The sequence below is a fragment of the Sphingobacterium sp. MYb388 genome (assembly GCF_037479535.1).
In the GTDB taxonomy this organism is placed as follows: Bacteria; Bacteroidota; Bacteroidia; order Sphingobacteriales; family Sphingobacteriaceae; genus Sphingobacterium; species Sphingobacterium anhuiense.
Genome location: NZ_JBBGYV010000002.1, coordinates 1,038,085 through 1,095,755, shown reverse-complemented (window position 1 = coordinate 1,095,755; position 57,671 = coordinate 1,038,085). Strand labels below are relative to the sequence as shown.

47 protein-coding genes (2 of these 47 only partly in view) are annotated in these 57,671 nt (G+C 35.7%); 37 read left to right on the top strand and 10 right to left on the bottom strand.

Features of this window, described 5'->3' with window-relative positions; genetic code table 11:
* Positions 1 to 146, top strand: the final stretch of a protein-coding gene (locus tag WH188_RS10345; protein ID WP_237682807.1) for an RluA family pseudouridine synthase. The gene continues 1,549 nt to the left of window position 1, outside the view; the window shows 146 of its 1,695 coding nt (coding positions 1,550-1,695); its start codon lies beyond the left edge, outside the window; the stop codon is at positions 144 to 146.
* Between the two features lie 313 nt (positions 147 to 459).
* On the top strand, positions 460 to 3,051 hold the full coding sequence (locus tag WH188_RS10340) for a DUF5686 and carboxypeptidase-like regulatory domain-containing protein (RefSeq protein WP_168127466.1): 2,592 nt from the start codon (positions 460 to 462) through the stop codon (positions 3,049 to 3,051).
* A gap of 57 nt (positions 3,052 to 3,108) precedes the next feature.
* On the opposite strand, the gene WH188_RS10335 is transcribed toward WH188_RS10340, so the two are convergent.
* Both WH188_RS10335 and WH188_RS10330 read right to left on the bottom strand, forming a co-directional pair.
* Complete coding sequence (locus WH188_RS10335; RefSeq protein ID WP_132844744.1) at positions 3,109 to 3,744, bottom strand: hypothetical protein; 636 nt, start codon at positions 3,742 to 3,744, stop codon at positions 3,109 to 3,111.
* 86 nt (positions 3,745 to 3,830) lie between these two features.
* Entirely contained in the window at positions 3,831 to 6,749 is a 2,919-nt protein-coding gene (locus tag WH188_RS10330; RefSeq protein ID WP_168127465.1) for an FAD-binding and (Fe-S)-binding domain-containing protein, read from the bottom strand.
* 162 nt (positions 6,750 to 6,911) lie between these two features.
* Between WH188_RS10330 and WH188_RS10325 the strand changes: the two genes are divergently transcribed.
* The 6 genes from WH188_RS10325 (at position 6,912) to WH188_RS10300 (ending at position 12,265) form a co-directional block, all read left to right on the top strand.
* Complete coding sequence (locus WH188_RS10325; protein ID WP_132772694.1) at positions 6,912 to 7,430, top strand: FUSC family protein; 519 nt, start codon at positions 6,912 to 6,914, stop codon at positions 7,428 to 7,430.
* A gap of 207 nt (positions 7,431 to 7,637) precedes the next feature.
* The gene (locus WH188_RS10320; RefSeq protein ID WP_021189230.1) at positions 7,638 to 8,111 is read left to right on the top strand and encodes an Lrp/AsnC family transcriptional regulator; all 474 of its coding nucleotides are present in this window, start codon (positions 7,638 to 7,640) and stop codon (positions 8,109 to 8,111) included.
* A 20-nt stretch (positions 8,112 to 8,131) separates the two neighbouring features.
* Entirely contained in the window at positions 8,132 to 9,199 is a 1,068-nt protein-coding gene (locus WH188_RS10315; protein ID WP_168127464.1) for an EamA family transporter, read from the top strand.
* A gap of 91 nt (positions 9,200 to 9,290) precedes the next feature.
* Positions 9,291 to 10,055 (top strand): 5'-nucleotidase C-terminal domain-containing protein, encoded by a 765-nt coding sequence (locus WH188_RS10310; RefSeq protein WP_232789236.1) that lies wholly within the window; start codon positions 9,291 to 9,293, stop codon positions 10,053 to 10,055.
* Positions 10,030 to 10,989 (top strand): metallophosphoesterase, encoded by a 960-nt coding sequence (locus WH188_RS10305; RefSeq protein ID WP_168127463.1) that lies wholly within the window; start codon positions 10,030 to 10,032, stop codon positions 10,987 to 10,989. The genes WH188_RS10310 and WH188_RS10305 overlap by 26 nt, the downstream gene beginning before the upstream one ends.
* Before the next feature lie 64 nt (positions 10,990 to 11,053).
* Positions 11,054 to 12,265, top strand: coding sequence for an MFS transporter (locus WH188_RS10300; protein WP_132844751.1), 1,212 nt, complete (start codon positions 11,054 to 11,056; stop codon positions 12,263 to 12,265).
* Between the two features lie 122 nt (positions 12,266 to 12,387).
* Here the strand turns inward: WH188_RS10300 and WH188_RS10295 are convergent, their stop codons facing one another.
* Positions 12,388 to 14,298 carry a class II glutamine amidotransferase gene (locus WH188_RS10295; RefSeq protein WP_168127462.1) on the bottom strand — a complete coding sequence of 637 codons (1,911 nt, stop codon included), beginning with the start codon at positions 14,296 to 14,298 and terminating at the stop codon, positions 12,388 to 12,390.
* Between the two features lie 98 nt (positions 14,299 to 14,396).
* Positions 14,397 to 14,894, bottom strand: coding sequence for a peroxiredoxin family protein (locus WH188_RS10290; RefSeq protein WP_168127461.1), 498 nt, complete (start codon positions 14,892 to 14,894; stop codon positions 14,397 to 14,399).
* Between the two features lie 146 nt (positions 14,895 to 15,040).
* Between WH188_RS10290 and purN the strand changes: the two genes are divergently transcribed.
* Complete coding sequence (purN, locus tag WH188_RS10285) at positions 15,041 to 15,613, top strand: phosphoribosylglycinamide formyltransferase (RefSeq protein WP_132772684.1); 573 nt, start codon at positions 15,041 to 15,043, stop codon at positions 15,611 to 15,613.
* A 50-nt stretch (positions 15,614 to 15,663) separates the two neighbouring features.
* The gene (locus tag WH188_RS10280) at positions 15,664 to 15,843 is read left to right on the top strand and encodes a hypothetical protein (protein ID WP_132772682.1); all 180 of its coding nucleotides are present in this window, start codon (positions 15,664 to 15,666) and stop codon (positions 15,841 to 15,843) included.
* Positions 15,844 to 15,850: 7 nt separating this feature from the next.
* Here WH188_RS10280 and WH188_RS10275 read toward each other — a convergent pair whose 3' ends face one another.
* Positions 15,851 to 17,086 carry an MFS transporter gene (locus tag WH188_RS10275; RefSeq protein WP_237682806.1) on the bottom strand — a complete coding sequence of 412 codons (1,236 nt, stop codon included), beginning with the start codon at positions 17,084 to 17,086 and terminating at the stop codon, positions 15,851 to 15,853.
* Positions 17,087 to 17,176: 90 nt separating this feature from the next.
* On the opposite strand from WH188_RS10275, the gene WH188_RS10270 reads away from it, so the two are divergent.
* From WH188_RS10270 to WH188_RS10230, 9 genes are all read left to right on the top strand, one after another.
* The gene (locus WH188_RS10270) at positions 17,177 to 17,656 is read left to right on the top strand and encodes a DUF4442 domain-containing protein (protein ID WP_021189716.1); all 480 of its coding nucleotides are present in this window, start codon (positions 17,177 to 17,179) and stop codon (positions 17,654 to 17,656) included.
* 61 nt (positions 17,657 to 17,717) lie between these two features.
* The gene (locus WH188_RS10265) at positions 17,718 to 18,146 is read left to right on the top strand and encodes a hypothetical protein (RefSeq protein WP_021189715.1); all 429 of its coding nucleotides are present in this window, start codon (positions 17,718 to 17,720) and stop codon (positions 18,144 to 18,146) included.
* 1 nt (position 18,147) lies between these two features.
* The gene (locus WH188_RS10260; protein WP_021189714.1) at positions 18,148 to 18,795 is read left to right on the top strand and encodes an SCO family protein; all 648 of its coding nucleotides are present in this window, start codon (positions 18,148 to 18,150) and stop codon (positions 18,793 to 18,795) included.
* 1 nt (position 18,796) lies between these two features.
* A complete protein-coding gene (locus WH188_RS10255) occupies positions 18,797 to 19,222 on the top strand; it encodes a c-type cytochrome (protein WP_168127460.1) in 426 nt (141 codons plus the stop codon).
* Between the two features lie 304 nt (positions 19,223 to 19,526).
* Positions 19,527 to 20,114, top strand: coding sequence for a TetR/AcrR family transcriptional regulator (locus WH188_RS10250; protein ID WP_132772678.1), 588 nt, complete (start codon positions 19,527 to 19,529; stop codon positions 20,112 to 20,114).
* A 4-nt stretch (positions 20,115 to 20,118) separates the two neighbouring features.
* Entirely contained in the window at positions 20,119 to 21,447 is a 1,329-nt protein-coding gene (locus tag WH188_RS10245) for a TolC family protein (protein ID WP_031288119.1), read from the top strand.
* 25 nt (positions 21,448 to 21,472) lie between these two features.
* Entirely contained in the window at positions 21,473 to 22,618 is a 1,146-nt protein-coding gene (locus tag WH188_RS10240) for an efflux RND transporter periplasmic adaptor subunit (RefSeq protein WP_168127459.1), read from the top strand.
* Positions 22,619 to 22,651: 33 nt separating this feature from the next.
* Positions 22,652 to 25,822, top strand: a complete 3,171-nt coding sequence (locus WH188_RS10235) for an efflux RND transporter permease subunit (RefSeq protein ID WP_168127458.1) — start codon at positions 22,652 to 22,654, stop codon at positions 25,820 to 25,822.
* Positions 25,823 to 26,016: 194 nt separating this feature from the next.
* Positions 26,017 to 27,600, top strand: a complete 1,584-nt coding sequence (locus WH188_RS10230; protein WP_132772673.1) for a M60 family metallopeptidase — start codon at positions 26,017 to 26,019, stop codon at positions 27,598 to 27,600.
* Between the two features lie 368 nt (positions 27,601 to 27,968).
* On the opposite strand, the gene glmM is transcribed toward WH188_RS10230, so the two are convergent.
* On the bottom strand, positions 27,969 to 29,351 hold the full coding sequence (glmM, locus tag WH188_RS10225; protein WP_021191171.1) for a phosphoglucosamine mutase: 1,383 nt from the start codon (positions 29,349 to 29,351) through the stop codon (positions 27,969 to 27,971).
* 203 nt (positions 29,352 to 29,554) lie between these two features.
* Between glmM and WH188_RS10220 the strand changes: the two genes are divergently transcribed.
* Positions 29,555 to 30,139, top strand: coding sequence for a phosphatase PAP2 family protein (locus tag WH188_RS10220; protein ID WP_021191172.1), 585 nt, complete (start codon positions 29,555 to 29,557; stop codon positions 30,137 to 30,139).
* The gene (locus WH188_RS10215; protein WP_132772670.1) at positions 30,136 to 30,954 is read left to right on the top strand and encodes a ZIP family metal transporter; all 819 of its coding nucleotides are present in this window, start codon (positions 30,136 to 30,138) and stop codon (positions 30,952 to 30,954) included. The genes WH188_RS10220 and WH188_RS10215 overlap by 4 nt, the downstream gene beginning before the upstream one ends.
* Here WH188_RS10215 and WH188_RS10210 read toward each other — a convergent pair.
* Positions 30,951 to 31,427 (bottom strand): MarR family winged helix-turn-helix transcriptional regulator, encoded by a 477-nt coding sequence (locus WH188_RS10210; protein WP_021191174.1) that lies wholly within the window; start codon positions 31,425 to 31,427, stop codon positions 30,951 to 30,953. The two genes, WH188_RS10215 and WH188_RS10210, sit on opposite strands and share 4 nt — an antisense overlap.
* A 106-nt stretch (positions 31,428 to 31,533) precedes the next feature.
* Here WH188_RS10210 and WH188_RS10205 point away from each other — a divergent pair, with 106 nt between their 5' ends.
* The 4 genes from WH188_RS10205 (at position 31,534) to WH188_RS10190 (ending at position 35,756) form a co-directional block, all read left to right on the top strand.
* Complete coding sequence (locus WH188_RS10205) at positions 31,534 to 31,773, top strand: FeoA family protein (protein WP_021191175.1); 240 nt, start codon at positions 31,534 to 31,536, stop codon at positions 31,771 to 31,773.
* Entirely contained in the window at positions 31,774 to 33,873 is a 2,100-nt protein-coding gene (feoB, locus tag WH188_RS10200; protein WP_208699794.1) for a ferrous iron transport protein B, read from the top strand.
* A gap of 6 nt (positions 33,874 to 33,879) precedes the next feature.
* Positions 33,880 to 34,047 (top strand): FeoB-associated Cys-rich membrane protein, encoded by a 168-nt coding sequence (locus WH188_RS10195; RefSeq protein WP_021191178.1) that lies wholly within the window; start codon positions 33,880 to 33,882, stop codon positions 34,045 to 34,047.
* A 281-nt stretch (positions 34,048 to 34,328) separates the two neighbouring features.
* Complete coding sequence (locus WH188_RS10190) at positions 34,329 to 35,756, top strand: amino acid permease (protein ID WP_132772666.1); 1,428 nt, start codon at positions 34,329 to 34,331, stop codon at positions 35,754 to 35,756.
* Positions 35,757 to 35,917: 161 nt separating this feature from the next.
* On the opposite strand, the gene WH188_RS10185 is transcribed toward WH188_RS10190, so the two are convergent.
* Both WH188_RS10185 and WH188_RS10180 read right to left on the bottom strand, forming a co-directional pair.
* Positions 35,918 to 36,775 (bottom strand): aminotransferase class IV, encoded by an 858-nt coding sequence (locus WH188_RS10185; RefSeq protein ID WP_208699796.1) that lies wholly within the window; start codon positions 36,773 to 36,775, stop codon positions 35,918 to 35,920.
* A 13-nt stretch (positions 36,776 to 36,788) separates the two neighbouring features.
* On the bottom strand, positions 36,789 to 37,832 hold the full coding sequence (locus WH188_RS10180) for an RluA family pseudouridine synthase (RefSeq protein ID WP_021191179.1): 1,044 nt from the start codon (positions 37,830 to 37,832) through the stop codon (positions 36,789 to 36,791).
* A 55-nt stretch (positions 37,833 to 37,887) separates the two neighbouring features.
* On the opposite strand from WH188_RS10180, the gene WH188_RS10175 reads away from it, so the two are divergent.
* The 6 genes from WH188_RS10175 (at position 37,888) to ppk1 (ending at position 48,807) form a co-directional block, all read left to right on the top strand.
* Positions 37,888 to 38,793 (top strand): 1-aminocyclopropane-1-carboxylate deaminase/D-cysteine desulfhydrase, encoded by a 906-nt coding sequence (locus tag WH188_RS10175; protein ID WP_021191180.1) that lies wholly within the window; start codon positions 37,888 to 37,890, stop codon positions 38,791 to 38,793.
* 89 nt (positions 38,794 to 38,882) lie between these two features.
* The gene (locus WH188_RS10170) at positions 38,883 to 39,446 is read left to right on the top strand and encodes an NADPH-dependent FMN reductase (RefSeq protein WP_132772660.1); all 564 of its coding nucleotides are present in this window, start codon (positions 38,883 to 38,885) and stop codon (positions 39,444 to 39,446) included.
* A 72-nt stretch (positions 39,447 to 39,518) separates the two neighbouring features.
* The gene (locus tag WH188_RS10165; RefSeq protein ID WP_021191181.1) at positions 39,519 to 40,097 is read left to right on the top strand and encodes a DJ-1/PfpI family protein; all 579 of its coding nucleotides are present in this window, start codon (positions 39,519 to 39,521) and stop codon (positions 40,095 to 40,097) included.
* Between the two features lie 153 nt (positions 40,098 to 40,250).
* Positions 40,251 to 40,631 (top strand): hypothetical protein, encoded by a 381-nt coding sequence (locus WH188_RS10160; protein ID WP_132772658.1) that lies wholly within the window; start codon positions 40,251 to 40,253, stop codon positions 40,629 to 40,631.
* 76 nt (positions 40,632 to 40,707) lie between these two features.
* Positions 40,708 to 46,605 (top strand): alpha-2-macroglobulin family protein, encoded by a 5,898-nt coding sequence (locus WH188_RS10155; RefSeq protein ID WP_339423896.1) that lies wholly within the window; start codon positions 40,708 to 40,710, stop codon positions 46,603 to 46,605.
* 132 nt (positions 46,606 to 46,737) lie between these two features.
* Positions 46,738 to 48,807 carry a polyphosphate kinase 1 gene (ppk1, locus tag WH188_RS10150; RefSeq protein WP_132772652.1) on the top strand — a complete coding sequence of 690 codons (2,070 nt, stop codon included), beginning with the start codon at positions 46,738 to 46,740 and terminating at the stop codon, positions 48,805 to 48,807.
* 37 nt (positions 48,808 to 48,844) lie between these two features.
* On the opposite strand, the gene guaB is transcribed toward ppk1, so the two are convergent.
* Complete coding sequence (gene guaB / locus WH188_RS10145; protein WP_021191186.1) at positions 48,845 to 50,320, bottom strand: IMP dehydrogenase; 1,476 nt, start codon at positions 50,318 to 50,320, stop codon at positions 48,845 to 48,847.
* 239 nt (positions 50,321 to 50,559) lie between these two features.
* Between guaB and WH188_RS10140 the strand changes: the two genes are divergently transcribed.
* From WH188_RS10140 to WH188_RS10115, 6 genes are all read left to right on the top strand, one after another.
* Entirely contained in the window at positions 50,560 to 51,033 is a 474-nt protein-coding gene (locus WH188_RS10140; protein ID WP_031289033.1) for a hypothetical protein, read from the top strand.
* Between the two features lie 240 nt (positions 51,034 to 51,273).
* Positions 51,274 to 54,240 carry a protein translocase subunit SecDF gene (gene secDF / locus WH188_RS10135; RefSeq protein WP_132772651.1) on the top strand — a complete coding sequence of 989 codons (2,967 nt, stop codon included), beginning with the start codon at positions 51,274 to 51,276 and terminating at the stop codon, positions 54,238 to 54,240.
* A 144-nt stretch (positions 54,241 to 54,384) separates the two neighbouring features.
* Complete coding sequence (locus WH188_RS10130) at positions 54,385 to 54,819, top strand: MarR family winged helix-turn-helix transcriptional regulator (protein ID WP_132772649.1); 435 nt, start codon at positions 54,385 to 54,387, stop codon at positions 54,817 to 54,819.
* Positions 54,820 to 54,827: 8 nt separating this feature from the next.
* A complete protein-coding gene (locus WH188_RS10125; RefSeq protein ID WP_021191189.1) occupies positions 54,828 to 55,832 on the top strand; it encodes an NAD(P)/FAD-dependent oxidoreductase in 1,005 nt (334 codons plus the stop codon).
* A gap of 3 nt (positions 55,833 to 55,835) precedes the next feature.
* The gene (locus WH188_RS10120) at positions 55,836 to 56,165 is read left to right on the top strand and encodes a 2Fe-2S iron-sulfur cluster-binding protein (RefSeq protein ID WP_132772645.1); all 330 of its coding nucleotides are present in this window, start codon (positions 55,836 to 55,838) and stop codon (positions 56,163 to 56,165) included.
* A gap of 265 nt (positions 56,166 to 56,430) precedes the next feature.
* Positions 56,431 to 57,671: the 5' portion of an NAD(P)/FAD-dependent oxidoreductase gene (locus WH188_RS10115; RefSeq protein WP_132772643.1), read on the top strand. It continues 79 nt past the right edge of the window; the window shows 1,241 of its 1,320 coding nt (coding positions 1-1,241); the start codon lies at positions 56,431 to 56,433; the stop codon falls past the right edge of the window.

Below are 57,671 nucleotides of genomic sequence, written 5' to 3'. Positions count from 1 at the left end.
ATCCTAAAGGAATGAACTGTCCTATTGTTGGAGACGATCTTTATGGTCAAAAATCCGATCGATTACACTTGCATGCTGCTTATATTGAGTTTAACCACCCTACTACAAAAGAGCGCATTCATTTTGCGTCGGAACCAAATTTTTAAAAAATCAAAACAACTTCGCTGACCTTTTTGTTACAATAGTCAACGAGATTGGTTGTATTTAGGTCGAATTTCATCATAAAGAAGTAAAATTATAGTCAGTTTATTCTGACATTAAAACAAATGTACTGCTATTCAACAAGTTAATAGTCGATTAATAAAAATAGTGAAGTTAAAAAATTGTAAATGTTTTATTAATTCTTAATTTTTTATTTCTTTTGCATACAACTTATTAGAACTTTTAAGTTAAAAAGTCAGAAATTAAGATGGTGTTATAACACGTATCGGTAATTTGTGATATAATTAATGTAAAATTATGGAATACCAACGTAGTAGCAGTACAATTGCAAAAACACTATTTTTACTGGCATCAGTCATGTTAGTAAGTATTACTGCAGCATTAGGCCAATTAAAAACAGTACAGGGTATCGTTAAGGACAGCAAGACGAAACAACCGATTGGCTACGCGACAGTTGCTGTTGTTGGAGCACCTGCAGCCCCCGGCAATGCTACTTCGACTGAAGAGTCTGGACGGTTCACCTTAAAATTTCCAAAGAATTATGTGAAAATCCGTGTATCAAGTGTTGGGTATGATTATAAAGATGTATTTGTTACGAATGACGAGACGCAACAGATCGAGGTATTGATGGAATCTCAGGACAATACCCTTGACGAGGTTGTAGTCAGAGCAAAAAAGAGAAAGTATACAAACAAAGATAATCCTGCTGTCGCATTGATCCGTAAAGTAATCGAAAATAAAAGTAAAAATAGATTAACAGGGCAACAATTCGCGCAGTATGACCAATATGAAAAGATCTCTTTAGGACTGAGTAATTTGTCAGAGAAATTTGTAAACAAGAAAATATTCAAAAATTACCAATTTCTTTTTGAAGTAGATGATTCGGCTAAAACTGCAAATAAATATCTATTGCCTGCTTTTATGGAAGAGAAACTTTCAAAAGTATATTTTCGTAAGGACCCTAAAAAAACAAAACAATATATCATAGGAGAGCAACGTGCGCAATTTGATCCCAAATTTATTGATAATGATGGTTTAAGTGCATATTTCAATAAACTTTATGAGACAGTAGATATTTACGATAACAATATCACGCTGGTAACGAATCAATTTTTAAGTCCAATCGCCAACTCGGCTCCCACATTTTACAAGTTTTTTATCACAGATACGATAAAAACACAGCAACCGTGGTTAGTTGAACTTAGTTTTTTTCCACGCAATAAAGCGGACATGCTTTTCAAAGGCCAGTTATATATTACACTGGATGGTAACTATGCTGTACAAGGTGCTAATATGACTGTCGCTGATGATATCAATTTGAACTTTGTAAGGGACATGAATATTGAACTAAAATTTGATCAGGATGAGAGTAAAAGATTCTATTTAAGTCAAAGTACACTTGGTATTGATTTTTCTTTAACAGATAAAGGAACAGGTATTCGTGGTAATAGAACTGTCAACTATAAAAATTATAAAACTGGCGTTGTTCAACCGGATAGTATTTATAGTGGTCCTGAAACGGTAATTGCTTACAATATAGCAGATGGAAAGGGTACTCGAAAACTTTTTGATACGCAACGTCAAATTCCTTTAACGAAAAATGAGCTGAATATTTATCATAATATCGACACCCTGCAACAGATTCCTTCTTTTAAAACCTTTATGGATATTGCAGCTTTGGTATTATCGGGATATAAACAGGCTGGTCCTGTTGAAATTGGTCCGGTAAATACTTTTTATAGCTTTAACCCTGTCGAAGGATTTAGACTACGTGTTGGTGGTAGAACTACAGAATCATTCAGTAAAAGGTTTTATGCTGAATCGTATGCAGCATATGGATTTAAAGATGAAAAATGGAAATACTTTTTAAGCGGAACTTATGCTTTCAACAATAAGTCTGTTTATTCATTTCCACAACACTACATCCGGGCATCGTTCCAACGTGACACCAAGATTCCTGGTCAAGCTTTAGAATTTATACAAGAAGATAACTTTTTGCTATCCTTCAAAAGAGGTGATAATGAAAATTACATCTATAATGATGTTTATCGCGTTGATTATAGAAAAGAATTTGAAAATCGCTTAAGTATTGGATTGGGATTTAATGCAACAAAACAATCGCCAGCAGGATCTTTAAGGTATCAGATCATAGATGATAATGGTCAAACTAAAGTGTTCAACGAAATCAATTCAACGGAGTTATCAGTAAATATTCGCTACGCTCCGAATGAACAGTTTTATCAAGGAAAGCTTTATCGTACTCCTATATTTAATGAATACCCTATTTTTAACTTTAACTACACGGCTGGACTTAAAGATGTATTCAAAGGCGAATATAGTTATCACAACTTTAACGTAGGAGCATTCAAAAGATTTTACCTGAGCCAGTTCGGCTATGCAGATATTGATGTCGCAGGTACTTATATTGCTGGTAAAGGAATTCCATTTCCTTTCTTAACGATACACCGTGCGAATCAGACTTATGCATATCAGCTTAATTCTTACAATTTGATGAACTTCTTGGAATTTGTCAGTGACCACCATGCATCCGCTAACATCCAATACTACATGAATGGTTTCTTGTTAAACAAAATTCCTGGTATTAAAAAGCTAAAACTTCGTGAAGTATTTAGTTTTAAAGCTGTATACGGTGGGCTTCGAGATGAGAACAACCCAGATCATTCTGACAAAGTATTTGACTTTCAGAAAAATGCTGACAATATACAATCTTCGTACACCTTTGGATCGGATCCATACATGGAGGCTAGTGTTGGATTGTCCAATATTTTCAAAATACTTCGCGTAGATTATGTCCGGAGATTAAATTATCTTGATCACCCAGGTGCTCCTAAATCGGGCATAAGGGCTAGAATAAAATTTGATTTCTAACATAAAAAAGGCTTTCTAATAATAGAAAGCCTTTTTTTTATAATATGATTTTAAAGCTTATTTACCTTCCAGTGCGGAAATAAACGGAGCGCGGAATTTAGGATCTTTCTCTTTAAATTCTAAAGATTTTTTATACGTATCAATGTTGAAAAACATTTCAGCCGGTTCCCCTGACTTTTGCTCTAAAAATAATTTAAAGCTATAAGTTGCTGTTTTATCAAGATCAGCATTTACTTTATTTGAAGAGAAAACTGTCGGTATCAATGTTGCACTTGCGAAAGGGCCAGAAGCTGGTACTTCATATATTTTACCCAATGCTTTTATAAAAGCATCACTCTCTGCACCTAAAGAAGAAATTTTAATTTTACCTTTTGTAAAACCAACATCTTCATTAGCGACATCATCAATAATTCCGGCAGGGATAAGATTTACGACTTCTACTTTCAATCCAACAGTATCTCCTTTGAAGGTACTTTTAGCCGTATAGATGTAACTAGAATCCGTTTTTACATCATCAACAATACGTAAGAAAAGATGTTTATTATTAGTGACAGGTCCATCAATGGTCAATTCCTCAATAGGAATGTTACTTTTTTTTGATTTATCGCCACCTTGTTGGTTTTGGGTAGTGTTGCCACATGCTGTCGCAAAAGCTAACGCAGATAGAACAGCAATTTGATTTATTTTTCTCATCTTTTTCAGTAATTATGTTTATCAGTAAAATCGTTTACTAAAACTAACGATTTTTACTGATAAACAAATAAAATAGATTGATTGTTTTACTTAATTAAAGCATCATATAAGATTTCTACAGGGTGGTAAGAATGTCTTGCCGCTCCATCTTTAATCTGGTGCCGGCAAGATGTACCTGCCGCAGCAATCCATGTAGAAGAATCCGTATTTCGGACAGTAGGCAACAAAACCAATTCTGCTACTTTCATCGAGATGTCGTAGTGTTCTTTTTCATAACCAAATGATCCCGCCATACCACAACAGCCTGATGGAATCACCTCTACTTGGTAGTTTTGAGGAAATGACAAGACTTTCTCTGTTGTTTCTACTAAATGAAATGCTTTTTGATAGCAATGTCCATGCAACTTAATTGTTTTCTCACGCGTACTGAACTGCTCTTTTTGAATACGGCCAGCTTCAATCTCTTTCAGTAAAAACTCATCAAACATCAATGCATTTTTAGCTACTCTACTTGCATCTTCATAGAGATCCGAATCTACCAAAGAAAGATATTCATCTCTAAAGGTAATGATACCCGATGGTTCTATTCCTAATAAGGGGGTCTCCTCTGTTATTAGATCTTTCAAAAAAGTAATATTTTTATTAGCGATCTTCTTCGCTTCTTTAACCAGACCTTTTGAAAGATAAGTTCGGCCACTCTCAATATGTTTTGGAATAATCACTTCATAGCCTAAAGCAGTTAGTAATTTATATGCTGTAATACCTATTTCGGCATCGTTATATTCTGTAAATTCATCTGCGAATAAGTATACACGCCGCTTTGCATCTGTCTTGTATTTCTGCTTTCTCACCCATTGTGACAATGTAGTACCAGCTACCAACGGCAGTGATCTCTTAGGGGCAAAACCAATGGTTCTTTTTACAAGGCCCGCTAAAAAGTCATTTTTGACAACAAAGTTGTATAAGGGCGCTACCAGTGATCCTAATTTTTGAGATTCTGTGAAATTTGCAATCACTCGCGACCGGAAGGGCACACCATGCTCATCGTAATAATGTTGTAAAAACTCGGCTTTCATCTTAGCTACATCAACACTAGAAGGGCATTCAGTTTTGCAACCTTTACATGATAAACATAAGTCCATCACTTCTTTTAATTCTTCATGGTCAAACCGGTTCTCTTTTGTTGAATTTGTCAAAAATTGACGCAACATATTGGCACGAGCGCGTGTCGTATCCTTTTCATCGCGTGTAGCCATAAAAGAGGGGCACATCGTTCCACCGGTAATTTCTGTTTTTCGGCAGTCACCTGATCCGGAACACTTCTCGGCCAGACGTAGGATACTTTCCTCTTTCGAAAAATCGAAATAGGTCTTTATCTGTGTTGTATTTTTATTATTATCATAACGGAGATGGGTGTCCATTGGTGGTGTATTTACAATCTTATTGGCATTAAATACGCCTTTAGGATCAAATATTTCTTTAACCTGCTCAATGAGTTTAAAGACTTTTCCTCCTAAAACTTTCTCAATAAACTCACCTCTCAGACGACCATCACCATGCTCACCACTTAAAGATCCATTGTATTTTAAAACTAAATCTGTTGTCTTTTCTAAGATCGAGCGAAAAGTTTTTACCCCCGATTCTGTTTTTAAATTAACAAAAGGCTCAATATGGAGTTCTCCTGCTCCAGCATGCGCGTAATAAGATGCGTGAACTCCCTCTGCAATCAATAAATTTTGAATATCTGCTACATATGCAGGTAAATCTTCCGGAGAAACCGCACAATCCTCAATCAAATTAACCGGCTGACTATCTCCGGGTAAATTACGGATTAACCCTAAACCCGCCTTCCGTACATCCCAAACCAAATTGGTCTGCTCACCTGTTATATATGGATAAGCATAACCCAAATGCTTTTGAATCAACGCGGCCTTCAATGCCATCGCCTTTGCTTCCACTTCATCTGGCGTATTTCCTCTGAACTCCACTATAAGCAAAGCTTTGGGATCACCTTCTATAAAAAAACGATTATATTGATAAGTGGGGTGCCCGACAGTAAAATCCATGATATACTTATCGACAAGTTCCGAGGCTTCGGGATTATGTGACAAAGCAATCACATTACCTTCCATACACGCAATCATATCGTCAAAGTGGATACATAGGAGACCTAATTCTTTAGGCGGTAATGGTAATAATTGCAACTTGGCCTCTGTAACGATCGCTAGGGTTCCTTCAGAACCAGCTAATAGACGGCACATATTGAAAGGAGCAGTTTTATCTGATACCATATCCAGTGCATATCCTGTATTTCGTCTTGTTATCGACCGTTTGGGATATCCCGATGCTATTGCCTGCATATTTTCTTCCACTGTCAACATCGCATTCAATTCGCGGTAAATTGCACCTTCCCTATCTTTTTGTATTAATTTCTTGAAATAAGATGCTTCGTCCAACGCTTCAAATACGACCTCAGACTGATCATCTAATATGACATTCGCTGTTAATAAATTTTGACGGGTATCGCCCCATACAATGGAATGTAATCCGGAGGAATTATTACCGATCATTCCACCAATCATCGCACGACTTGCTGTTGAGGTTTCTGGACCAAACATGAAGCCAAATGGTTTGAGGTAATGATTGAGATCATCACGAATAACACCAGGTTGCACACGCACCCATTGTTCTTCGACATTTAATTCAAGTATCTTATTAAAATACTTCGAGATATCCATAACGATACCATTTCCAACAACCTGACCAGCTAAGGATGTACCTGCTGTCCTCGGAATAATCGTAATGCCGTTTGCAGATGCAAACTGTATTAAAATTTTGATATCTCCACTATTTCTGGGAATCGCTACAGCTAAAGGTAGTTCTTGGTACACGGATGCATCAGTGGAATAGGCAAGACGGATGGTATGGTGATAAGCAGAATCATCATAATACAAGTCCCCCGTTAAAGATTGCGATAATTGATCTAAAGAAATATTTTCCTTCACAGTATGGTATAATTTGTATCAACAAATCTAACTATTTTAAATAATGAAAAGAATTGATAATGCAAGAAAATGAAAAAACAATATTAAACATGCATAAAAACGCATGTATATGATTTTTTGATGCTGCAAATAAGATGTACTTTTGCAGTAAAATATTTTAAGATGCGTAAAACCCTCATGCGATATAGCCTTCACTCCGACTTCATCATCTATCTGATTCGTATTTTGATCGGTTTTTCTATTGGTTACTTTTTATATATCAGCTTTCCTGAATATTCAGCAATATGGGCTTTAATTTCTATTGTTTTAGTGATTTCTCCGGATGATAATGAAGCAACAAAAATTGCTTTTGATAGAACTAAGTCTAATTTTATTGGTTCGGCGACGGGTATACTGTTTTATTTTACCAATCTTCCTCAGATGTGGTCTATGCTTTTGGGTGTCATCACATCCGTCGCTATATGCAGGTTATTCAATATCCTAAGTGTGGCCCGTACAGCAATGGTAGCCATGATCATTGTCGTGGTTCATGAACATCAATTAAAGTCATATGTTGCCGCACTCGATCGTTTTGCCTGTGTCACTATTGGTTGTCTCATAGGATTGATTGTCACTCTTAGCACCAGTTATATCATTAAAATATTACGTGAAAAATACTCGATGGAAACCTTTAGCGAATAATATTCGATGAGACACCTAAAATACCAAAGATAATTCAAAAGAACACAAATGCCCTAATAATCAGATTATTAAATAAAAAAAACTAGTACTCAGGCTAGTGAAAAGACTATTTTTTCTAAAAAAAATAACCTCGCAAATAGAATTATATTCTGAATTTAACTAAATAATTTGAATATTATTCGAAATATCACTACCTTTGCATTCGATATGACAAAAGTAGAATATAATTTAGATCATGTAGATTTCAAAATCTTGCGTTTAATGCAGGATAATGCTCGAATCAATAATGCTGATATAGCAAGAGAGCTTAGTATGGCTCCTTCTGCGATTTTAGAACGTGTTAAAAAATTAGAGCAAAAAAATGTAATCCTACAATACAACGCCAAGATAAATCCAGCGGCAATTGATCAGAAATTACTATCGTTTATATTTATCAAAGCGAACGATATAATTGGAGAACAGAAAGTCGGTATTCTTCTAGCAGAGATACCCGAAGTGCAGGAAGTGCATGATATTGCTGGAGATGATGGTTACCTAATCAAAGTTCGGACGGCTGATTCTACTGCGTTAGTCGATTTGATGCGTAACACTTTGGGGAAAATTGAAGGAATAATTTCAACAAGAACCACAATTGTTTTGCAAACAGTGAAAGAAGAACAACAATTAGTTATACCGGAATAATTTAGGAAAGGAATAGAGAGATGTTAAATAATAAAGTACAACAAGCAAGCCCTTTAATGATCGTACTCGCGTATGCTGTCGTATACATTGTATGGGGGTCGACTTTTTTCTTTATTGAAAAAGCGCTTCACAGTTTCCCGCCATTCATTTTAGGATCTTTTAGGTTTATTACTGCAAGTATTTTGCTGATGGGGTACTGTGTATTGAAGGGTTATAAAATATTCAACAAGAGAGCAATCCGCGATTCTATTGTTGTCGGATTTTTACTCTTATTTATTGATATGGGTGGTCTTATCTGGGCAGAGCAATATGTTTCAGGTGGTGTTGCAGCGATTATTGCGGCAGCAGCGGCGATTTGGTTTGTTATTCTTGATAAACCAAAATGGAAAGAAAATTTCAGCAGCAAATCTACCATCGCTGGTTTGATTTTAGGCTTTGCTGGTGTTGTTTTACTCTTTGTAGAGCAAATCATCGCAAGCAAATCTTCTGCAAATAAAGAAATAACCGTTATTGCTTTAGTGATTATGGTGCTTGGATCTATCGCCTGGACTGCAGGTTCATTATATTCCAAATACCAGAAGAAAAGCCAGCAAGAAGAGACGGAAGATTTACATGTCTCCGTAAAGACTGCATGGCAGATGATTACAGCAGGTGTATTATTTACAATTGTTGCCAGCTTAAATGGTGAATTTGCTCATTTTAGTTTTCAACAGGTAACGCCTATCGACTGGTTTAATATATCGTACTTAATTGTTTTTGGATCTATTTTAGCATTCAGTTCTTACATCTGGTTGCTATCAGTAAGACCTGCTACGGAAGTAAGTACATATGCCTATGTTAATCCTATTGTAGCATTGGTATTAAGTTACTTTTTCAGTAGCCATGCCGTGACATACATACAAGTAATAGGCCTAGTTATTATATTGGTTTCCGTATTGCTGATGAACTGGAAATTATATAAGAATAATAAAATGGTTGCAAAAATCACAAAAACTACCATTGCAGATCGTCGGAAATCAATACGATTGAGAAATCAAAGAGATGCAGTGGTCAGAAAAGACATTAAAAAACCAGAGATTGCCAATTAGAAAAAGCGCCTTCTTTTGCATATTGATAATAAAAGCTTAACAAAAATGTTAGGCTTTTATTATCTACATTTGTACCGAAAACACTTATTACATGATGAAACTTACTATACATCAACTTCAATATGTAACCTTCGGGTTTTTAGCTATTTTACTTAGCACATCTTGCAGCAAAAAATTAAGTCCTGTCCAAAAGGACTTTAAGCAATACGAGATCAATAAAAGCACCGTTGAGGATACCGCGATCGTAGCTATTTATAGTCCCTATAAAAAGCAAATGCAGGCAGAGATGAACCGGGTAATCGGCTTCTCGGAAGTTGCATTGACTAAAGAAAAGACTCCTGAAACTTTAATGGGAAATTTCTTTACACAAGCGCTATTGGTTGCCAGTGAAAAAATCAACAACAAGGCTGATATCGCTTTTGCAACAAAGGGCGGTATTCGCAATGAAATAAAAGCGGGAGATATTACTGTAGAGAGTGTTTTTGAGGTTATGCCATTTGAAAATCAGCTTACAGTGATGGAGCTGAGCGGTGAACAAATTGAACAACTCGCCAACTTTATAGCGGCAACAGGGGGGCAACCTGTTTCAGGAATTACCTTATCTATCCAAGACAAAAAGCCAATAAATATTCAGGTACAGGGAAAAGATATAGACAAAAATAAAACCTATAAAGTAGTCACCTATGATTACCTAGCGAATGGAGGAGATAATTTAGATTTATTTACACATGCGCTTAAAAGAACTGATTATCCTCAAAAAGTAAGGGAAAGCTTGATGGACTATATTTCCAGCTTTACAAAAAATGGTCAAAAAATTAATATGCAATTAGATGGAAGAGTTAAAATCATTAAATAGAAGAGGCTTTATAAAGACTGCCGCAGGCCTTTCTGCAGCAGTAACCTTTGGTACGTTACCATTCTCATCATTTGCAGGTTCAAAAAAAATAAAATTAACCATTCTACATACCAATGATGTTCACAGCAGAATTGAACCCTTTCCTATGGATGGCGGTAGATATCAAGGATTGGCAGGAGTTGCGCGCAGAAGTACACTTATCAAAAAAGTAAGGGCTGAGGAAGATCATGTTCTTTTGTTGGACGCAGGCGATATGTTCCAAGGTACTCCCTATTTTAATCTGTTTGGAGGGAAATTAGAGCTTGACTTAATGACCAAATTGGGATATGATGCGGGTACATTTGGTAATCACGAATTTGACAATGGGTTAAATGGGCTTATCAAATATCTGGATCACGCCAAATTTCCTTTTTTAACGGCAAACTATGACTTCACAGGAACAGTGCTGGAAGGAAAAACACAAGATTATACCATCTTCAAAAAAGGTGGAGTGAAGATTGGTGTTTTTGGTTTAGGGGTAGATATTGAAGGGCTGGTTGATCCGAATAATTTCAAAGGCATGAAATACCTGGATCCAATTCTTGTTGCGAACCGTGTGGTCAAAGAATTAAAGGAAAAGCATAAATGTGACCTTGTCATTTGTCTATCTCATTTAGGGTATCAATACGAAAGTGAGAAGGTATCCGACCTCGTATTAGCTTCCAAGACTAGTGATATCGATTTAATCATTGGTGGACATACGCATACCTTTTTGAAAGAACCTACTTTTGTAACGAACTTAAAGGGAACAAAGACAGCCGTTAACCAAGTGGGTTTTGCAGGAATAAACTTAGGAAGAGTTGATATTATTTTTGAACCTTCGACAGGTAAAAAGAATATGTTAGCCTCAACTTATGAAATTAACAATTCTATCGAAGCATCCCAATTAGTTTAAAAATAACATTTTTATCTAGCCAAAGGGATATGATTTATTCCTTTGGCTTTTTTTACATATTCACTTGAAAAAACTTTTATCCATCTATATCGGATCCTTCAAAGGGTTATCGCGCTCCGCATGGTTGCTCGCAATTGTAATGCTTATCAACAGAATGGGAAGCATGGTAATCCCATTTTTAGGAATTTACATGACCCAGGCTCTTAATTTCAACATTAAGCAGGTTGGTCTTGTTCTGATGTGTTTCGGCTTTGGATCTGTTTGCGGTTCATATGTAGGGGGTTGGCTGACAGATCGATTTGGGAGTTTTAAAGTCCAGCTACTCAGTTTGACATTAGCAGCTCCCCTATTTCTGATCACTCCTTACTTCAGGACTGTCGAGTCTTTAGGTATAATGATCTTTATTTTGAGTGCTGTCTTTGACGCATTCAGACCTGCCAACTCGGTTTCGGTCGCAAGCTATGCAAAACCTGAAAATATAACACGTGCTTTTTCATTGAATCGATTAGCGGTTAACCTGGGGTTTTCAATTGGACCTGCGGTTGGTGGCTTTTTAGCAGGGATATCCTTTAACTGGATATTCTACGGAAATGCAATGGCGGCAGCAGTGGCAGCGGTTGTCTTTTTTCTATTTTTCTATAAGAAGGAAAAAAACAATTTAAAAACTTTAAAAACAGCACCTGTTACCACGACATCGCAGCATAAAAAAGAACGAAATCCATATAAAGATAGTCCATTTATCATCTTTAATATCCTTTGCTGTATATTCTCATTATGTTTTTTCCAACTCATATCGACACTTCCTATTTTCTATCGTGAAGTGCATCACTTAAATGAACATGAGATCGGATTTTTAATGGGCTGGAGCGGTTTAATTATCGTTCTTTTAGAGATGTTTATTGTACATATTGCAGAAAACAAATTGACCATCACAAAAACATTGGTAATCGGAACACTTTTCTGTTCTATATCTTATGCCATGTTCAATATACATGCAGGAGTATTCATGCTCTATGTTACTTTTTTCGTGTTTGGCATCGGCGAAATGTTAACACTGCCTTTTATGGCAACTGTAACCATAAACAGGTCAACAGCCAAAACACAGGGAGCTTATATGGGCTTCAATTCATTAGCCTTCTCTGCTGCGAATATTTTTTCACCGCTTTTAGGGACAAATATAGTTGGATCCTTTGGATTCACAGCACTTTGGTGGGCTACCTCTGCCGTTCTCGCGTGTACAGCAGTAGGATTTTACTTTGTTTTGAAACGTTTGTAGCAGTTCTAACGAATAGGTATACAATCGATTATTTTAGATTAAAATTGACTTAAAATACATATTATAGAAAAGGCCCGATATATAAATATCGGGCCTTTTCTATAATATGTATTTCGCTCTTATTAACTGCTGAAGTAAGCTCTTACGTTCTTACCTTCTACCCAGTTCATAAATGCTTTATTAACAACTTTATTTCCTCCAGGAGTCGGATAATTACCAGAGAAGTACCAGTCACCTTTATGATCAGGACAAGCAATATGTAAATTATCTAAAGTCTGGAAAATCACTGTTACTTCAGCTTTCAAATGATGTGGCGTAATGATTCTCGCAATTTCATTTGAAATTTCATCATCTGTAAAGGGTTCGTAGATAGCTTTGACATAATTTTCTATGTCGTCAATATCTGCTGTTATCGAAACCAAACATTTTTGATATACTTCATCAATAATATGTGCTAAACCACGTTGTCTTAATAACGATATAGCCGCTTCAAAAGCAACAAACTCACCCATTCTAGACATATCGATACCGTAACAATCTGGGTAACGAATTTGCGGTGCTGATGAAACAATTACAATCTTCTTCGGATTCAGACGATCTAAAATTGTTAAGATACTTTGTTTTAAGGTTGTTCCTCTTACAATTGAATCATCAATCGCAACGATTGTGTCTTCATGATCTTTAACAATTCCGTAAGTTGTATCGTATACATGCTGTACCATATCAGTACGATCAGCATCTTGCGTAATAAATGTACGTAACTTAGCATCTTTCACATTCAATTTCTCAAAACGAGGATGAATGCTTAAAATATCTTCTAACTCACCGTCATCAATCTTATCCGCTCTATTTAATAAGGCATCCTTTTGAAAATCTCTAACGTAGGTATTGATACCATCCATCAGACCGTAGTAAGATACTTCAGCCGTATTTGGAATAAAAGAAAATACCGTGTTCTTAATATTATTATCAATTGCATTTAATACTTGCGGACATAAAAGGCGACCTAATTTTTTGCGCTCTTTATAAATATCAGCATCTGAACCTCTTGAAAAATAGATACGCTCGAAAGAACATGATTTTTGCTCAACAGGCTCTCTAAACATTTCTTCGGTAACTGTCCCATCTTTTTTTGCAATCAACGCATGTCCAGGTTTAATTTCCTGCACTTTATCAATAGGAATATTAAATGCAGTCTGAATAACTGGTCTTTCCGAAGCAACAACAAGCACTTCATCGTCTTTATAATAGAAAGCAGGACGGATACCGGCAGGGTCGCGCATAACAAATGCATCTCCATGACCAAATATACCTGCAATCGTATAACCACCATCCCAAGTTTTTGCTGAACGCGTTAAGATCTTAGGAACATCCAAGTTTTTTGCAATCAGAGAACTGATTTCAATATTAGAATAACCTTCTTTCTTAAACTTGTCAAATAAATCCTGGTTTTCGTCATCTAAGAAATGTCCAATTTTTTCCAATACAGTAACTGTATCTGCCTTTTCTTTTGGGTGTTGACCTAGCTCGTACAACTGTTGCAATAATTCGTCAACATTTGTCATGTTAAAATTACCGGCAACAACCAAATTGCGAGACATCCAGTTGTTCTGTCTTAAGAAAGGGTGACAACTTTCAATGCTATTTTTACCATGAGTACCGTAACGCAAATGACCTAACAATACCTCTCCGGTAAAACTAACATTATCTTTTAACCATTGTGTATCTTTAGATTCCTCCGGATATGCCTTGTGTACAGATGCAAACTTCTTTTGTACATATTCAAAGATATCAGCCACAGCACTGGATCCCATCGCTCTGTAACGAGAAATGTACCGATTTCCTGGCTTTACGTCGAATTTTATGGTCGCAATACCCGCACCATCTTGGCCACGGTTGTGTTGCTTTTCCATCAATAAGTACAATTTGTTTATGCCGTAGTAAGGCGTACCGTATTTTTCCTGGTAATAAGAAAGGGGCTTTAACAGTCGAATAAGTGCAATACCGCACTCGTGTTTAATTGAGTCGCTCATATCTTGATTTGATGTCGCAAAAATAGCAAATATTTATAATTAGTTGTATCAAAAAAAGACTCTTGTATTTAAAAATTACAACTAGAAGACAAGCAAAACTATTTGATTAGCTGTTGCAAAGCTACTTGCAATACCTTAACATCATCAACACCATCTAAATGTTTTAATAATTTGTGTGTTTTTGCATCGTAGATATACAGTGAAGGTGTTTGTGTAGGTTTAAATAAGCTGATAAACTGTCCATTTTTATCTAAAATAAAAGACACGTTAGGATGAGGTCTCAATTTCTTTGCAAACATATTTATAAATCCTTCCACATATTCGACATCATTCATGGCAACAAAGTAGAATTTAATATTTTTAAACGCCTGTAGCTGATCCGCTATCCCCGCCCCCATTTTCTGACAATGACTACAGCCCGTGTCATAGTAATTAAAAATGATAAGTCCCTCCTTTGGTAAATCGGACGTTTTAAAAGATTTACCGGTAAATACCTCCTGAAGAGAAAAATATGGGATCTGTGCAGGCGCCTGAGCACTGACCCGCTTTGTTGGTATAAGTAAAAAAGTAATTAGTATTAATGTAAATGTTTTCATAAGCTTAAAAATAAAACAGTATTGCCAAAGGTTAAATATACGAGTCAAATTGTACACATAACACCAAGCTGTTAGTTTATTTACAAAAAATAACGTAAGTTTGGTTGATTAACTTTTTTTAGAACGTCACTTAACACAATTAAACTGTGAAAAAACGTATTGCCATATTTGCTTCAGGTTCTGGTTCCAATGCCCAAAAAATAATGGAGTATTTTAAATATTCTGAAGATGCCGAAATCGCTATCGTATTGAGCAATAATGCTGATGCATATGTTATCCAAAGAGCTGATAATTTTGAAATACCTGTCCACGTATTTGACCGAAATGAATTTTTCAGATCGGACGAAATTGTTAAAATGTTAAAAAACTTAAACATTGACTTAATTGTACTTGCAGGATTCCTTTGGTTAGTTCCTAATAATCTTTTACAAGCTTTTCCCAATAAGATTATTAATATCCATCCAGCGCTGTTACCTAAATATGGTGGCAAAGGTATGTATGGTGATCATGTTCATAAAGCCGTATTGGCAAATAAAGAAACAGAGCATGGCATAACAATTCATTTTGCAAATGAGCATTTTGATGAAGGAGAAGTAATTTATCAAGGCCGCTTTAAAGTAGAGCCTCATGACACTTTAGAGGTAATTAAGTTTAAAGGACAACAATTAGAACATCAGCAATACCCTAAAGTAATTGACAACTTACTAAAAAAGATGTAATTTAACGTTTTTTATTTAGACTGCTTATAAATAATATATATCTTTGCATTATGAATACTTCAGAATTGCAAGGAACAGAATTTCAAGATACATTCTCAAAGGAGAAAATAGATTTTTGTGCTGATACAAAAGCATCAAGTCCGTTTTCTCCTTTTTCATGTGCTTGTTTCAAAAAATGTTGTAAGAAATATAAAAAAGGGAATCGTTGCGGCAAATGTCCAAAGCGCTAATTTTTGCCTATTCTTCTTCCAGATAATTCAGATCTTTATCAAAGCTCTCTTCGAGCTGTGTTAATGCATATATAGCAATTCCTGATAATAAAAATATCATCATAAATGCGGCTGTAATAATACCCAAGTGATTGACAAGAACACCGTACAATATTGTTGAAGGGATCAGTGCTCCACGAACAAAGTTAGGTGCAGTAGTGGCCACTGTAGCTCGCAAATTCGTCCCGAACTGTTCTGCAGATATGGTGACAAAAGTTGCCCAATAACCTATACCAAGTCCCATAAAAAAGGAAAGCCATATAAATTTAGTCTCAGACAAACCATCACTTAATAAGTACAATGAAGAACTTACGAGGATAATTATTTGACACAGTAAAACGACTTTCTTTCGTGATTTCAAAACCTGAGCTAATAAACCTGCCAGTAAATCCCCTAAAGAAATCCCCAGATAGGTGAACAAAACTCCTTTTCCAGCACTAAGAACAACTGGCGCATGTAGCGCTTTACCAATCTCTGGAGCCTGAGTAACAAGTACGCCTACCACAAACCAAATCGGTAATCCGATGCACAAGCAGTATAAATATCTTTTAAAACGACGTTTATCAGTGAAAAGCATACTAAACTTACCCTTCACTACTGTTTTCTCTTCTGCTGTTTTAAACAAGCCAGACTCGAGTGCCCCTACCCGCATTAACAGTAACAACAATCCCATACCACCGCCAACAAAGTAAGCAGTTCTCCAATCATATTGTTCAGATATAAAATATCCTAAAACGGCGCCTAAGACACCAACTGTAGCAACCAGCATGGTACCATACCCTCGTTTAGATTTATGCATGCTTTCGCTAACTAAGGTAATACCGGCTCCCAATTCACCCGCTAAACCAATACCGGCAATGAAACGAATGATACCGTACGTCATCACATCATGTACAAAACCATTCGATATGTTCGCCAATGAATACAGCAAAATCGAACCAAACAAGACTTTCAATCGCCCAAACTTATCACCAATGATCCCCCAGATCACACCTCCAATCAGTAATCCACCCATCTGCATATTTAATACAAACTCCCCCTCGGAACGCATATCCGCAGGAGAAACACCGATTTCTTCAAAAGATTTTACACGAACAATCGAAAAGATAATGAGGTCATATATATCAACAAAATACCCCAATGAGGCAACAAGAATAATAATCCAAACATTCTTGTTTGAGGACATTTCGGGTTGGTTAGCCATATTTTATTTTTTTATAAAAATATCATTGTGGAACCATTTTTACAAATCAATTAGCAAACGAATTTTAATTTATTGTATTACATTTGCACCATGTTGTATAGTCCCAAATCCCTAAAGTGGTTATTAAGAATTTACCCGCCATTTTTATTCCAACGCATATGGGTCAAAAAAATTCATACAGACTTTCAAGGTGTGGATGTAAAAATTATCAAAAGTATTTTCAATAAAAACTCAAACAGTACCATATTTGGTGGAACAATTTTTTCAGCAGTTGATCCTTTTTATGCGATTCTTATTGATCAGCGCTTACAATCGCATGGATTTAAAAAAACTGTAGCTTGGCTCAAATCAGCATCCATTGAATATAAAAAGCCTGGCTTGACCAATCTTAGATTTTCGATCAAAATAACTGACGAGGATTTTAATGAATGCATGGATACACTTAAAAACAGAGGTCGGATCATTAAGACATTTTCTGTAGAAATTGTGAACGATCAAAATGAAATTTGTGCCATTGCGAAAAATGAAATCTATATTCGTGACCTGAATTTTACATACACCAGAGTATAATAAGCTATTATCTTCTTTATCTATTTGGTATCTTTGTCGGTAACAGACAAAATATTTCAATATGAAAAAATTAGCTTTTTTAGTTGCGTCAGCTTTTGCAATAACTTCATGTGCCAATAGCTCAAATACAAATAATCAAAATGATTTAGCGAAAACACAAGAAGAAACCATGAAAATTCATGATGAGATCATGCCGCAAGTAAGTATTTTTGATAAAGATGCAGTTACTATCGATTCAATCCTCACAAATCTTAGTGCTATAAAAACAGCTAAACCTGATCTAGATACAACAAATACTCGACAAGAATTGTCTCAGTTAAAAAGCAATCTCGAAGATGCAACAGATCATATGATGGATTGGATGAAAGACTATAGTGCCGATTCAACGACAGTAGATTATGCTAATCGCGAATTGACTAAAGTAAAAGACATGAAAGCAGTCTTTGATCGTGTATCAAAAGAGAAACAAGAAATCTTAAAAAAGTATTAATATGTTAAAATCAATTCAGATTGGTGCTTCTTTTCTTATTGCACTAACAACATTTACAATATCTAGTTGTCAGTCTAATACAGTTACACTTCCTATTTATGGTCAACGTGAACCAGTAGAGAAAATTATAGATGGTAAGACGGTTATTGATACCCTATACCATACCATCCCCCCTTTCAAATTTCTAAACCAAGATAGTGTCTATATAACGGATAAGAATTTTGATAACAAAGTGTATATCGCTAATTTCTTTTTCACTCATTGCCCAAGTATATGCCCTACTATGAATAGAAATCTGTTGAAAGTATACGAGCAATATAAGGATAGTGATCAAGTTTACTTTTTATCACATAGCATTGATTTCAAATATGACCAGCCACATGTCTTAAAAGAATATGCCAATAAATTGGGTGTTAGCAATGATCATTGGAATTTTGTAATGGGATCAAAAGCTGATATCTATGGAATTGCAAACCAATACCTGGTCTACACAGCAGAAGACAAAAATGCGCCAGGAGGATACGATCATCAAGGATATCTGGTATTAGTAGATAAACAAAAAAGAATACGCGGTGCTTATGACGGTACTAATGATGAGCAAGTTGCGAAACTACAAAAAGAACTTGCTATCCTACTCGAAGAAAAGTAAAATGATAAAACTATATCTTTTAGGAGTATTGATCGCTCTATATTCTTTATGCTCGATAAGCAGTTGCCAGTCAGGCAAAGATATAAAGACAGCACAATATGCCGTAAATGGACAAAAAATATATATTAATCATTGTAAAAATTGTCATGGCGATAAGGGTGAAGGCTTAGGCCTATTATATCCACCATTAACCGATGTAGAATTTTTAACAAAAAATAGAGATCATTTATCCTGTATTGTTAAGAATGGACTAGAAGAAGAAATTGTAGTTGCGGGCAAAACATTTAACACTAAAATGCCAGCGAATGAAATCTTGACCGACATCGATATCGCCTATGTTTTAACCTATATTACCACAAATTTTGGTAAGCAAGATAAAATATTCAGTCTAGAAGAAGTTCAGATGAGTTTAAAAAATTGCAAGTAGGACATTCCATGATTTAAAGAAAGCTTAGTTAATCAACTAGGCTTTTTTTGTGTTGGTACCTATTTAGGTAAAAAAAGAAAGGTTTTCAAACGGGGAGAATGAAAACCTTTACTAACCAATTATAAACCTAAATTATGATGGTACAAATATAGGCCATGCAAATTGATTAGCAAACCAACTAAATGTTAAAATATGTTAACAGCGGAAATGCGAATAAATAGATGTCTGCAATGAATAAAATATAGTTTTTCATTACAATATTTTGACATTTAGATTTGATTAAAATTTCTACATTTGGAACCGAATGAACGTTCAATACACAAAAAATAATTCTAAAGTGATTTCCATATTTGAGACCACACTTCGGTTGATCAAAGATCATGGATTTCATGGCACAGCGATGAGCAAGATAGCTCAGGAAGCTGATGTCGCAATCGGTACAATCTATCATTACTTCCCATCGAAAGATGATTTGATCGTTAGCCTGTTTCAATACTGTGGCGACACTTTAAATGAAGCAATCTTTGGATCGCTGGATGATAAATTGACTTATAAAGACACTTTTTTTCATATATGGAAAGGCTTTGTAAAATTTTACAGAGAACATGTAGAAATGTTCAGTTTTTTTGAACAATTTTACTCATCTCCTTATTATAAGGTGAACAGTTATGAAACAAATGAATCTATTAGTGGTCAAAGTAATATACTTAAATTCTTAACAACAGGAATCAATAAAGGCGAATTAAAAGACACCAATGTAGAAGCATTAGCTTGCGTCTTCTTTGGAACTGCTGTATCAGCAATTAAAGGAGTGAAACACAACAAATTAAAATCAAATGAAAGCATCGAAGATGTTGTAAACATCATTTGGGATGGAGTTAAAAATAAATAATTTTATGAAGTTTAGACAAATAGCCTTTTCTTTGGCAGCCATGACTACAATATACAATGTTAGTTATGCCCAACAAACAGGCAATGAGACGTTACCTGCTAAAGCAAATTTGCAGCAACTCATTGACTATGCCCTTAGCAACAAGATAAGTCTGAAACAGGCTGCAATTGATGAGGAAATTGGCGAAAAAGATATCGACATTGCCTTGTCTGGCTGGTTGCCACAGGTAAACGCTAATGGTTCTTACAACTACAATGTTAAAGTTCCCACCTCTTTTATAGGTGGACAGAACATTGCGTTAGGACAGAAGAATGCTAGTGCTTTAACCTTACAGGCTGATCAACAGATTTTGAATCCGGCACTTATGCAAGCTTCAAAAGCGGCAACACTTATCCGTCAATCCAATAAGCAAAACACTGAAAGTCAAAAAATCAACACAGTGGTTGAAGTGAGTAAAGCTTACTATGATATTTTAACAAGTGAAGAGCAGATCAAAATTGTTCGTGAAAACATTGCTAGACTTCAAAAACAATATAACGACGCTAAAGTACGCTACGAAGTTGGTATGGTTGACAAAACCGATTTCAAAAGAGCTCAAATTGCGTTAAGCAATGCAAATGCGGACGAAAAGCGGACTATTGAATTACGCCGTTATAAATATGATTATTTAAAAAATTTAATAGCAGTTGATCATAAAGTTGATATTACATTATCTTTTGAGAATGCGAATATGGAAAATCAGATTCTGATTGACACAACTTCATCTGCTAGCGTAACCAATAGAATTGAATTCCAACAATTGGAAACGTCCAAAAAAATGCAAGAATTAGAAACGCAATACTATAAATGGACCTACCTCCCAAATGTAAGCGCATTTTATAACTATGCATTTAATTACAGAAATAACAAATTTAAGGATTTGTATAATGACAATTTCCCAAGCTCTGTAGCTGGATTATCTGTATCTATTCCAATTTTTCAAGGTTTTAAAAGAAAGCATCAAATCAATCAATCCAAACTACGCGAAAGTAGAATTGATTTAAGCATGGAAGATTTGAAAAATCAAGTCAACACAGAATATGCACTTGCAACAGCTTCATATAATGCCAACCTAATTGATTGGAAAACATCAAGAGATAATGTTGACTTATCTAAGGAAGTCTATGATACGATTAAGTTACAATATGATGAAGGTATTAAAACTTACTTAGACTTAATGACAGCTGAGACTGATCTTAAAACAAGTCAATTGAATTATTTAAATGCACTTTATGCACTTCTATCGAGTAAGCTAGATGTTCAAAAAGCATTAGGAACTGTAGATACAAAATAAACAACATTAAGAAACCAAGAATATCATGAATAAAAAACATTTATTAGCAGCTTTTTTTATTGGGACTACGCTAATCTGGCAGTCATGTGGCAATAAAGATGCTCAGAAACAACAGGCTGCACAGCAAGCAGAACGTGTTGTACCTGTTTCCATAGCAACTGCCACAGAAGAAATTGTCACAGGAAACCAAACATATCCAGCTACTGTAAAACCCTTAAATGAAGCTGATTTATTTGCTGAAGTTTCTGGTTATGTAACGCAAATATTTGTAACTGATGGAGCATCGGTATCCAAAGGTCAAAAATTATATGAAATTGACGGCACTCGCTACACTGCGGCTTTAGATCAAGCCAGAGCAAATCTTAAAATTGCACAATCTAATTTGGATCGTGTGCAAACAGATTTAAACCGTTACCAAGCATTAGCAGATAAAGATGCGATCGCAAAACAAACTTTAGATTATGCTAAAACAGATCTGGCAAATCAAAAAGCGCAGATCTTAGGTGCACAAGCTGCTGTAACAACAGCACAAACAAACTTAAATCGTTCAACTATAAGAGCGCCATTCGCGGGTATTGTAGGTATATCAGATGTACGTCTTGGGGCTTTGGTTAATCCTGGAACTACACGATTAAATACGGTATCTTCAATCAATCCTGTGGCAGTTGAAATCCAAGTGAGCGAGCGTGATATCCCTCAATTTGTAAACTTACAAAAATCAGGTTCTGCAGCACAGATCGGCGCAGTATTACCGGATGGAACGGAGTATACAGCTCCAGGAAGAATTGCCACTATTGACCGTGCAGTTGATCCACAGACAGGAACGATAAGAGTACGTGCTAATTTTGACAACCCTGGTAATGTCTTGAGAGCTGGAATGAATCTATCTTTAAATATCAAGACGAATTCAGCAACTGAAGAAATTGTTATTCCTTATAAAGCTGTTCAAGATCAGTTGGGAGTATTTAACGTGTATGTTGTTGGTGACAGCAGTAAAGCTGAACAACGTAAAGTTGATCTAGGTTTAAAATTAGGAGATAAAGTAGTTGTAAAATCAGGCCTTAAAGTCGGTGAGAAAATTGTTGTTGATGGTATCATGAATGTGCAAACAGGTGTAAAAGTTGCTGAGGCTCCTGCTGCTGCACCTGATGCCGCTGCACCAAAAAAATAATTTTCACAGACTTTATAAGATACAAAAAAACATATGATTTCAGAAGTTTTTATAAAAAGACCCGTCACTGCCATTGTGATTTCCCTATTGATTATGATCGTAGGTGGAATTTCAATTGTGTCATTGCCGATCAGTCAATATCCATCCGTAGCCCCACCAACTGTTTCAGTAACAGCAAACTACACTGGCGCGGATGCTCAAACTGTTGAACAAACAGTAACGACTCCTATTGAGAGTCAAATTAATGGTACACCGGGCATGCTTTACATGTCCTCAAACAGTACATCGAATGGTCAATCACAGATAACCGTAACTTTTGAAGTAGGTACTGATATTGATATCGCTACATTAGACGTTCAAAACCGTGTGGGTATTGCTGAACCAGCGTTACCCGAAGCTGTTAAACGTTTAGGAGTAACAACACGTAAAGCGAATACAGATATCTTAATGCTCGTTTCACTGGTATCACCAAAAGGTACCCGCGATGCTAAGTTTTTAGATAACTATGCCAATTTATACATCAAAGATGCGTTATTACGTATCACTGGTGTTGGTGAGGTTACCGCTTTTGGACAGCCATTCTCCATGCGCGTTTGGTTAGATGCCAATAAATTAACGAATTTAAATCTAACTCCTGCAGATGTTTCTACAGCAATTGCTGAACAAAACTTAAGAATTCCGGGAGGATCAGTAGGTTCTACTCCGCAAAAATCAGATCAGGTATTTGAATACCCAGTGATTACGGATTCAGATTTATCTTCGGTACAGGATTTTGAAGAAATCATTGTGAAATCAAATACAGATGGATCAATTGTTTTATTAAAAGACGTAGCGAGAGTAGAATTGGGCCAATTCAGTTATGCAACAAGTACGCGTGTAAATGGCATGACTTCTTCTGGTATGATGGTTTCTCAAACTCCAGGAGGTAATGCTGTGCAATCTGCAGAGGGTATCTATACTGCATTGGAAAGATTAAAAAAATCATTCCCTGATGATGTTGACTATGTTGTCGGTTATGAGACAATTTCTGTTGTTAATGCTTCCATTGAATCAGTTATTCATACTTTGATTGAAGCTTTACTATTAGTAACTTTAGTTGTATTCTTCTTCTTACAGTCATGGAGAGCAACACTAATTCCTGTATTAGCGATTCCTGTATCTATTGTTGGTACATTTATCTTCTTCTTATTATTCGGTTTCTCAATCAATAACTTAACTTTATTGGCATTCGTGCTTGCTATTGGTATTGTGGTCGATGATGCGATTGTTGTGGTTGAGGCGGTGCAGCATTATATAGATCATTATAAGATGTCTGCGGCAGATGCAACGCGTCGTGCCATGAAAGACATTACAGCTCCGGTTATTGCCATTGCTTTGATTCTTTCTGCAGTATTCGTTCCTGTAGGATTTATCCCAGGTATGGTGGGTCAATTGTATCAACAATTCTCCATAACAATTGCCGTTTCGGTTATGTTGTCTGCATTTATTGCCCTGTCATTAACACCGGCATTATGTTCGATCATGTTAAGACCAACAGCAGTTCACTCGGAAGCGAAAGGTCTTAATAAGTTTTTCTACAAGTTTAATATCTGGTTCGAAAGAGTAACGAACAAATATTCTAATGGTGTAAAATACTGTATCAAAAAGGCTCCTATGGCGTTAATCATCTTACTTTGTATCTTCATTGGTACAGGTTATATGTTTAATAAAAAACCAACTGGATTTATTCCTGGTGAAGATAATGGGATGTTCTTTGCCGGTATTACCTTGCCAGAAGGTTCGTCTACAACACGTACAAAAGAAATTTTAAATGAAGTAGAGCAAGAATTACGTAAAGATTATCCAGAGATTAAAGATATTACGGCTATTGCCGGTATCAATATTTTGAACAGAGCTTTCCAGCCTAACGTAGCGACAGTTTTCGTTTCTCTAAAACCTTGGAAAGATAGAAAGCGTACTGCTAACCAAATTACGGGTGGTATCATGGGAAAATATGCTGGCTATAATAAAGCACGTGTACTCGCTGTTACTCCTCCTGCAATTCCTGGTCTTGGTACTTCTGGTGGTTTCAGTTTAATGATTCAAGATCAACAGACCGTAGATATCAAAGTCTTCGAAGGTGTAGTTGGTAAATTCTTAGCTGCAGCCAATCAGAGACCTGAAATCGGTATGGCCTATACCCTATTTAACACAAAAACTCCAAATTACAAGTTATCTGTTAATAGAGAGCAAGCGAAGAAAATGGGGGTTCCTGTTTCGACAATCTATACCACTATATCTGCATACCTTGGGTCTTCTTATATTAATGATTTTACAAGATACGGACGTAACTTTAGGGTTGTATCTCAGGCGGATAAAGATTACCGTATGAACATTGAGGACATCAACAAATTATATGTTAATAATGGCCGCGGTGAATCTGTTCCTTTAAGTTCATTGGTTACTTGGAACCTTGTTCAGAATCCAGCTATTATCAATCACTATAACATCTTTAGAAGTATAGAGGTTAGTGGTAGTGCTGCGCCTGGTTATTCGTCCGGTGATGCCATCAGAGCGCTTCAGGAAGTTGCCGCAGAAACATTGCCGAACGGTTATAGTTATGATTTCTCAGGATTGGCTTTACAAGAAACAAAATCTGGAAATATGACTATTATGATCTTTGGTTTATGTATTCTGTTTGTATTCTTGCTACTAGCTGCGCTTTATGAAAGTTGGTCTGTTCCATTCTCAATTTTATTATCGGTACCACTAGGGGTATTTGGAGCAATTTTAACATTAACATTGATTCCAGCATTAGATAATAATATCTATGCGCAAATTGGTTTAGTTGCAATTATTGGTTTAGCGGCTAAAAATGCGATTCTAATTGTTGAGTTTGCTAAAGAACGTGTAGATATCGGAATGAACTTATATGAGGCAACATTAGATGCTGTTAAGCTTCGTCTGCGTCCTATTATCATGACGTCTTTTGCATTTATCTTAGGTATTATTCCTTTGATGTTATCGACTGGCGCCGGTGCCATTTCTCGCCAAACAATTGGCTGGACAGTATTTGGTGGTATGTCTGCAGCGACAGTTTTAGCAATCTTTATCGTTCCAGTACTGTTCGTTGTGATCACACGACTGGCTTATGGTAAAAAGAAATTAGCCGAGTTAGAAGCTAATTTTGATGAAGAAAAAGCTAAAAATTTATCTGCTCACTAAACATTAAAATTTATCTCAATATAATAAAGAAAGCCTTTCAATTCATTTTGAAAGGCTTTCTTTATTATATGCTGTTTCAAATCGCTAAAAACACTGCCGGTTGAAGCTACAATCTTAACAATAATCTTACAATTGAAAAATGCTTTAATGTTAGCACAATTTGATATTTTAGCACTTCAACTAACCATCTAAATATGAAGCTAAAATTCATTACTTTATTACTGCTTGCCGGTACGATAAGTAGTCTACATGCGCAATCTGCTAAAGACTATGCAGACGCTTATCAAGACTTACAAGTATTCGAAACTCCTTTAGCCGTTAAGCTAAAAAAAGGAATCAAAAAATCTGATCTTGATAAAATTAAAAATCCACAGGTCAAACAGGTTGCCACCTCCTTATTAAATAATCAATATGATCAAAAGTACCGGTTTGCAGAATACAATGCTATCCTTAGCCCTTCAACCTTAGGCCATAACTTAATGATCGGTGATGGATACAGCAAATATGAAAATATAACCGGAATTTATCTGCCTATAGGCCGCCATATCATATCTGTTGATCATATCGCTGCAGATAATGAAGTTAAATTGATCATTCCAAATTGGAACCGCCGAGCTCCTGAAGGAATGGATCCGACCAAAGACCCAAAGGGATGGGGTATTGTAAAGCAAGAATTTAAACTCAAAAATGGTATCAACATCATTGATGTCAAAGATTTCGACGGTCTGGCTTATATCGATTATTTCTCCGAAAATCCTAAAAAAGAAAAAGCAATCAGTGTACATTTTATTGGTAGCCCAGTTAATGGTTACTTTGATATTACGAAAAACAATGACCAAGATTGGAACAAGTTGGTAGATCAGGCTGTATATCCAGTTATTGATGCCAAAGGTCGACACATTCAGATTGCCTACCCTGCTGCCGATATTAAAAAGTATGCTTATGGAAAAGGTGTCGAGCTGATCAGTAATTATGATTCTCTTATTTACAGACAGCATCGTATTATGGGACTTATTAAATATAACAAAGTCCCTGAAAACAAAATTCTCTCGCGTGTAAATTATAATTATTACATGTTCCGTGACGGAGATGGAGTTGCTTATATGGGTACGGATCCTGGCAATGCAATGCCGCTTGTTGTAGACCCAGCTCGCGTAATCAAAGGGGATCCATGTTGGGGGTTTTCACATGAAGTAGGACACGTGCATCAATTAAGACCTTACTTAAACTGGGGAGGATTGGGTGAAGTAAGTAATAATATTTTCTCCCTTTATGTAACAACTTCTTATGGCAATAAAAGCCGTCTTTCAGAACAAGGTAATTACAAAAAATCCAGAGAAAGTATCATTAATGGTAAAATAAGTTACCTACAGGATCCAGATGTATTCAATCGCTTAGTACCTTTCTGGCAACTTCAACTGTATTTCGCAAATCAAGGTAAAAATCCTAATTTTTACCCCGATTTATTTGAAGCCTTCCGCAAACAGAATCCTGAACGTAGAAGCAGACGCGGTGGCGGTCAAGTAATGGGCGATCGTGGAAACAACCCTGCTGTACACCAATTGAATTTTGTAAAAACAGCATCTCAGGTCGCAAAACTTGATCTCACAGATTTCTTTGATCTTTATGGCTTCTTCCATGTTGGAAAATTCACTTATGATGATTATGGTAATTATACATACGAAATGACACAAGAAATGGTTGATAAGTGCAAAAAAGAAATTCAACAACTTAATCTTCCAAAGCCAGATATGGATATCTCTACGCTGACAGATTAATATAAAACAGACGTTAAAGCAAATTGTAAAAATAAAATGCAGATATGCCCTAAAGGTGAAATACTTTTAGGGCATATTTCGTTAATACTTATAAAAAAACTGAGATGAGCGAGCAAAACCTATAAAACTCGAAAGTAGATCCCTTTCAGCGCTTGTAAAGAGTTGAATTTACAGATACAGAATTTTGGGCATCATTAGGAACAATTGGCTTAAAACAGGATATTTCGATCAATAAACTCTTTCCTATGTTATAAAAAATTATACGCCTTGAATAAATAAAGACAGATAATAGGTAGGAATAGTATCAAAAACTAAGCCTCCAGAAGCATGAGTTTCTGGAGGCTTTAAAAATAAAATAATCTTAAAAATTACTTAATAATTTCTTCGATCTCAGCTATTATTTTTTGTGCAATTGCTTCTGCGGCTTCAGCTGTAGGACCTTCAGAATAGATACGAATAATCGGCTCTGTATTTGATTTGCGTAAGTGAACCCACTCATTTTCAAAATCAATCTTCAATCCATCAATAGTTGAATGCTCTTCATGCTTATATTTTGCTTCCATTTTTGCTAAAAGATCATCAATGTCCAATTCTGGAGTTAATGTGATTTTATTCTTAGACATAAAATATTGTGGCAATTCGGCTCTATATGCAGATACCTTTTTACCCAACTTTGCTAAATGTGTTAAAAATATTGCTACACCAACCAGTGAATCGCGACCGTAGTGTGATGCCGGGTAAATTACACCGCCATTACCCTCACCACCGATAACGGCATTAACTTCTTTCATTTTTGTCACTACATTCACTTCACCAACTGCAGCCGCAAAATATTGACCTCCATGTTTAACAGTTACATCGCGCAATGCTCTTGTTGAAGATAAATTAGAAACTGTATTTCCTTTTGTATGTTGCAAAATATAATCTGATACTGCTACCAAGGTATATTCTTCACCAAATAAATCACCATCTTCCATCATGAAAACCAAACGGTCAACATCAGGATCTACTGCAATACCTAAATCAGCTCCATTTTCCAATACTGCCTTAGAAAGATCTGTAAGATTTTCTTTTAGCGGTTCAGGGTTATGTTGAAATTTACCATCAGGCTCACAATGAATTTTATAAATTGTTTCTACTCCTAGTGCTTCTAACAAAGCAGGAATGAACAAACCTCCTGTGCTATTAACGGCATCCACTGCAATTTTGAAATTTGCATTTTTAACAGCTTCTACATCTACCAGATCCAACGCTAAAACATCATCAATATGTTTCTGCATGTAGCTTGTGTCTTTATGAACTGTTCCCAAATCTTCGAATTCTGAAAAATCAAAATCTAAGCTTTCACCTAATGCCAGTACTTGCTTACCTTCGGCGTCATTGATAAATTCACCTTTAGCATTTAATAATTTTAAAGCATTCCATTGACCTGGATTATGAGACGCCGTTAGGATTATGCCGCCACCAGCATTTTCTTTGGGAACCGCAATCTCAACTGTAGGAGTTGTGGATAAGCCTAAATCAATCACATCTACACCAATACTCTGTAAAGTACCAATAACCAAATTACTGACCATTTCACCGGAAACTCGTGCATCACGACCAACAACAATTTTGTTAATTCCAGTCTGATTCACAATGATCTTACCATAAGCTGCCGTGAACTTCACGATATCGATAGGTGTCAACCCTTCTCCAGAACGACCACCAATGGTACCTCTAATACCAGATATTGATTTAATTAAAGTCATGTTAAATTACGTTTATTCCGTAAAAATAAAACAATAGTCCAAATATTTATAATAAAGCGTTTCCTTTTCTGAAATAATTAACATACTTTTGTTGCAACATTGTTTCTTTTACATATATATCCGCATCAAATTGAAATTATTTATACATTTGGATTCAGATCACGAAGAACTGTTATCAAATAATTTCACTTTAATACAGCAACATGATTGACCAAATAGTACATATTGATCAAGAAATTTTTTTAGCCATTAATCAGGGATTAAGTAATCCGGTATTTGACTGGCTACTTCCAATTTTAAGAAATCCATATACTTGGGCTCCTTTATACCTCTTTTTAGTTATTTTCTTTATTAAAACATATGGTAAAACGGGCATCCTGATTGTTGTTATGACATTAGCTACATTCGGAGCTTCTGATGCAGTCTCTTCTCACTTAATCAAGAAATCAGTTAAACGGGTTCGTCCTTGCAATGATATCGTATTTAAAGAAGAGGTCAACATCCGTGTGAGATGTGGTTCAGGATTTAGCTTTACCTCTTCTCATGCCACCAATCATTTTGCTTTAGCATTTTTCTGGATCGCATTATTCAGAAGAAAATGGAAGCATGCGATGTGGTTATGTATCACATGGGCAACATTAATTTCTGTTTCACAGATATACGTGGGTGTTCACTATCCGTTTGATATCTTATGTGGAGCAATTTTAGGGATACTGATCGGTATGGCAACCGGATATATCTTTAAGAAACTAAAACCAGAATTCTTTAATCCCGTTATAGCGAAATGAGCGCAATCATCTTAGTAAGTATTCTTTTTTTCTCTGCATTAGCAAGTGGTTTAGCAGTGTTCTTTGTAAAAAGAAACAATACGAATTTACTTAAATTAATTCTATCATTTAGTGGTGCCTATCTGTTTGCCATCACGGTACTGCATTTAATACCGCATGTCTATCAGACACGTACTACAGATGCAGAAATTTTAGGAATATATGTATTAGGAGGATTCTTATTCCAACTGGTGCTAGAACAGTTCTCGCAAGGAATCGAACATGGACATCTTCATCATGAAGAAGGCCATCATCATGCTTTTCCTATGGGAATTATGATCAGTTTATGTTTACATGCATTTTTGGAAGGGATGCCTTTAGCTGCTACCCATCAAACAGAGCTGGTTTTTGGAATAGCAATCCACCATATACCTGCTGCATTTGCATTAGGAAGTTTATTGATCAGTACACATCTTTCTAAAAAGAGTATTACGACACTGTTAATTGTTTTTGCTGCGATGACACCTCTGGGATTCTCTTTCAGTAAAGCAATAAGTACCGGTGAAATTGGTAATATTCAACAGTATTTTGATAAAATAATGGCTGTTGTCATCGGTATATTCCTACACATATCGACAACAATATTATTTGAATCTGGCTCAGCAGATCATCATAAATTCAATAAAAAGAAAATGATAGCCGTATTTGTCGGTGTTGCAATTGCTTTGATGAATTTTTTATTTGATGGCCACGGTCACAGCCATTCTTCTTCGGAGGATACGCAAGAAATCAATCATGATGGTCATGACCACAGCCATGACCATCATGATCACTAATTAGTTTTGGTTTCAGGTTCTAAACTTCCTCGAAATTTATCCAAGAGTTCATTTAATTGGGTACATTCAGCTTCCGATAGATGATTCGGGAGAATATCACTCAGAAGCATTTCTTGTTCTAGTTCTTCGAGGATTTTAAGCCCTAATTCTGTTATTAATAAGTTGACTGCACGTTTATCTTCATTTGACTTACAGCGATCGACTAGTCCTTTTAGAACCAATCGGTCTATCAACCTCGAAATATCAGGCGTATTCGTCAGCATTCTAGATTTTATCAAATTATTAGTAACCGGTTTCGGAAATTGTCCCCGCAATATCCGTAGCACATTGAATTGACGTAATGTAATTTGCTTTTGTTCTGCCCTCTTCTCCAAAACTGCAGTTACCCAATTACTTGTGTACAATAGGTTAACAGTGGCTCGTTGCCACTCCGTACTAAATTTTTTCACTTGTATGGCTTCATCAATTTTCATAATTTAAATATATCACATATTTATCATAAATGCATAAGAATTACATTAGAATCATTCTAAATCAGATAAAATTCATATATTTGAAAATTACATATTAAGAGAAATAATGCGCGATAAATCTAGTTTAGACAAGCTTAAAAAGGGACAAAAAGCTATAATAGTTGATTTGAATTCGAATGACATTCCCGCTAAATTTTATGAAATGGGATTCCTTCCCGGAACCGAAATTGAAGTCAAACATATTGCCCCTTTAAACGGTCCAATCTGTCTAAATATAATTGCTAGTAACTCATTGATTGCTATCAGAAAGTCTGAAGCCAAAGTAATCATTATCGATCCAAAATAAATGAACAATCCTATTATTGCACTTTTGGGGAATCCAAATGTGGGTAAAACATCGCTGTTTAATCGTATTACGAAACTCAATCAGAAAGTTGGAAATTATCCCGGTATCACCGTTGAGAAACGCGAAGGCTCGTTAACGGCAAACAATAAAACATATAAAATCATTGATTTACCTGGTACTTACACCTTATTTCCGAACTCTTTGGATGAAGAAGTTGTATTCAATATACTTGTCGATCAACAACACAAGCTTAAACCAAATTTAATTGTTGTTGTCGGTGAACCGTCCAACTTAAAGAGATCAATTATTCTCTATCAACAAGCACGAGAACTTGGATTACCTGCCATTTTTGTCATCAATATGATTGATGAAGCAACGACAAAAGGTATTCAAATTGATATTCCAAAATTGGAGTCCCTATTAAAGACTAAAGTTTTTTTAACAAATGCACGTAATGGTGAGGGAATTGACAAATTGATCAAAGCTTTTGATTCAATTCCACCACTATATATTGGAAACTTTAGTATTCCCGCACAATATGTTACACCTGTTGAGGAAGCAAAAAAACTATTCCCTCTGGAACACGAGTACAATACATGGCAGTATTTAGCAAAAGGTAACGTAGAATTTCTATCGGAGGAAAAAAATAATGCTCTAGAAAGTATTAGAAAACAGCATAATCTAACTCCACAGGTATTACAAAAAGAAGAATCCATTCAGCGTAATAAGAATTTAGAACATGCATTAAGTACAATCGTATCAAAAGATATCGATTCGAAAAGTGTTACGAATGGTATTGATAAAATCTTACTACACCCTATTTTAGGTTATCTGATTTTCTTTGGGGTTCTGTTTTTGATATTTCAGGGTATTTATAACTGGTCTGGACCAGCCATGGATTTCATTGATACGCAATTTGCCGATTTAGCGGCTTATGTGCAGAGTGTCTTACCTGCAGGACCACTTCCAGATCTATTATCCAATGGTATTATTAAGGGAATTGGCGGTATCGTTATTTTTGTTCCCCAAATTGTGATCTTATATATTTTTATATCATTGATGGAAGAAACAGGCTATATGAGCCGTGTAGTATTCTTAATGGACCGTTGGTTAAGACCTTTTGGACTTAATGGTAAATCAGTCATTCCATTGATCTCAGGTGTCGCTTGTGCTGTTCCTGCTGTAATGTCTGCACGAAACATTGAAAATAGTAAAGAACGTCTGGTAACGATGTTAGTAACACCGTTTATGACCTGTTCTGCACGATTACCAATTTACATTGTTATCATTGGTTTAGTCATTCCTGATACTAAATTTCTTGGGTTCAATATTCAGGGTATTATCTTATTTGCGCTTTATATTCTGGGCATTTTAGCGGCTCTTGGTTCAGCATGGTTATTGAATAAAATTATTAAGACAAAACATAAATCTTTCTTAATTTTCGAATTACCAACTTATAAATTCCCGGACTGGAAAAATTTATTTTTAAATGTTTGGGACAAATCATCCAGTTTCGTTTTTGGCGCAGGTAAAATCATCTTAGCCATATCTGTCATACTTTGGGCGCTTGGAAGTTTTGGTCCTGGTGATAAATTTAAAAATGCAGAAGAAATTGTAACGCAGAATAATCCGTCGCTATCGCAAGAAGATCTCGATCATGAAATATCTTCTTATAAGGTGGAACACTCCTATTTAGGATATCTGGGCATGGTAATTGAGCCTATTGTAGAACCATTGGGGTATGATTGGAAAATGGGAATTGGCTTGATATCATCATTTGCAGCGCGTGAGGTCTTTGTTGGAACAATGGCTACAGTTTATAGCATTGGTGATGATGCAGATATTGAAGATGATGCTTCTAAAAGAACAATCTTAAGTAAAATGAGAGCTGAGGTAAACAGAAATACAGGTTTACCTGCCTATAATCTTGCTTCAGGTGTTTCCCTTCTACTATTTTATGCTTTCGCAATGCAATGTATGAGTACAATAGCAATTGTAAAAAAAGAAACAGCATCTTGGAAATGGACTTTAATTCAAGTAGGATTTATGACAGGCTTAGCTTATATAGCAGCTTTAATCGCCTATCAGGCATTAAAATAAAATATTATGACGAATTTAACTATTCAATACATCATCGTTGGAGTAATCATTATCGCAGCGGTAATCTACTTTTCAAAAACGATGCGTGCTTCATTCAAAGGTAAAAAAAGTTGTGGTAAAGGTTGTGGCTGTGATATGACGCAACCGAAAGTTCAACAAAAAAATAATCTGTAATCACATTCAAATTAGAGATCATTCTTTAGTATAATATATACTGAGGATTAAAAATAAAAACCGTTGTCATGTTCGATGTCAACGGTTTTTGTATTCCATTCGGAGCTGAAATAGAAAAGTTATTTTTGTTGCTAAATAATAAAAAATTACCTTTCAGCTTTCATTACTTGCTATTAGCTTGTATTAACATCAATACAATGCCGAATTATTGATAGATAAAAACTATATTAGTCCTATCTAATGATATCAGCCCGTATATTAACTTTATAAAAAACAATTACGTGGATCAAAATCCAAAACAAAATAACGAATTAAAAAGAGGTCTACAGAATAGACACATTCAACTGATTGCTTTAGGCGGTGCTATTGGAACAGGCCTATTTTTAGGTATCGGTAAGGCTGCTATTTTAGCGGGCCCATCTGTGATATTGGGCTATGCTTTAGCAGGAATCATTGCTTTCTTTATCATGCGCCAATTGGGCGAAATGGTTGTAGAGGAACCCGTCTCTGGGAGCTTTAGCTTTTTTGCCAATAAATACTTAGGATCTTTTGCAGGTTATGCTTCAGGATGGAATTATTGGGTCTTGTACATATTGGTAAGCATGGCAGAGCTAACTGCTATCGGTGTTTATGTGCAGTTTTGGTGGCCTGAAATACCACTATGGACTTCCAGTCTGTTTTTCTTTTTTATCATTAATGGGCTAAACCTAGCTTCTGTAAAAGTTTACGGAGAGGCCGAGTTCTGGTTTTCTATAGTAAAGGTAGCCGCGATTATAGCCATGATTTTGTTTGGTTCTTATTTGCTTATCAGTGGTACAGGCAGCCCACAATCTTCGATCAGTAATCTTTATAATGACGGTGGATTTTTCCCAAAAGGCTGGCTATCCCAAAGCAGTAATGGTACGTACGAAGGTCTACTTGCCGCGATCGCTTTGATTATGTTTTCTTTTGGTGGCTTAGAATTAGTCGGCATCACCGCCGCAGAGGCCGAAAACCCTGAAAAAAATATACCCAAAGCGACAAATCAGGTGATCTATAGAATTCTTATTTTTTATGTTGGCGCCCTTATTGTTTTGTTCTCACTATCGCCTTGGCAACAGATTACGGCAGATACAAGTCCTTTTGTAACGGTGTTTGACTCTTTGAAAAGTTTTCAGTTTACCCTATTTGGTAAAACCATCTACGCAACAAGCTTAATTGCCAATGTGTTAAATCTAATCGTACTAACGGCAGCATTATCCGTTTATAACAGTAGTGTCTACAGCAATAGCCGTATGCTATATGGTTTAGCAAGTCAGGGCAATGCCCCGAAGTTTCTAAACAAATTAAGTAAGAACCATGTTCCTGTCAATGCCATCTTAGTTTCGGCATTATTTGCAGCTATCTGTGTTGTTATTAATAAAATTATGCCCCAGGATGCATTAGAAATATTAATGTCGTTAGTTGTTTCTTCGCTCATTATTAATTGGGTCATGATCACCGTAACGCACTTCTACTTTAAAAAGGATAAAGTCCGTAGGCATATAAAAACAAAATTTCCATCTTTTCTCTTTCCGATCAGTAATTACATCTGTATTTTATTTTTAGTAGCCGTATTGGTCATCATGTGGATAACAGGAATGAAAGTACCTGTTGAACTAATTCCGATATGGATGGTCCTTCTTTATTTATCTTATCTTTTAGTGAAAAGAAACAAATCCAAACAATAAAAATATAGCGTTCATACTTTTGAACGCTTTACTTGTTTAAGATGTATAGGAATGATTCCCAAATTGATCACCACTCTCTTCAATTGTAATCATCACATAAATAAAAAAGCTTCTAAACGGTAATACCGTTTAGAAGCTTTTTATTAAATTTCTACTTTACTTTATTCAGGATCGTTATAATTCCAGTTTTGTAATTTATTCTGCAATATTCTGGAAATTTTATTGAAATATCTTTTTTGTTTATAACCCATGACCCATTGTACCCCTTGAACAGCGTTCGTGAGAAATATCTCTTCTGCTTCTTTCATGATCTGTGGGCTTATCTGAGCTTCTACCACCTCTATTCCTTCATCAATGGCCATGTCGATCACAACACGTCTCATAACACCTTCAATACAGCCTTCTGAAAGAGCAGGTGTATATAACGTTTTCTCGTAATGAACAAATATATTTGAACTCAATGCTTCGCATAAAAATCCTTCTTGATTCAATAATAAAACATCATCAAAACCCATTTTTTTCTTGTGAATTCCAGCTAAAACATAAATTTGAGAATTTAGTGATTTAATTTTTGATAAATCACTAAATGGTTTTTTATACTCGGTATACAAATCAACAATTAAACCTACTTTTTTATCCTTCAGATTAGGTTCAGGTTTCGCAACTTGAAACACGTACGAAGGTTTATTTGAATGTGGACTGTACAAACCGCCCCCATTTCTAAAAACAGTTAAGCGTATCCGGACAAGCTGACCGACCATATTATTTTTCCGTATCAGTTCCTCTACTTTAGAACGAAAGAAAAATTCATCATAAAGATTTGTATCTTCCAAATGTAAAGCGAGCATCCCTTTTTGCAACCTTTCCATATGGAAAGCTAGGAATCTGATCTCACCATCTTTAAACAGCATCGTTTCAAACAAGCCGTCGCCATAACGTACTGCCCTATTCTCAATAGAGAATATCTCTTGTTCTTCAGGTAAAATATTACCGTTAAAATTGATATATGTTGTTGGCATTTAAGTATAAATATTATTCTTCAGTTGGTTTTGATAAAGCAGCATAATTACGCCATTTCTCCAATCCTAAACGAAAATCTTCTGGTAATGGTACTTCAAATTTAATATTTTCTTTTGATGTTGGATGTACAAAACCAATTACTTCTGCATGAAGAGCTTGTCTAGGTAATATTTTAAAACAATTTTCTACAAATTGTTTATATTTTGTAAATACGGTACCTTTTATAATCTTGTCTCCACCATACATGGCATCATTAAATAATGGATGACCAATAGATTGCATGTGTGCACGAATCTGATGTGTTCTTCCAGTTTCCAACTGACATTCAATTAAAGTCACATAACCTAAACGTTCTATAACCCGGTAATGGGTAACAGACCAGCGCCCATTTGCTTCACTGTCGTACATAGCCATAATACGTCTATCTTTCTGATGACGCCCTATATAACCTGTAATGGTACCATCTTCTTTAATATCACCCCATACCAGCGCAATGTATTTTCTTGTGATACTGTGATCAAAAAATTGCTTCGCCAAGTGAGTCATCGACTTTTCATTCTTGGCAATAACAAGTAATCCAGACGTATCTTTATCAATACGGTGCACTAAACCTGGACGATCAGAGTTTCCGGGTAACTGTGGCAACTGCTGAATATGATGCGTTAAAGCATTTACCAATGTTCCATTATAGTTATTAAAACCAGGATGGACAACCATTCCAGATTCTTTGTTGACGATCAATACATCATTATCTTCATAAATGATATCCAAAGGAATATCTTCGGGATATACTTCGGTATCTCTTGGGGGATCGGGCAAGACAACAGTGATAACATCAAATGGTCTCACTTTGTAGCTTGCCTTTACAGGCTTTTCGTTCACTAATACGGACTCCGCTTCAATAGCTGCCTGAATTTTATTTCGAGATGCATTCTCTACTCTATTCATCAGAAACTTATCGATGCGCAGTAACGCTTGTCCTTTATCTACCTCTATACGCAAATGTTCAAATAACTCTTGATCATCTTGCTCTTGTAACTCTAAATTTTCAGCCATCGTACAAAAATAACCTAATTCATACAAATTCTACTAACTTTGTACATTAAAGTGTATGATATCTTTTAATTTTTATAGTCCCGAACAAAAAATTAGTTTTCCAGACTGGGGAAAAAAAACTATTTATGTCTCTATAAAGCGTGATGACATGATCCATCCGTTTATTTCAGGTAATAAATGGCGGAAATTAAAATTTAATTTGGAGCGTGCATTAGCAGAAAATAAAAACCATTTGGTCACTTTTGGCGGTGCATGGTCTAACCACATTTTGGCAACAGCTTGCGCCGGTGCTACCTTTGGTCTAAAAACAACAGCCTTTTTACGGAGTGACCCTGGAATAAATAATCCGCTCATCGCCATGTGTCGATTATTTGGGATGGAAATTATCTATACTGATCGTACCGAATTTAAAAATAAGCAAGTTCTGTTTGATAAACATTTCAGTAATAACTCAAATGCTTATTTTATAGATGAGGGAGGTCATGGACCGCTTGGTTCTAAAGGATGCGAAGAAATTATAGCATCACTACAGGAATCTTACGATCATATTTTTTGCGCCTGCGGTACTGGGACTACCCTCGCAGGATTACAACACGGTGTGGCGGCATCTGGATTACAAACTGTTGTCCATGGTGTACCTGTCTTAAAAGGAGGAGATTTTATTCATGATGAAGTGCACAAAATATATCCTAGCGATCCTGTTGCAACCCTTCATACTGGATATCATTTTGGAGGATACGCGAAAACTAAACCCGAACTTTTACGGTTCATTGAAAAATTTGTTTCCAATACAGGAATCATGATCGAACCAACTTATACAGGTAAACTCTTTTTTGCGGTTAATGATTTGATTTCTCAAGATTACTTTAAACCTGATGCACGCATTTTGGTTATTCATACCGGAGGGTTAACTGGCTTTCTGGGCATGTATGAACGTTTTAATCTTGATCTAGGTCAATAAATAACTATTTTGGAACCTTTCAAACATTATTTTGACATTTTCATAAAATTAATATTGTACGTTTGAACATCAAATAATAAAAGCTCAAAATGAAAATATTAGCATTTGCTGCTAGTAACAGCAGAAATTCAATTAACAAAACTTTCGTTACTTCAGTTTCTAAATATTATAAAGAAGTAGACGATGTAATCGATATATTAGATTTGAATGATTACGAAATGCCCTTGTATTCTATTGATAGAGAAATAGAGTCTGGCATTCCACAATTAGCATTAGATTTCGCGTCAAAAATTGATGAATCCGATTTTTTATTGATATCGATTGCAGAATACAATGGTTCTTACAATGTTGGTTACAAAAACATCATCGATTGGGTATCCAGAATTGCAGGTCGTAAAACGTTCAATGGAAAACCTGTTTTTCTATTAGCTACTAGCCCAGGACCTATGGGTGGATCTACTGTTTTAAATACAGCCGTAAATAGAATCACTTGGGATGGGGCAGAAGTTTTGGACTCATTCTCCTTACCTGAATTTGGAAATAATTTCGAAAGCGGAAAAGGAGTTACAAATATTCAACATAGAAGTAAGTTAGAAGCTAAAGTACGAGCAACTAAACGTGCTTTAAAAGAGAGAACGGCAAAGCTAGTTTAACCATAACTTAACAGAAAAAGTCATAGTCGTCTCTGACTTTTTTTGTATCTTGGAGAGATAAAAAACAAATTTATGGCAAAGAAAATATTATTACTTGTTGGCGATTTCGTAGAAGACTACGAAGCAATGGTTCCTTTTCAGGCTATGGGTTCTCTAGGTATTGATGTTGATGCTGTAGCACCAGATCGCAAAAAAGGTGATGTAGTACCTACTGCAGTTCATGATTTCACAGGTGACCAAACCTATAAGGAATTACGTGGACACAATTTTGGAATCAATAAAGATTTTGATACCATTAATGTAGAAGAGTATGATGGTCTGTATATAGCGGGAGGCCGGTCTGCAGAGTATATCCGACTGAACAAACGTGTATTAGAAATAACAAAGTATTTTTTTGACAACAATAAGCCCGTTGCGGCGATCTGTCATGGCATACAAGTTTTAACAGCAGCAAAAGTACTCCAAGGACGTACATTAACGGCGTATGTAGCTGTAGGACCAGACATCGAACTTGCTGGCGGAACATGGAAAAACATCCCCGCAGATCAAGCGATTGTAGATGGAAATTTAGTAACATCACCTGCTTGGCCAGGTCATCAAGCTATTCTTAAGGAGTTTTACAAACTATTAGGAATTACAATAGCAATTTAATTACAATACGTTTAAGGAAGCTATCAAGATCGTGAAATAAGTAAGGATATAAATTTTTTGCTCATGATAGCTTCATTACCATTACAAAAACAACTCGAGTACGCTGAGCTTACTGATACAAATGGAAGCTTACACTCATAATGAATAAGTTTAATGAAAAAAAATAAACGGGTATGGTTAATTATCATACCTATTCTAGCAATTCTAGCCTTCATGTTAAAGGATTCTTTAACACAAAAAAGCATTGAAGATCTACCTGGCGAATTTAAAGAGGTTGCATTTGTAAGAAATGAGCAAAATAAAGGCGGTATCATACGCATATATGCAATTTCTGTTGGCAAACCTGATGAAGCAGATTATAAGGCCTGCATAGATTTACTACCGGTAAATGATTATGGAAGCTCAACTACGGCTTACTTTTTTGATAAAAATACGCCCTATCCTACTTCACTAACTATAGAAGCTCCCCACTATGATGGGAAGAAGTTTCAAGCGATTCAAATTTCAAAAAAATCGGGTATGGATAAAAAATAAAAAGGAACAATAAATTCTTTATATTTAAAGAGAATACGCATTGTATTCTCTTTTTTTATTTTCTATAGGTTTTATCATGAAAAAAATACTCCTTTTCATATACTCATTATTGTGCTTATCGCATTCATATGCACAAAAGAAAAACAATCTTGCTCCCTTATGGATGCAGATTGACAGTCTGGCTGATAATCAATTTTGGAAAGAGATCTCTCCTATTCTTGCTAAGGTAGAAGCCGAAGCAGTAAAAAGAAATTGGTATGATGAACAGGTCAAAGCTTTTCTATATCGCCAAAAGATAAACATGCAGACTTCAGATGATTCGGATATAAAATTAAAAGTCATTCAAGAATTTGATATCAAAATTAAACAGCTCGAGAATAAAACCGCGAAAGCCATTTTAACCATTCAACAGGCCCGTAATTATAACGATTATTTCATCAGTAATTATTACAGCATTAATCAGCGTACTGAAGTACAAAACGATGTTAATAACGATTTTACTTTCTGGACAAGTAAACAATTTGAAGATAAAATCAAATCCTTATATCAAAATGCCTTAATAGAAAAAGACATGCTCTTGCATGAACCAAAAGAAAAATGGAGTAAACTCATTGAATCACCACAGCAGTCCTATCTGCCAACGCTATACGATATTGCAGTTTATGATTATATCGATCTCCTTCAACAAAATCAGCCCTACCAGATCTCTTCAGCTAGAAATCAAAAAGATAGTAATACCAAAATTGTCGATAGCTTATACCACGATCTTATAAAAATCCATGAGGGCAAAAATATAGATGCCTATTTATTTAATCAATACCAATTATTGCGTAGCAAAAATAATCCAGATTCTTCCAGATTACAAATTCTTGAAAATTGGATCGCAAAATATAAGCAGTCCCCACTCAAAGAAATTATGATTGTAGATTATATCAACATCTACAAAAACAAGGCAAATATTGTCGCGGTAAATCAACAAGAACAAATAAATATCTTACTAAGAAAAATAGAAACGTATTTACCGCTTGCGGACAGTGCTCATACAAAAACCTATCTATCAACAGTCCGTCAAAATATATTAAAACCAGAAATTCTTCTTGAATCGAAGGAATTTAATACCGCGAATAAAGAGGCATTAATGAAAGTGACACACCGAAATGTCAGTAAGATATTCTATAAAATAATACGTCCAAGAAATATCTTAGATCGTTTTCAATCCGAAATTAACAACGCTAATGATAGTACATTATGGAACATAATCCACACTTTCACCAAAAATAACAACGTTGTAAAGGAAGGCTTTTTTGATCTTAAAGATTTTAAAGATCAAGTAAGTCACGAGACAACTTTGCTAATCCCTGCACTTGATGCAGGTTCTTATACCATCGTATATGCTTCCTCTCCATTTGAAAACGAATACAATGAAAAAAACTGCTATGGCTATCTAAAATTAAATTTTAGCAAATACGCAATGTTGCAAGATGATCAAGTTGTACTGATCGTAAACCGGGAAACAGGTGCACAACAATCCAATGCCTCATTGAAATTTTACAACTTACGTCAAGATAAGTTTGAACTACAATCAACTGAAGCGACAAATAAGAATGGTGTTTTTAACAATAAAAATCAAAATAGAAATCTTTTTTTAAGGATTAATGATGAACCTGTATTCATCCCCTTCAATTCATACTATTATCCTCAAGTTGATCATAAAGAAGACGCACATTACGATGCAAAAATATTTACGGATAGATCGATCTATAGACCGGGCCAGATTGTCTATTTCAAAGCAATCGTATATAAGAATTACGAAAAGATTAAATACGCAACTATGGCTGATAAACGCATCGTTGTGGGATTATACGATACAAATAATCAACGTGTTGATGAAAAAACATTGGTCACCAATGATTTTGGATCAATAGCAGGATCATTTATCTTAAATACAGGTAATGTAACAGGTCAGTATTATATACAGATTACTGGTGATGGCATAAACCAAAATTACAGCTTCAGTGTAGAAGAATATAAACGTCCAAAATTTGAAGTTACTTTTGACGAATTTAAAGATAAGAAATCATTAGGTGACTCCATTTCTATAACAGGAAAAGCTATATCTTTTAGCGGTGTTCCTATAGCTAATGCCACGGTGGCATATTCGGTCAACAAAGTTGAAAATAGAATAAGACCTTTCGATGTATATGATAGAATTATCGATCGCACATTTAGCGAGACAATCAAAATAGATACCATACGAACTGATAACGAGGGAAATTTTATCATTAGTTTCAAAAGTGAAATACCACAAGATTTTAACAGCAAGTGGCGAGTTACCCAATCATTCAACATCGATGCCTCAGTAATGGATGCTACTGGTGAAACCAATGAAAGTACCACCCGTTTAACTATCGGAAATATTCCCTTTACTTTACAGATAGATGCACCAGAACAAATTGATGCAAATGATCTGGATTCGATTACAATAAGTGCACAAAACCTATCTGGACAAAAAGTACCTGCAAAAGGTAAATTTATACTAAAAAAACGAATAGAAAATAAACGTCTTATTGTCTCCCCGTCATTCTATATTGCACATGACTTTAGTTATTACAATAGCATTCCTAAGGATGAATTTTTACAGAAGTTCCCCTATGAACCTTACGGAATTGAATATAAAAAAGAAGAGGATTTTACGGTGGCTTACGAGGCAGATTTTGATCTTTCCCAATCAAATAAAATAAAACTTCCAAACAGCAGTAGTTTTGCAGGAAAATATAAATTGGAAGCAATTTCAATTGTTGCGGAAGATACTATTCGTAGTGAGCGGATGATTGAAATCAACAATTCACGGCTACAATCAGATGAAAAATCACCTTTGACCGTTACTGCTGACAAAGCTAATTATCAACTAGCTGACAAGGCTAAAATAAGTCTGGAAACGGATTTTGATTCTCTTCATCTCAACATGACTTCTTCCGAAGATGAAAAAATAGATTTTAAAGTCGTTTCAAAAATGAAAACAACAATTCAAGTTGAAATTCCTAAAACCATCAAGAATAGTTTGGTATTGAATTTCACTGGTGTTAAAAATGGACAGCTTTTCACTAAAACTTTGGTATTGCCAATACAACAATATAGCCCATCGCTAACAATAGAAACAAAAACTTTCAGAAATAAACTGTATCCTGGACAAAAAGAAACTTGGGAATTGGTCATTAAAGGAAAAAAAGGGGAGCAGATAGCATCAGAGCTTTTGGTGAATATGTATGACGCATCTTTAGACAAACTTAAAAATGTGACCAGCAATGATTTTTCATTTCCTCTAAATCCTTATTCATATCCTTCTTATAGAGCCTGGTATTATACCAATAATCTCAGCAGAAGTACTTTCATCCAAAATTTTAGCGAATTGAATTTTAACACGGCACTAAATTACGATCGATTTAAGAATTTTGGATTCAATATCAATAATTATGATTTTGGCCGTACCAGAAGAATGTCCCCTACTGGATCACTTAGAATCCGAGGTGCAGTAGCAAAACAGGCGGCTGGAGCAGCCCAAGAAGATCTTATGCTCGCAGATGCAGCATCTCCTGTAATGGAAGAGGTAGTCGTAGTCTCCAGTCAAGCAGAAATCGACAAAAATAAAGGCGAGAATCCAATTCAGATTCGGAAAAATCTACAGGAAACAGCTTTCTTCTTACCTCAACTACGAACAGATAAAGATGGTCATGCGGTGTTCAGCTTTGATTCTCCAGAAAGTTTAACCCGCTGGAAGTTTATGGCAATCGCGCATAGTAAAGAATTAGCTATAGGTACCTACACTAATTTTGTTGAAACACAAAAAGATCTGATGATTGTACCCAATATGCCACGTTTCTTTAGAGAAGCAGATCAAATAACAATCAAAGCAAAGGTCAATAACTTGTCTGCAAATGATTTAAAAACCTCTGTTTCGCTAGAAATGTTTGATGCAATTACCATGGCGCCCCTAGCTCTTAACATTCCAATAAAACAAATTACGGTAATTGCTAAAGGCAGTGAAAATACGAGCTGGGAAATTACGATCCCTAAAAATATTGAAGCAATCACATACCGTATCGTGGCAAAAGGAGGTAACTTCTCTGACGGTGAAGAATCCACTATTCCTGTTCTAAAAAACAGTATGTTAGTCACAGAAACTTTACCTATTGCTGTAAGAGAAGGTCAGTCGAAATCTTTTGAAATGAAAAGTTTACAACAGGGCTCGTCTACTTCCGAACCATACCGCTATACAGTAGAATTAACAAGCAATCCGATCTATCATGCCTTATTTGCGCTACCCTATGTCAATGAGTATCCATATGAATCATCAGAATCAATTTTCAGTAAATTCTATCTAAATTCATTTTCTGCACATCTGGTCAATCAGCACCCAAAAATAAAGCCTGTATTTGAACAATGGAAAGGTAAACAGCAACTTCAATCAAATTTACGTATCAATGAGGAATTGAAAACAATTATGATACAGGAAACACCTTGGTTAAAAGATGCAATTAATGAGGAAGAAACAATGAAGAACATTGCACATCTATTTGATCAGAATACGCTTAAAAATACATTAAAAACAGACGTCGCGAAACTTGCTGCTTTGCAATCATCCGGTGGAGGGTTTTCATGGTATCCTGGAGGTAATGAGAATTTCCAGGTCTCCACCTATATACTTGAGGGCATCAATAAATTAAATGCGAAAGGCATCATTGCTGAATTTGATTTGACAAATATGGTTAAACCGATCATCACGAAAGGCTTCGCATTTTTAGACAATGAGATTTTACATAATTGGTCCCGTTTTCAGCAAGACAATAAGATGAAACCTAATATTGATCAAGGAATCGAATATCTCTTCGTAAGAAGCAGTTATTCGCCTGAAGATAAAAATACGCAACTGGAACCAGCTATTGCATATTTTCTAAAAGAGATAGATAAAAATAAACTAACATATAGTATTAGCACCCAAGCCAAAGTAGCCCTTATTTTAAATCGCTACAACTTAAAGGAAGCTGCTGCACTAGTCATCAAACAATTACAACAAAAATCTATTGAATCTGTTGAAAAAGGTATGTACTGGAATCAAAATCAACCTGGCTGGTCTTGGTACGAAGCACCAATTGAGACACAAGCCCAACTGATAAGAGCATTTGACGAAGTAAGTCAAGATAAAAAAGCAATTGAAAATATGAAGATCTGGTTGATCAAAAATAAACAAGTACGACACTGGAATTCAACTAAAGCGACCGTCGCTGCTGTTGATGCCTTGATCAACTATGGCGAAAACTGGCTAGATGCTCCAGAAGGTCTTACCATAAAAGTCGCTGGTAAACCATTAGATGAAACACAAATATCGAAACAAATCGGTTCTGGTTACAGGAAAGAAAGTTGGATGAAAAAAGAAATTAAACCTGCATTAGGGAAAGTTGAGATCTCAAAAGCAAGTCCTGGCATAGCATTAGGAGGTTTGTATTACCAGTATTTTGAACAATTAGATCAGATACGGTCCGCCTCATCAACCATTAGCTTACAAAAAGAGCTTTATCTCAAGAAAATTGAACAGTTGAAAGAAGTACTAGTCCCTATAACAGCAACAACACCTATTCAACTTGGAGATATTGTGAAAGTACGGATTTTGATAAAAAGTGATAGAAATCTATCATTCGTACACCTCAAAGATATGCGAGCATCTGGGTTTGAGCCAACAAATGTAACATCAACCTATAAATACAAACAAGGTTTTGGTTATTATGAAAGCACCAAAGACGCTGCAACGAATTTTTTTATCGATTATTTACCACAAGGAAGCTACGTATTTGAATATGAGTTAAGAGCAAATAATGCGGGTATATTTTCAAATGGAATAACAACTATTCAAAATCTATATGCGCCAGAAATGTCATCACATTCGACAGGTATTCAGATCAAAATAACGGATAACTAGATCACTTAATAGTATTAAAGAGGTGTTACTACATATATATTTAACAATAATTTAATACTATTAAAATACTACATTAATTAAGTAAATTTACATTTGAGGCTAATCGCATAAATAAGAAGTATTAAAAAAAATATGGCACGAAAATTCATTCCTAGAGATGTCAGCTGGTTAAGTTTTAATAGCAGAGTTCTACAGGAAGCGGCTGATGAAACAGTACCTCTTCCTTCTAAAATAAAATTCTTAGGCATATTTTCTAATAACCTAGACGAATTTTTTAGAGTACGCATACCGGGGCTAAAACGCGCAATAGATATTAAAGACAAAGAGGCTAATACATCCTTTTTTGAAGACCCGCAAATTATACTGGATGAAGTCAATACGATTGTTATAAAACAGCAAAAAAAGTTTGATAATTTTTGGGCGCTTATACAAAAAGAGATGGCGCAACAGCATGTATATATCAAAGATGCAAGTCAGCTCAACCTTAAACAAGAAGAATTTGTTCGCAATTTCTATTCAGAAGATGTCGAGTCTAACGTCATTCCATTATTGCTCGATGATAGTCGCCCTATGCCCTATCTTCGCGATAAAAGTCTTTACTTAGGAATTTCCATGCGCAAACAGGAATGGGAATATGAAACAAAATTTGCCATAATCGAAATTCCAACTACGCTAAATGGTCGTTTTGTAATCTTACCCGCCTCAGCGAAGGAAAAACATATTATTTTACTAGAAGACATCATTAAATTCAATCTTCCTTATATCTTTTCTTATTTTGGATTCGACGAATTTCATGCGCATGTCTTCAAAATAACTAAAGATGCAGAATTTGATATTGATAATGATATCAATACCACATTAGCAGAGAAAATATCAAAAGGGATAAAAAACAGAAGAAAAGGTAAAACAACACGCTTTATCTTTGATAAAGAAATGGACCCTAGGCTAGTCGAATTTTTAATCAAAAAATTACAATTAACGAAAAAAGATAATATCATACCCGGGCAGAAAATCCATAATTTCAAACATTTTATGGACTTCCCTAATGTATTTAAGCAACCAAACCTGCCTATTACAAACCCAGCATTTACACATCCTCAACTGAACAAAACACAAAGGATTACCGATATCATTATCAAAAAAGATATCTTGCTATCATTTCCTTATCACACTTTCCGTCCAGTAATCGATCTGCTCCGCGAAGCGGCAATGGATCCAGATGTTAAGACTATTCAAATCACAGCATATCGCCTCGCATCAAATAGTAAAATCGTCAATGCGTTGATTAATGCGGCACGAAATGGAAAAGATGTAACAGTAATGCTTGAACTACAGGCTCGATTTGATGAAGAGAATAATCTATTTTGGAAAGAGAAACTTGAACTTGAGGGTATTCGGGTTTTAACTGGTGTTCCTAATAAAAAGGTACATGCAAAACTCTGCATCATTAAAAAAAGAGTTGGTGCCAAAACCATTCAATATGGTTTTGTAAGTACAGGGAACATCAATGAAAAAACAGCAAAACTATATGGAGATTACTGTTTACTGACCAGCAATAGAAGTGTCATGGCAGATATAAACAAAGTCTTTCATTTCCTAAAAAAGCCAAAAAGCAATCCAGCTGAAGTCATTAAAAACTGCAATAGCCTACTCATCTGCCCTACAGATATGCGTAATGGAATTATTCATTATATCGATAAAGAAATTGAGGAGGTTAAAGCTGGAAGAAAAGCGCGTATCATCTTAAAGGTGAACTCGCTCAGTGATCGGATACTGATTAAGAAATTATATGATGCCGCCGAAGCGGGTGTACAGCTTGATCTCATTGTAAGAGGTATCTATTGCGCCACGAATCAAACAAAATTTAAAAAAGCAATCAATGCTATCAGCATCGTTGACGAATTTTTGGAACATGCCCGTGTGATGTATTTTTATGCTGCAGGAAAAGAAGTGACCTATATCTCTTCAGCAGATTGGATGACGAGAAACTTGGATCACCGTATAGAGGCTGCTGTAAAAATTAACAGTAAGAAAATAAGGGATGAAATCAAAGATATGTTGCAGATCCAGCTACGCGATAATGTAAAAGCCCGTATTTTGAACAATGAACTCAATAACCGGTACGTTGAAAATGACAAGGAGTCTTGTCGCTCACAAATTGAAATCTATAATTATCTCAGGAAAAAAACAGACGAGGTATAAAAAAAAGGTCAGCGATTGAATCGCTGACCTTTTTTTATTAACCTCTACTATTGTAGTTAGGAGCTTCTTTTGTAATCGAAATATTATGTGGATGAGATTCACGTAATCCAGCACCTGTAATACGTACAAATTGTGCTTCTTGTAGCTTTTCAATTGTAGCAGCTCCACAATAGCCCATTGATGCCTTCAATCCGCCCATGTATTGATATACAACCTCAGCTAACGTCCCTTTATATGGAACGCGACCAACAATACCCTCAGGAACTAATTTCTTAATATCATCTTCAACGTCTTGGAAGTAACGATCTTTAGATCCTTTTTCCATCGCTTCGATAGATCCCATTCCGCGGTATGATTTAAATTTACGTCCTTCGTAAATGATCGTTTCTCCCGGAGCTTCTTCAACACCTGCAAATAATGATCCGGCCATAATGGTATAAGCACCAGCTGCAATTGCTTTTGCGATATCACCTGTTTGTTTTATACCACCATCAGCGATCAATGGAACACCAGTGCCTTTTAATGCCTTTGCTACTTCATAGATGGCGTACAACTGAGGCACTCCAACACCAGCAATAATACGTGTTGTACAGATTGAACCTGGTCCGATGCCTACTTTTACAGCGTCAGCACCGGCTTCTGCTAATGCTTTTGCAGCTGCACCTGTAGCGATATTACCAACAATAACCTGTAAGTCAGGGAATGTTGCTTTCACCAATTTCAATTTATCAATTACACCTTTTGAATGACCGTGCGCAGTATCAATAGTAATCACATCAACACCAGCTTTTACTAAAGCTTCTACACGATCTAAAGTATCTGGAGTGACACCAACTGCACCACCAACCAATAAACGACCGTGCGTATCTTTAGCTGCATTTGGATAATGTTTGTATTTTTGAATATCTTTAAAAGTAATAAGACCTTTTAATATACCTTCATTATCAACAACTGGAAGTTTTTCAATCTTATGATCTTGTAAAATTTCTTCTGCTCGTACTAAATCTGTCCCTTCTGGTGCAGTAACAAGATTGTCTTTCGTCATTAACGAAGAGATCGGTTGACTCATGACTTTTTGGAAACGTAAATCACGGTTCGTTACAATACCAACTAACTTGCCTTTTTCATCTATTACAGGAATGCCGCCAATCTTATGATCTTTCATAATTTTAAAAGCATCTCCTACTGTTGCAGTTTGCAATAAAGTTACAGGATCTTGAATCATACCGCTTTCTGAACGCTTTACTTTACGTACTTCAGCAGCCTGCTCTGCAATCGTCATGTTCTTATGCAACATACCAATACCGCCGGCTTGTGCGATAGCAATAGCTAAATCAGCACCCGTCACCGTGTCCATAGCCGCAGATACTAATGGAATATTTAATTTGATTTTTTTTGTCAGAAAAGTACTTGTATCGACATCACGTGGTAAAACTTCAGAATAAGCTGGAATTAATAATACGTCGTCGTAGGTAAGTCCTTCTGCTACGAATTTTTGTGGATCTAATTGCATGGCAAATATGTATTGGGTTCTCTATTTGCCAGGCAAAATTAAGTATTTTCAGCGAAATATAAAAATTAATTTCACTAATTACATTTAAATGATTATCCTAACATGCAGTTAACAGCTCATTCTCATTAGCTTAATCATGCAACCTTATCAAACAGCCAACATTCCGGCATCGTGCGTAACAACTTTTGGCAGGTTATTTGCATAAGATGTCTAAATTGAATTTATATAAAACACATATTATGAAAAAAGTATTACTATCGGTAGCAGCTGTTGCCATATTAGCTCTAGGAGCACAGGAGGCAAAAGCACAATCACCACAACGCGCTGCAATTGGTGTTGTATTTGACGGTACAGCTGGTGATTTATGGGGTGTTCAGTACAAACAGTCTATGGGAGGTGCAAACAACGGACAGGCACAAATTATGTTCGATGACAATGTGGTTGCTGTAGGAGCAGATTACCAATATGCAAGACCATTTTCTGGTGCTAAAGGATTAGGATGGTATGCAGGTGTTGGTGCACAGTTATCTTTTGTTGACGCAGGTGACAATATTACTCTTGTAGCACTTCGTCCTCAATTAGGTCTAGAATTTAAAATTCCGGCTGCACCTATCGGTTTTCACGCAGATTGGAAACCAGATTGGAGATTAAACCACAATAGTGACTTTGATGCATCTACTTTTTCTTTCGGTATCAAATACACGTTGAGATAAATAAAACAGTACATTTTTATAGAAAAAGCCTCCCAAACGGGAGGCTTTTTCTATTAGATTGCATAGCAATATCGTATTCATTGCAATTTAATCGCTTTTTATCATAAGCTTAATCAAATAAAGCTTTTCATTTTACAAAATTTTTATACCTTTGGCATTCTTGGAGAATTGTAATTTTCATACAAGAATGAGTTATCAATTATATCATATAATATCAAACTAATACACTAAAAACAGACGATGCAAGGTAAAGGGCTGATTAAATTTTTGGTGATAGCGGTATCTATAGCATGTCTATACGCCCTATCATTCACTTTTGTAACCCGCAAAGTTGAGCGTGATGCTGAGAATTATGCACAAGGAGATATGGCACGTGAAAAATCGTACCTAGACTCTATCGCTGGCGAGGTTGTTTACAATTTAGGTTTTGCAAAATACACCTATAGAGAAGCTAAAGCACAAGAACTTGCTTTAGGACTTGATCTAAAAGGGGGTATGAACGTTACGATGGAAATCTCAATCGATGAGTTGATTCGTAACTTAGCAGATAATCCTAAAGATGAGAAATTCAATGCTGCACTTACAGCTGCTATTTCGAAAAGTAAAACAAGTCAAAAATCTCTAGTTAATTTATTCATTGAAGAATATAAAGCTGCAGGTAGTACGACTCCACTTTCAACTTATTTCGCGACTAAAGATAATGCATCTTTAATCAAAGCGGGGGACTCTGATGCACAATTGGAATCTTTTTTACAAAAAGAAGCTGATAATGCTATCCAAAACTCATACAAAGTACTTCGTACACGTATTGATAAATTTGGAGTTGCTTCTCCTAACATCCAGATTCAACAAGGTACAAATCGTATTTTGATCGAACTTCCAGGTGTTAACGATGAACAACGCGTCCGTAAATTATTACAAGGATCAGCTAAATTAGAGTTTTACGAAACTCATGCTAATCAAGAAGTGTATCCTTTATTGGAAAACATCAATAAAACTTTGTCTGCAACTTTAAAAGTTGCTTCGACAGATGATAAAGCAACAACAGATTCGACTAAAAAGTCTGATGACTTATTAGCGAACCTTGGTGCTAATAAAAACACAAAAGATAGCGCTGCTGCTAAATTGTCGCAAGAAAATCCATTATTTGATGTTTTGAGACCTGCTGTTTACATGGGTGAGAATCAACAGATGGCCTTAATGCCTGGCGCAATGGTAGGTAGTGCAGAACTTAAAGATACTGCCAAAGTAAATGCTTTTTTAAACAGACCTGAGGTTAAATCTATTATCCCTGGAAATCTAAAATTGTTATGGTCAGTAAAACCAGAAGCTAAAACACCAAATATCCTTTCTTTATATGCAATCAGACCTGCAGGGGTTGATAATGGCCCAGTATTAACTGGTGATGTTATTACCAATGCGCGTGATGAGTTTAATGAGAGAAATGAACCCGTTGTTTCCATGCAGATGAACAGCGACGGTGCTCGTGAGTGGAAAAAAATTACAGCTAAAGCAGCACAAGGTCACCAATCGATCGCTATCGTTCTTGACAATGTAGTCTATTCTGCACCTGGCGTTAATGAAGAAATCGCTGGTGGTAATTCATCTATCTCTGGTTCTTTCACAGTGGAAGATACAAAGGATTTAGCGAACGTACTAAAAGCTGGTCGCTTACCAACTACCGCTAAAATCGTTGAAGAAGCGATCGTAGGTCCTACTTTAGGACAATCGGCTATTGATTCTGGTGTGAATTCAGCAGTTATCGGTATTGTGCTTGTTCTTGTATTCATGATTGCATACTATAACACTGCAGGTTTAGTAGCAAACATTGCTGTTCTAATAAACGTATTCTTTATCATGGGGGTATTGGCATCGCTGAATGCAGTATTAACACTCCCAGGTATCGCGGGTATCGTATTAACGATGGGTACTGCGGTGGATGCCAACGTCCTAATTTACGAACGTATACGTGAAGAATTAGCCGGTGGAAAATCAATCCGTCAAGCGGTTGCAGATGGTTACAAACACGCATTACCTTCGATCTTAGATTCACAGATTACAACATTCTTAGTTGGGTTGGTATTATTCTTCTTCGGAACAGGTCCAATTTTAGGATTTGCTACTACATTAATGGTGGGTATTATCACTTCATTATTCACAGGTATATTCCTTACTCGCATTATTTTTGAGTGGATGTTAGAACGTGATATGAAAATTAAAGTTTCTTTCCCTTGGTCTGCGAAAACATTGCAAAATGCAAATTTCCAATTCATCAAGAAAAGAAAAGGCCTTTACATCGTTTCTATTGTAATTGTTATCGCTTGTTTTGCATCAATCTTTATTAAAGGCTTTAGCCAAGGTGTAGATTTTCAAGGTGGACGTACTTATACCATCCGCTATGATAAACCAGTTGATTTGGAAGCTGTGCGTCAAAACTTAGATGATGCTTTCCAGAAAACAACTGAAGTTAAAGTCTTTGGTGCTGCAAATCAAGTACGTGTAACAACAACTTACCATGTAGAAGAGACTTCTGATGAAGCAGATAAAGAAGTCTTAACTAAATTGAATGACGGATTATCGAAGGTAGATGCAAGCAACAAATATGAGATTCTTTCTTCTCAGAAAGTTGGTCCTAGTATCGCGACAGATATGAAAGCAAGATCAATTTATGCAACTATCTTTGCGTTATTAATCATTGCGGTTTATATCCTAGTGCGTTTCCGTAAATGGCAATATTCAGCAGGTGCGGCAATCGCAACTGTACATGATGCCATCATTGTATTAGGTTTGTTCTCTATTTTAGATGGTATTGTTCCATTCTCATTAGATATTGATCAGCATTTTATTGCCGCTATTCTAACGGTATTAGGTTATTCAGTGAATGATACTGTAGTGGTATTTGACCGTATCCGTGAAGATGTAAACAAACCAAATGCTTTAAATAAAGATTTTGGTGAAACGATCAACCACGCCATAAATACGACATTAAGTAGAACGGTTATTACATCATTGACGATTGTATTCGTATTAGCAGTATTATTTATTTTCGGTGGTGAAGTTATCAGAGGTTTCTCTTTCGCGATCTTAATTGGTATTATTGTAGGTACTTATTCATCTATATTCTTAGCTGCACCAGCAGTATATGATTTAAGTAAAGGAAAACACTTCGAAGAAGCTCCTAAAAAGGCAGAACCGGTAACTCCTTAGTAAAAAATCAAAACGTTTAAAAAAGGCTTTCAGATAAAACTGAAAGCCTTTTTTATTTTACAATAAATCAACCAAATACTTGTTGCACTAAGTATTAAATGATTATATTTGTTGTACTAAATATTAGCGATACAAATATTTTAAATGCAAGACGAAAAATTCAATCGATACTCTTTCATATTAGAAAGAACAGCAAAAAAAGTAAAACAATTTGCACAAAATTCTTTTACAGATAATGATTTTGATATCACCGTAGATCAGTGGACCATCATGAAGACACTTTATGAGAATGATAATCTATTGCAAAAAGAACTTGCTGAAAAATGTTGCAAAGATCAACCTACCCTCACCCGAATTGTTGATCTGTTAATAAAAAAAGGATTAACAGAACGAGTGATCCATCCCTCTGACAGGCGAAGTATCCACTTGCACCTAACAGAGGAAGGTCGAAAGAAAGTAGAAAACTACTCTCCCATCGTTTCCAGCATTCGCATGAAAGCTTGGGAAAATCTCACAGACGAGGACTTTAGTTCCTTCACACGTATTCTAGACAAAATTTATAATAACTTAAGTAATTAACATTTGATATGATAACAACAGACATATGTATTATAGGAGCCGGACCAGTGGGTCTATTTGCTGTATTTGAAGCAGGTTTGTTAAAGATGAGATGTCACCTCATTGATGTTTTACCTCAAGTTGGAGGTCAGTTGTCTGAAATATATCCGCATAAGCCGATATATGATATACCGGGCTACCCGACTATCCGTGCTCAAGAGTTGATTGACAATCAGATGAAACAGATCGAACCATTCAATCCCACTTTTACACTCGGCGAGCGTGTTGAAGGCTTAGAAAGGCAGGAAGATGGTTCATATGTGGTCGTTAGTTCAGAAGGAACACGTATACACTGCCAAGTAGTTGTTATAGCAGGCGGTTTAGGATGCTTTGAGCCCCGAAAACCTGAACTTGCTAATTTAGTTAAGTATGAAAGAAAAGGTGTTGATTACATGGTCAGAAATCCAGAAACGTATCGTGACAAGAAGATCATCATCGCGGGTGGTGGCGACTCTGCTCTAGACTGGACGATTTACTTAGCCGATATTGCAAAGGAAGTTACTTTAATTCATAGAAGTGACTCTTTCAGAGGAGCACCAGATTCTGCAGAAAAGGTCTATCATCTTGCTCAAAAAGGAGCTATCAATCTTTTGTTATCTCACAACCTGGCAGATGTGCATGGCTCAGATAGCTTATCGCACGTCATTGCAGTCAATAAACAAAAAGAAGAAGTCAAAATGGAGGCGGACTATTTTATACCGCTATTTGGTCTAACTCCCAAACTAGGACCTATTGCGGACTGGGGTCTAAATATTGACAAGAGTGCTATCGTAGTTAACACTGTTGATTATTCGACAAATGTAGAACGTATTTACGCTATCGGAGATATCAATACCTATCCAGGTAAATTAAAGTTAATTTTATGTGGATATCATGAAGCGGCATTAATGGCTCAAAGTGCTTTTAAATATGTGTATCCAGATCAAAAACTAAGCTTCAAATATACAACTGTTAATGGCATCAATACTTTTTAAATTATGGACAATATTATTGAAATAGAAATTGAAGATCGGGATGGAACTGTTCAAACAATCGAAGTTCCTACGGATGTCAACTTATCCCTAATGGAATTGCTAAAAGCATGCGATTATGAGGTCCTAGCTACCTGTGGAGGCATGGCACTTTGCGCAACTTGTCATGTTGAAATTAAATCTGGAGGTGAAAACTTGTCCGAACCTCAAGACCAAGAGCTCGATATGCTCGATACTTTACCCGATGCTAATGATGATAGCCGACTAGCATGCCAGCTGCGATTAACAAATGAAAATAACGGCCTAAGTATTAAAATAAGAGGAGCATTACAGTAATAAATTGTCAAAGTGTACTTTTTACACACTTTTTTTCATTTTTTGAGACAAACCGTATTAATAAACCATGCAATTAATACGGTTTACAAAACACTGATTAACAAGGAGTAATAAAACAAGAGATATATTAAAACAGTTAGTTATCAATAAATATGACAATAAAAAGCAAGTATATATAAAGATATTTTAGTTTTTTGAGTGAAAAATTAAGATATTTGCAGAAGGATTACAATTTTCCGAATATTTTATATAAATTTCAAATAATATGCTAAGCAATCGTTCAGATAGAAAATTCCCAAAAGTGGTCATTATTGGTGCTGGATTTGGTGGAATTGAAGTTGCTAAAAAGTTAAAAAATAAGGAAGTAGAAGTACTATTATTAGACAGAAATAATTTTCATACCTTCCAACCTTTAATGTATCAGGTAGCTACAGGTACATTATCTGCAGATTCGATCTCTTTCCCTATCCGTAAGATGTTCAAATCTCAGGAGAATTTTAGTTTCAGAATTGCAGAAGTTAATCATATTGACTCGTCCAACAAGACTGTTCAAACGAATATCGGTGATTTTGAATATGATTACTTAGTGGTTGCTACTGGAGCAACAACAAATTTCTTTGGAAATCAGCAAATTGCAAAATATGCGTTACCAATGAAAAGTATTCAAGAAGCTCTAAACATTCGGAGCTATGTGCTACAAAATCTTGAAAAAGCTGTTCAAATTGCAAATCCGGAAGATCGTAAATCATTTTTAAACTTTGTAATTGTAGGCGGTGGCCCAACTGGTGTTGAGCTTTCTGGAGCAATTGCTGAGATCAGAAATAATATTCTGGAAAAAGATTATCCAGAATTACGCAAGGAAGAAATGAATGTTTACTTAGTCGAAGGACAAAGTAAAGTATTAGCAAACTTATCAGAAAAATCTTCTGAAGACTCTGAAAAATATTTAAAAGCATTAGGTGTTAAAATATTACTAAATGTTTCTGTAACGGGCTTTGATGGTACTGCAATCTCTTTTGGTGATGGTAGTTCGATCGAAACAAAAACAGTTATCTGGGGCGCAGGTGTTGCAGGACAATTTCCTGAAGGTTTCAAAAAAGAAAATATTCAACGCGGTAACCGCATTCAAACAGATGATCAATGTCGTGTGTTAGATATGGAAAATGTATACGCAATTGGTGACGTTTCCGCATTTATCACAGATGATTTACCACGTGGATTACCTGGTGTGGCACCTGTAGCACAACAACAAGGTAAATATGTTGCCAAGCACATTAGCAATGTGATGGATAACCGTTCAAATGAAAAATTCTCTTACTTTGATAAGGGCTCAATGGCGACAATTGGTCGTGCGAAAGCTGTAGTTGATATGGGTAAAATCCATTTTAATGGATTCTTTGGCTGGATTGTTTGGATGTTTGTTCACTTAATGTCTATTTTTGGTTTTAGAAACAAAGTAATTACCTTTATCAACTGGACAGTGAAATTTTTCACAAAGAACTCGGG

What these genes read in the sequence shown, in the direction of transcription:
- WH188_RS10340 (WP_168127466.1), top strand. Translation starts at nt 460, where the DNA reads ATGGAATACCAACGTAGTAGCAGTACAATTGCAAAAACACTATTTTTA.
- WH188_RS10335 (WP_132844744.1), bottom strand. Translation starts at nt 3,744, where the DNA reads ATGAGAAAAATAAATCAAATTGCTGTTCTATCTGCGTTAGCTTTTGCG.
- WH188_RS10325 (WP_132772694.1), top strand. Translation starts at nt 6,912, where the DNA reads ATGCGTAAAACCCTCATGCGATATAGCCTTCACTCCGACTTCATCATC.
- WH188_RS10320 (WP_021189230.1), top strand. Translation starts at nt 7,638, where the DNA reads ATGACAAAAGTAGAATATAATTTAGATCATGTAGATTTCAAAATCTTG.
- WH188_RS10315 (WP_168127464.1), top strand. Translation starts at nt 8,132, where the DNA reads ATGTTAAATAATAAAGTACAACAAGCAAGCCCTTTAATGATCGTACTC.
- WH188_RS10310 (WP_232789236.1), top strand. Translation starts at nt 9,291, where the DNA reads ATGATGAAACTTACTATACATCAACTTCAATATGTAACCTTCGGGTTT.
- WH188_RS10305 (WP_168127463.1), top strand. Translation starts at nt 10,030, where the DNA reads ATGGAAGAGTTAAAATCATTAAATAGAAGAGGCTTTATAAAGACTGCC.
- WH188_RS10295 (WP_168127462.1), bottom strand. Translation starts at nt 14,298, where the DNA reads ATGAGCGACTCAATTAAACACGAGTGCGGTATTGCACTTATTCGACTG.
- WH188_RS10290 (WP_168127461.1), bottom strand. Translation starts at nt 14,894, where the DNA reads ATGAAAACATTTACATTAATACTAATTACTTTTTTACTTATACCAACA.
- WH188_RS10280 (WP_132772682.1), top strand. Translation starts at nt 15,664, where the DNA reads ATGAATACTTCAGAATTGCAAGGAACAGAATTTCAAGATACATTCTCA.
- WH188_RS10275 (WP_237682806.1), bottom strand. Translation starts at nt 17,086, where the DNA reads ATGGCTAACCAACCCGAAATGTCCTCAAACAAGAATGTTTGGATTATT.
- WH188_RS10270 (WP_021189716.1), top strand. Translation starts at nt 17,177, where the DNA reads ATGTTGTATAGTCCCAAATCCCTAAAGTGGTTATTAAGAATTTACCCG.
- WH188_RS10265 (WP_021189715.1), top strand. Translation starts at nt 17,718, where the DNA reads ATGAAAAAATTAGCTTTTTTAGTTGCGTCAGCTTTTGCAATAACTTCA.
- WH188_RS10260 (WP_021189714.1), top strand. Translation starts at nt 18,148, where the DNA reads ATGTTAAAATCAATTCAGATTGGTGCTTCTTTTCTTATTGCACTAACA.
- WH188_RS10255 (WP_168127460.1), top strand. Translation starts at nt 18,797, where the DNA reads ATGATAAAACTATATCTTTTAGGAGTATTGATCGCTCTATATTCTTTA.
- WH188_RS10250 (WP_132772678.1), top strand. Translation starts at nt 19,527, where the DNA reads ATGAACGTTCAATACACAAAAAATAATTCTAAAGTGATTTCCATATTT.
- WH188_RS10245 (WP_031288119.1), top strand. Translation starts at nt 20,119, where the DNA reads ATGAAGTTTAGACAAATAGCCTTTTCTTTGGCAGCCATGACTACAATA.
- WH188_RS10240 (WP_168127459.1), top strand. Translation starts at nt 21,473, where the DNA reads ATGAATAAAAAACATTTATTAGCAGCTTTTTTTATTGGGACTACGCTA.
- WH188_RS10235 (WP_168127458.1), top strand. Translation starts at nt 22,652, where the DNA reads ATGATTTCAGAAGTTTTTATAAAAAGACCCGTCACTGCCATTGTGATT.
- WH188_RS10230 (WP_132772673.1), top strand. Translation starts at nt 26,017, where the DNA reads ATGAAGCTAAAATTCATTACTTTATTACTGCTTGCCGGTACGATAAGT.
- glmM (WP_021191171.1), bottom strand. Translation starts at nt 29,351, where the DNA reads ATGACTTTAATTAAATCAATATCTGGTATTAGAGGTACCATTGGTGGT.
- WH188_RS10220 (WP_021191172.1), top strand. Translation starts at nt 29,555, where the DNA reads ATGATTGACCAAATAGTACATATTGATCAAGAAATTTTTTTAGCCATT.
- WH188_RS10215 (WP_132772670.1), top strand. Translation starts at nt 30,136, where the DNA reads ATGAGCGCAATCATCTTAGTAAGTATTCTTTTTTTCTCTGCATTAGCA.
- WH188_RS10210 (WP_021191174.1), bottom strand. Translation starts at nt 31,427, where the DNA reads ATGAAAATTGATGAAGCCATACAAGTGAAAAAATTTAGTACGGAGTGG.
- WH188_RS10205 (WP_021191175.1), top strand. Translation starts at nt 31,534, where the DNA reads ATGCGCGATAAATCTAGTTTAGACAAGCTTAAAAAGGGACAAAAAGCT.
- feoB (WP_208699794.1), top strand. Translation starts at nt 31,774, where the DNA reads ATGAACAATCCTATTATTGCACTTTTGGGGAATCCAAATGTGGGTAAA.
- WH188_RS10195 (WP_021191178.1), top strand. Translation starts at nt 33,880, where the DNA reads ATGACGAATTTAACTATTCAATACATCATCGTTGGAGTAATCATTATC.
- WH188_RS10185 (WP_208699796.1), bottom strand. Translation starts at nt 36,775, where the DNA reads ATGCCAACAACATATATCAATTTTAACGGTAATATTTTACCTGAAGAA.
- WH188_RS10180 (WP_021191179.1), bottom strand. Translation starts at nt 37,832, where the DNA reads ATGGCTGAAAATTTAGAGTTACAAGAGCAAGATGATCAAGAGTTATTT.
- WH188_RS10175 (WP_021191180.1), top strand. Translation starts at nt 37,888, where the DNA reads ATGATATCTTTTAATTTTTATAGTCCCGAACAAAAAATTAGTTTTCCA.
- WH188_RS10170 (WP_132772660.1), top strand. Translation starts at nt 38,883, where the DNA reads ATGAAAATATTAGCATTTGCTGCTAGTAACAGCAGAAATTCAATTAAC.
- WH188_RS10165 (WP_021191181.1), top strand. Translation starts at nt 39,519, where the DNA reads ATGGCAAAGAAAATATTATTACTTGTTGGCGATTTCGTAGAAGACTAC.
- WH188_RS10160 (WP_132772658.1), top strand. Translation starts at nt 40,251, where the DNA reads ATGAAAAAAAATAAACGGGTATGGTTAATTATCATACCTATTCTAGCA.
- WH188_RS10155 (WP_339423896.1), top strand. Translation starts at nt 40,708, where the DNA reads ATGAAAAAAATACTCCTTTTCATATACTCATTATTGTGCTTATCGCAT.
- ppk1 (WP_132772652.1), top strand. Translation starts at nt 46,738, where the DNA reads ATGGCACGAAAATTCATTCCTAGAGATGTCAGCTGGTTAAGTTTTAAT.
- guaB (WP_021191186.1), bottom strand. Translation starts at nt 50,320, where the DNA reads ATGCAATTAGATCCACAAAAATTCGTAGCAGAAGGACTTACCTACGAC.
- WH188_RS10140 (WP_031289033.1), top strand. Translation starts at nt 50,560, where the DNA reads ATGAAAAAAGTATTACTATCGGTAGCAGCTGTTGCCATATTAGCTCTA.
- secDF (WP_132772651.1), top strand. Translation starts at nt 51,274, where the DNA reads ATGCAAGGTAAAGGGCTGATTAAATTTTTGGTGATAGCGGTATCTATA.
- WH188_RS10130 (WP_132772649.1), top strand. Translation starts at nt 54,385, where the DNA reads ATGCAAGACGAAAAATTCAATCGATACTCTTTCATATTAGAAAGAACA.
- WH188_RS10125 (WP_021191189.1), top strand. Translation starts at nt 54,828, where the DNA reads ATGATAACAACAGACATATGTATTATAGGAGCCGGACCAGTGGGTCTA.
- WH188_RS10120 (WP_132772645.1), top strand. Translation starts at nt 55,836, where the DNA reads ATGGACAATATTATTGAAATAGAAATTGAAGATCGGGATGGAACTGTT.